The 55,690-nt window shown below is 42.1% G+C and carries 62 protein-coding genes, 1 other RNA gene and 1 pseudogene (1 of these 64 cut by a window edge); 37 read left to right on the top strand and 27 right to left on the bottom strand.

Annotation, left to right across the window (positions count from 1 at the left end; genetic code table 11):
- The 5 genes from E3E24_RS00330 to E3E24_RS00310 form a co-directional block, all read right to left on the bottom strand.
- On the bottom strand, positions 1-246 hold the 5' portion of the coding sequence (locus tag E3E24_RS00330; protein ID WP_167886133.1) for an ECF transporter S component. It extends 357 nt beyond the left edge of the window; only the first 246 of its 603 coding nucleotides appear in the window; its start codon is at positions 244-246; the stop codon falls past the left edge of the window.
- A gap of 124 nt (positions 247-370) precedes the next feature.
- The gene (locus E3E24_RS00325) at positions 371-1,708 is read right to left on the bottom strand and encodes an ornithine aminotransferase (protein WP_167886132.1); all 1,338 of its coding nucleotides are present in this window, start codon (positions 1,706-1,708) and stop codon (positions 371-373) included.
- Positions 1,709-1,812: 104 nt separating this feature from the next.
- Positions 1,813-2,802 (bottom strand): thioredoxin-disulfide reductase, encoded by a 990-nt coding sequence (gene trxB / locus E3E24_RS00320; RefSeq protein WP_167886473.1) that lies wholly within the window; start codon positions 2,800-2,802, stop codon positions 1,813-1,815.
- A gap of 72 nt (positions 2,803-2,874) precedes the next feature.
- Entirely contained in the window at positions 2,875-3,405 is a 531-nt protein-coding gene (locus E3E24_RS00315) for a metal-dependent hydrolase (protein WP_167886131.1), read from the bottom strand.
- Positions 3,402-4,610 (bottom strand): AAA family ATPase, encoded by a 1,209-nt coding sequence (locus tag E3E24_RS00310; RefSeq protein WP_167915493.1) that lies wholly within the window; start codon positions 4,608-4,610, stop codon positions 3,402-3,404. The genes E3E24_RS00315 and E3E24_RS00310 overlap by 4 nt, the downstream gene beginning before the upstream one ends.
- 61 nt (positions 4,611-4,671) lie before the next feature.
- On the opposite strand from E3E24_RS00310, the gene E3E24_RS00305 reads away from it, so the two are divergent.
- Positions 4,672-5,166: a THUMP domain-containing protein gene (locus E3E24_RS00305; RefSeq protein ID WP_167886129.1), complete on the top strand. Its 495-nt coding sequence runs from the start codon at positions 4,672-4,674 to the stop codon at positions 5,164-5,166.
- On the opposite strand, the gene E3E24_RS00300 is transcribed toward E3E24_RS00305, so the two are convergent.
- The 6 genes from E3E24_RS00300 to cutA form a co-directional block, all read right to left on the bottom strand.
- Entirely contained in the window at positions 5,163-5,636 is a 474-nt protein-coding gene (locus tag E3E24_RS00300) for an Lrp/AsnC family transcriptional regulator (RefSeq protein ID WP_167886128.1), read from the bottom strand. The genes E3E24_RS00305 and E3E24_RS00300 overlap by 4 nt on opposite strands.
- A gap of 259 nt (positions 5,637-5,895) precedes the next feature.
- Entirely contained in the window at positions 5,896-6,615 is a 720-nt protein-coding gene (gene queC, locus E3E24_RS00295; protein WP_167886127.1) for a 7-cyano-7-deazaguanine synthase QueC, read from the bottom strand.
- A 3-nt stretch (positions 6,616-6,618) separates the two neighbouring features.
- Positions 6,619-7,518: a dihydroorotate dehydrogenase gene (locus E3E24_RS00290; RefSeq protein WP_167915492.1), complete on the bottom strand. Its 900-nt coding sequence runs from the start codon at positions 7,516-7,518 to the stop codon at positions 6,619-6,621.
- Between the two features lie 82 nt (positions 7,519-7,600).
- Positions 7,601-7,913, bottom strand: an RNA gene (ffs, locus tag E3E24_RS00285) — signal recognition particle sRNA.
- A 127-nt stretch (positions 7,914-8,040) separates the two neighbouring features.
- Complete coding sequence (locus tag E3E24_RS00280; protein ID WP_167915491.1) at positions 8,041-8,628, bottom strand: DUF99 family protein; 588 nt, start codon at positions 8,626-8,628, stop codon at positions 8,041-8,043.
- Entirely contained in the window at positions 8,625-8,930 is a 306-nt protein-coding gene (cutA, locus tag E3E24_RS00275) for a divalent-cation tolerance protein CutA (RefSeq protein ID WP_167886472.1), read from the bottom strand. The genes E3E24_RS00280 and cutA overlap by 4 nt, the downstream gene beginning before the upstream one ends.
- 80 nt (positions 8,931-9,010) lie before the next feature.
- Here cutA and E3E24_RS00270 point away from each other — a divergent pair, with 80 nt between their 5' ends.
- Positions 9,011-9,286, top strand: coding sequence for an acylphosphatase (locus tag E3E24_RS00270; RefSeq protein WP_167886124.1), 276 nt, complete (start codon positions 9,011-9,013; stop codon positions 9,284-9,286).
- Here E3E24_RS00270 and E3E24_RS00265 read toward each other — a convergent pair.
- Positions 9,283-9,876: a regulator of amino acid metabolism, contains ACT domain protein gene (locus E3E24_RS00265; protein WP_167915490.1), complete on the bottom strand. Its 594-nt coding sequence runs from the start codon at positions 9,874-9,876 to the stop codon at positions 9,283-9,285. The genes E3E24_RS00270 and E3E24_RS00265 overlap by 4 nt on opposite strands.
- Before the next feature lie 156 nt (positions 9,877-10,032).
- On the opposite strand from E3E24_RS00265, the gene E3E24_RS00260 reads away from it, so the two are divergent.
- Genes E3E24_RS00260 through E3E24_RS00250 form a run of 3 tightly spaced genes read left to right on the top strand, consistent with a single transcriptional unit; the run spans position 10,033 to position 11,753 of the window.
- On the top strand, positions 10,033-10,905 hold the full coding sequence (locus tag E3E24_RS00260; RefSeq protein WP_167886122.1) for a DMT family transporter: 873 nt from the start codon (positions 10,033-10,035) through the stop codon (positions 10,903-10,905).
- Between the two features lie 57 nt (positions 10,906-10,962).
- On the top strand, positions 10,963-11,367 hold the full coding sequence (gene gcvH / locus E3E24_RS00255; protein ID WP_167886121.1) for a glycine cleavage system protein GcvH: 405 nt from the start codon (positions 10,963-10,965) through the stop codon (positions 11,365-11,367).
- Between the two features lie 44 nt (positions 11,368-11,411).
- The gene (locus tag E3E24_RS00250) at positions 11,412-11,753 is read left to right on the top strand and encodes a hypothetical protein (protein ID WP_167886120.1); all 342 of its coding nucleotides are present in this window, start codon (positions 11,412-11,414) and stop codon (positions 11,751-11,753) included.
- A gap of 251 nt (positions 11,754-12,004) precedes the next feature.
- On the opposite strand, the gene gltA is transcribed toward E3E24_RS00250, so the two are convergent.
- From gltA to E3E24_RS00230, 4 genes are all read right to left on the bottom strand, one after another.
- On the bottom strand, positions 12,005-13,450 hold the full coding sequence (gene gltA, locus E3E24_RS00245; RefSeq protein ID WP_167886119.1) for an NADPH-dependent glutamate synthase: 1,446 nt from the start codon (positions 13,448-13,450) through the stop codon (positions 12,005-12,007).
- On the bottom strand, positions 13,450-14,316 hold the full coding sequence (locus tag E3E24_RS00240; RefSeq protein ID WP_167886118.1) for a sulfide/dihydroorotate dehydrogenase-like FAD/NAD-binding protein: 867 nt from the start codon (positions 14,314-14,316) through the stop codon (positions 13,450-13,452). Before E3E24_RS00240 ends, gltA begins: the two co-directional genes overlap by 1 nt.
- Positions 14,317-14,535: 219 nt before the next feature.
- Complete coding sequence (locus E3E24_RS00235) at positions 14,536-15,297, bottom strand: tRNA (adenine-N1)-methyltransferase (RefSeq protein WP_167886117.1); 762 nt, start codon at positions 15,295-15,297, stop codon at positions 14,536-14,538.
- A 12-nt stretch (positions 15,298-15,309) separates the two neighbouring features.
- Positions 15,310-15,936, bottom strand: a complete 627-nt coding sequence (locus E3E24_RS00230; RefSeq protein WP_167886116.1) for a DUF257 family protein — start codon at positions 15,934-15,936, stop codon at positions 15,310-15,312.
- A gap of 60 nt (positions 15,937-15,996) precedes the next feature.
- Between E3E24_RS00230 and E3E24_RS00225 the strand changes: the two genes are divergently transcribed.
- A complete protein-coding gene (locus E3E24_RS00225; RefSeq protein ID WP_167886115.1) occupies positions 15,997-16,308 on the top strand; it encodes a signal recognition particle protein Srp19 in 312 nt (103 codons plus the stop codon).
- Here E3E24_RS00225 and E3E24_RS00220 read toward each other — a convergent pair whose 3' ends face one another.
- Positions 16,309-16,551 carry an Lrp/AsnC family transcriptional regulator gene (locus E3E24_RS00220; protein WP_167886114.1) on the bottom strand — a complete coding sequence of 81 codons (243 nt, stop codon included), beginning with the start codon at positions 16,549-16,551 and terminating at the stop codon, positions 16,309-16,311.
- A gap of 418 nt (positions 16,552-16,969) precedes the next feature.
- Here E3E24_RS00220 and E3E24_RS00215 point away from each other — a divergent pair, with 418 nt between their 5' ends.
- From E3E24_RS00215 to E3E24_RS00195, 5 genes are all read left to right on the top strand, one after another.
- The gene (locus E3E24_RS00215; protein ID WP_167886113.1) at positions 16,970-19,129 is read left to right on the top strand and encodes an ABC transporter substrate-binding protein; all 2,160 of its coding nucleotides are present in this window, start codon (positions 16,970-16,972) and stop codon (positions 19,127-19,129) included.
- 64 nt (positions 19,130-19,193) lie between these two features.
- Positions 19,194-20,195: an ABC transporter permease gene (locus E3E24_RS00210; RefSeq protein WP_167886112.1), complete on the top strand. Its 1,002-nt coding sequence runs from the start codon at positions 19,194-19,196 to the stop codon at positions 20,193-20,195.
- Positions 20,196-20,205: 10 nt separating this feature from the next.
- Positions 20,206-21,363, top strand: coding sequence for an ABC transporter permease (locus E3E24_RS00205; RefSeq protein WP_167886111.1), 1,158 nt, complete (start codon positions 20,206-20,208; stop codon positions 21,361-21,363).
- The gene (locus E3E24_RS00200; protein WP_167886110.1) at positions 21,356-22,336 is read left to right on the top strand and encodes an ABC transporter ATP-binding protein; all 981 of its coding nucleotides are present in this window, start codon (positions 21,356-21,358) and stop codon (positions 22,334-22,336) included. The genes E3E24_RS00205 and E3E24_RS00200 overlap by 8 nt, the downstream gene beginning before the upstream one ends.
- Before the next feature lie 9 nt (positions 22,337-22,345).
- Complete coding sequence (locus E3E24_RS00195) at positions 22,346-23,320, top strand: ABC transporter ATP-binding protein (protein ID WP_167886109.1); 975 nt, start codon at positions 22,346-22,348, stop codon at positions 23,318-23,320.
- Here E3E24_RS00195 and E3E24_RS00190 read toward each other — a convergent pair.
- Complete coding sequence (locus E3E24_RS00190; protein ID WP_167886108.1) at positions 23,310-23,879, bottom strand: hypothetical protein; 570 nt, start codon at positions 23,877-23,879, stop codon at positions 23,310-23,312. The genes E3E24_RS00195 and E3E24_RS00190 overlap by 11 nt on opposite strands.
- 52 nt (positions 23,880-23,931) lie before the next feature.
- On the opposite strand from E3E24_RS00190, the gene E3E24_RS12745 reads away from it, so the two are divergent.
- Together E3E24_RS12745 and E3E24_RS00170 are read left to right on the top strand one after the other, a co-directional pair.
- Entirely contained in the window at positions 23,932-27,354 is a 3,423-nt protein-coding gene (locus tag E3E24_RS12745) for a DEAD/DEAH box helicase (protein ID WP_240912166.1), read from the top strand.
- Between the two features lie 44 nt (positions 27,355-27,398).
- The gene (locus tag E3E24_RS00170; RefSeq protein ID WP_167886107.1) at positions 27,399-27,959 is read left to right on the top strand and encodes a dephospho-CoA kinase; all 561 of its coding nucleotides are present in this window, start codon (positions 27,399-27,401) and stop codon (positions 27,957-27,959) included.
- Here the strand turns inward: E3E24_RS00170 and E3E24_RS00165 are convergent.
- Positions 27,945-28,754 carry a ZIP family metal transporter gene (locus tag E3E24_RS00165; RefSeq protein ID WP_167886106.1) on the bottom strand — a complete coding sequence of 270 codons (810 nt, stop codon included), beginning with the start codon at positions 28,752-28,754 and terminating at the stop codon, positions 27,945-27,947. The genes E3E24_RS00170 and E3E24_RS00165 overlap by 15 nt on opposite strands.
- A 94-nt stretch (positions 28,755-28,848) precedes the next feature.
- Between E3E24_RS00165 and E3E24_RS00160 the strand changes: the two genes are divergently transcribed.
- Positions 28,849-29,256 carry an RNA-binding domain-containing protein gene (locus E3E24_RS00160; RefSeq protein WP_167886471.1) on the top strand — a complete coding sequence of 136 codons (408 nt, stop codon included), beginning with the start codon at positions 28,849-28,851 and terminating at the stop codon, positions 29,254-29,256.
- A 13-nt stretch (positions 29,257-29,269) separates the two neighbouring features.
- Here the strand turns inward: E3E24_RS00160 and E3E24_RS00155 are convergent, their stop codons facing one another.
- The 8 genes from E3E24_RS00155 to E3E24_RS00120 all read right to left on the bottom strand — a co-directional run bounded on the left by E3E24_RS00155 (position 29,270) and on the right by E3E24_RS00120 (position 34,338).
- Positions 29,270-30,559: an ABC transporter permease gene (locus tag E3E24_RS00155; RefSeq protein WP_167886105.1), complete on the bottom strand. Its 1,290-nt coding sequence runs from the start codon at positions 30,557-30,559 to the stop codon at positions 29,270-29,272.
- Positions 30,556-31,287 (bottom strand): ABC transporter ATP-binding protein, encoded by a 732-nt coding sequence (locus E3E24_RS00150; protein ID WP_167886104.1) that lies wholly within the window; start codon positions 31,285-31,287, stop codon positions 30,556-30,558. The genes E3E24_RS00155 and E3E24_RS00150 overlap by 4 nt, the downstream gene beginning before the upstream one ends.
- Complete coding sequence (locus E3E24_RS00145) at positions 31,268-31,450, bottom strand: hypothetical protein (RefSeq protein WP_167886103.1); 183 nt, start codon at positions 31,448-31,450, stop codon at positions 31,268-31,270. Before E3E24_RS00145 ends, E3E24_RS00150 begins: the two co-directional genes overlap by 20 nt.
- Position 31,451: 1 nt before the next feature.
- A complete protein-coding gene (locus E3E24_RS00140; RefSeq protein ID WP_167886102.1) occupies positions 31,452-31,649 on the bottom strand; it encodes a helix-turn-helix transcriptional regulator in 198 nt (65 codons plus the stop codon).
- Position 31,650: 1 nt separating this feature from the next.
- Positions 31,651-32,130, bottom strand: a complete 480-nt coding sequence (locus E3E24_RS00135; protein WP_167886101.1) for a DUF2178 domain-containing protein — start codon at positions 32,128-32,130, stop codon at positions 31,651-31,653.
- 90 nt (positions 32,131-32,220) lie between these two features.
- Positions 32,221-32,460: a hypothetical protein gene (locus E3E24_RS00130; protein ID WP_167886100.1), complete on the bottom strand. Its 240-nt coding sequence runs from the start codon at positions 32,458-32,460 to the stop codon at positions 32,221-32,223.
- Between the two features lie 42 nt (positions 32,461-32,502).
- The gene (locus E3E24_RS00125; RefSeq protein WP_167886099.1) at positions 32,503-33,777 is read right to left on the bottom strand and encodes a tRNA (N(6)-L-threonylcarbamoyladenosine(37)-C(2))-methylthiotransferase; all 1,275 of its coding nucleotides are present in this window, start codon (positions 33,775-33,777) and stop codon (positions 32,503-32,505) included.
- 333 nt (positions 33,778-34,110) lie between these two features.
- A complete protein-coding gene (locus E3E24_RS00120) occupies positions 34,111-34,338 on the bottom strand; it encodes a TRAM domain-containing protein (protein ID WP_013467773.1) in 228 nt (75 codons plus the stop codon).
- Positions 34,339-34,677: 339 nt separating this feature from the next.
- Here E3E24_RS00120 and E3E24_RS00115 point away from each other — a divergent pair, with 339 nt between their 5' ends.
- From E3E24_RS00115 to E3E24_RS00005, 23 genes and pseudogenes are all read left to right on the top strand, one after another.
- Positions 34,678-35,859: a nickel-dependent hydrogenase large subunit gene (locus E3E24_RS00115; protein ID WP_167886098.1), complete on the top strand. Its 1,182-nt coding sequence runs from the start codon at positions 34,678-34,680 to the stop codon at positions 35,857-35,859.
- Between the two features lie 5 nt (positions 35,860-35,864).
- A complete protein-coding gene (locus E3E24_RS00110) occupies positions 35,865-36,542 on the top strand; it encodes a 4Fe-4S binding protein (RefSeq protein WP_167886097.1) in 678 nt (225 codons plus the stop codon).
- Entirely contained in the window at positions 36,539-37,372 is an 834-nt protein-coding gene (locus E3E24_RS00105) for a Coenzyme F420 hydrogenase/dehydrogenase, beta subunit C-terminal domain (RefSeq protein WP_167886096.1), read from the top strand. The genes E3E24_RS00110 and E3E24_RS00105 overlap by 4 nt, the downstream gene beginning before the upstream one ends.
- A 62-nt stretch (positions 37,373-37,434) precedes the next feature.
- The gene (locus tag E3E24_RS00100) at positions 37,435-38,640 is read left to right on the top strand and encodes a nickel-dependent hydrogenase large subunit (RefSeq protein WP_167886095.1); all 1,206 of its coding nucleotides are present in this window, start codon (positions 37,435-37,437) and stop codon (positions 38,638-38,640) included.
- Between the two features lie 35 nt (positions 38,641-38,675).
- Complete coding sequence (gene fdhD / locus E3E24_RS00095) at positions 38,676-39,455, top strand: formate dehydrogenase accessory sulfurtransferase FdhD (RefSeq protein WP_167886094.1); 780 nt, start codon at positions 38,676-38,678, stop codon at positions 39,453-39,455.
- 285 nt (positions 39,456-39,740) lie between these two features.
- The gene (gene fdhF, locus E3E24_RS00090; protein WP_167886093.1) at positions 39,741-41,873 is read left to right on the top strand and encodes a formate dehydrogenase subunit alpha; all 2,133 of its coding nucleotides are present in this window, start codon (positions 39,741-39,743) and stop codon (positions 41,871-41,873) included.
- Positions 41,874-41,878: 5 nt separating this feature from the next.
- The gene (locus tag E3E24_RS00085) at positions 41,879-42,379 is read left to right on the top strand and encodes a 4Fe-4S dicluster domain-containing protein (protein WP_167886092.1); all 501 of its coding nucleotides are present in this window, start codon (positions 41,879-41,881) and stop codon (positions 42,377-42,379) included.
- Between the two features lie 10 nt (positions 42,380-42,389).
- Positions 42,390-43,841, top strand: a complete 1,452-nt coding sequence (locus tag E3E24_RS00080) for a hydrogenase 4 subunit D (RefSeq protein WP_167886091.1) — start codon at positions 42,390-42,392, stop codon at positions 43,839-43,841.
- Positions 43,842-43,844: 3 nt separating this feature from the next.
- Positions 43,845-45,059: a complex I subunit 5 family protein gene (locus E3E24_RS00075; RefSeq protein WP_167915489.1), complete on the top strand. Its 1,215-nt coding sequence runs from the start codon at positions 43,845-43,847 to the stop codon at positions 45,057-45,059.
- Positions 45,060-45,061: 2 nt separating this feature from the next.
- Entirely contained in the window at positions 45,062-47,134 is a 2,073-nt protein-coding gene (locus E3E24_RS00070; protein WP_167915488.1) for a proton-conducting transporter membrane subunit, read from the top strand.
- A gap of 10 nt (positions 47,135-47,144) precedes the next feature.
- The gene (locus tag E3E24_RS00065) at positions 47,145-48,068 is read left to right on the top strand and encodes a respiratory chain complex I subunit 1 family protein (protein WP_167915487.1); all 924 of its coding nucleotides are present in this window, start codon (positions 47,145-47,147) and stop codon (positions 48,066-48,068) included.
- A 47-nt stretch (positions 48,069-48,115) separates the two neighbouring features.
- Entirely contained in the window at positions 48,116-49,834 is a 1,719-nt protein-coding gene (locus E3E24_RS00060; RefSeq protein ID WP_370520439.1) for an NADH-quinone oxidoreductase subunit C, read from the top strand.
- A 2-nt stretch (positions 49,835-49,836) separates the two neighbouring features.
- Positions 49,837-50,334, top strand: a complete 498-nt coding sequence (locus E3E24_RS00055) for a 4Fe-4S dicluster domain-containing protein (protein WP_167886086.1) — start codon at positions 49,837-49,839, stop codon at positions 50,332-50,334.
- A complete protein-coding gene (locus tag E3E24_RS00050) occupies positions 50,331-51,155 on the top strand; it encodes an NADH-quinone oxidoreductase subunit B family protein (RefSeq protein ID WP_167915486.1) in 825 nt (274 codons plus the stop codon). Before E3E24_RS00055 ends, E3E24_RS00050 begins: the two co-directional genes overlap by 4 nt.
- Positions 51,112-51,396 (top strand): hypothetical protein, encoded by a 285-nt coding sequence (locus E3E24_RS00045; protein WP_167915485.1) that lies wholly within the window; start codon positions 51,112-51,114, stop codon positions 51,394-51,396. The genes E3E24_RS00050 and E3E24_RS00045 overlap by 44 nt, the downstream gene beginning before the upstream one ends.
- Before the next feature lie 3 nt (positions 51,397-51,399).
- Complete coding sequence (locus E3E24_RS00040) at positions 51,400-52,587, top strand: formate/nitrite transporter family protein (RefSeq protein ID WP_167915484.1); 1,188 nt, start codon at positions 51,400-51,402, stop codon at positions 52,585-52,587.
- A 44-nt stretch (positions 52,588-52,631) separates the two neighbouring features.
- Positions 52,632-52,913, top strand: a complete 282-nt coding sequence (locus E3E24_RS00035) for a monovalent cation/H+ antiporter complex subunit F (RefSeq protein WP_167915483.1) — start codon at positions 52,632-52,634, stop codon at positions 52,911-52,913.
- Positions 52,910-53,269 (top strand): monovalent cation/H(+) antiporter subunit G, encoded by a 360-nt coding sequence (gene mnhG / locus E3E24_RS00030; RefSeq protein WP_370520425.1) that lies wholly within the window; start codon positions 52,910-52,912, stop codon positions 53,267-53,269. Before E3E24_RS00035 ends, mnhG begins: the two co-directional genes overlap by 4 nt.
- Complete coding sequence (locus E3E24_RS00025; RefSeq protein ID WP_167915482.1) at positions 53,262-53,516, top strand: hydrogenase subunit MbhD domain-containing protein; 255 nt, start codon at positions 53,262-53,264, stop codon at positions 53,514-53,516. The genes mnhG and E3E24_RS00025 overlap by 8 nt, the downstream gene beginning before the upstream one ends.
- A gap of 1 nt (position 53,517) precedes the next feature.
- A complete protein-coding gene (locus tag E3E24_RS00020; RefSeq protein WP_167915481.1) occupies positions 53,518-54,282 on the top strand; it encodes an MnhB domain-containing protein in 765 nt (254 codons plus the stop codon).
- Positions 54,279-54,683, top strand: a complete 405-nt coding sequence (locus tag E3E24_RS00015) for a sodium:proton antiporter (RefSeq protein ID WP_167915480.1) — start codon at positions 54,279-54,281, stop codon at positions 54,681-54,683. The genes E3E24_RS00020 and E3E24_RS00015 overlap by 4 nt, the downstream gene beginning before the upstream one ends.
- A complete protein-coding gene (locus tag E3E24_RS00010) occupies positions 54,680-55,165 on the top strand; it encodes a Na+/H+ antiporter subunit E (RefSeq protein ID WP_167886078.1) in 486 nt (161 codons plus the stop codon). The genes E3E24_RS00015 and E3E24_RS00010 overlap by 4 nt, the downstream gene beginning before the upstream one ends.
- A gap of 11 nt (positions 55,166-55,176) precedes the next feature.
- Positions 55,177-55,690 (top strand): annotated as a pseudogene (locus tag E3E24_RS00005) (cation:proton antiporter); the annotation flags it as partial.

Genomic DNA, 55,690 nt, shown 5'->3' with positions numbered 1-55,690 from the left:
TCCAAACAGCACACCGCTCAGCATGACCATTGTATCTCCAAGGTTGATATAACCTCTTGTTGGTGGTGTTGGGACTTGAATCACAATTGTCGCAACTGTTACTAAAGCTGTCATAACAGCTGAGATTGCCACAACTTGGGATTTTTTGAACTCCTCTTTTTTAATGACAAAAATGTACACAATATAGATTAAAACAGCAAGCGCTAGTATAGGTTTTGCATATGCCCCAATTGCTTCGAACTCCATATTTCGCACCTCCTCTTTACACAAATTTCAAGTTAAAACTTGAAATCGATGCTTAAAAGCTTTTTGCAAAAAAGATGGCAGTGCAAAATTCGAAAACTTAAGAAAACTTAAAAAGAAGGGGAACTCACTTAAGAGCGGCTTTAAGAGCCTCTTCAAAGATTTCCATGGCGACATCAATCTCTTCCTTAGTGACGATCAGCGGTGGGATGAATCTCAGTGAATTGTCGCCACAGCCGAGGAGGATTAGTCCTCTCTTTGCAGCTTCCTTGACAACCTTATTCCTAACCTCTGGGTTCTTCTCCTTTGTGTCCTTGTTCTTGACGAATTCTACTGCTTGAGCTAAGCCGAGACCTCTTGCATCGCCGATAACTTCGTATTTCTCCTCAAACTCCTTAAGTCTCTTGTGGAGGTAATCACCAACCTCTTGGACGTGAGGTAATAACTCTTTGACAATTTCAACGACTTCAAGTGCAGCAGCGATTGCTACTGGATTTCCACCGAATGTTGATGCATGTCTTCCTGGCTTGTCAAAAGCTATGTCAGCTCTGTGCACGACACCAGCTAATGGAATTCCTCCACCAATGGCTTTACCGAACTGAATTGTGTCTGGTGCTATGCCAAAGTGCTCAATTGCCCAGAACTTTCCAGTTCTTCCAACGCCCATCTGAACTTCGTCATCCGCTAAAAGAATTCCGTACTTGTCTGCAAGTTTCTTGAGCTCCTTGAAGAACTCTTTTGGTGGAACGATGTATCCACCTTCACCTTGTATTGGTTCAAAGACAATTGCTCCAACTTCCTCTGGTGGAACATGCCTGAAGACGTACTCCTCAATGAACTCAATGACTCTGTTCACGAGCTCCTTTGGATCGGCATAACCGTCAATGTGCCATGGGTTTCTGTATGGGTTTGGATATGGAACGTGCTCAACGCCAGGCATTGTTGGGAAGAATCTCTCCTGTTGAACCCACTTGCTTGCTGTTAAGCTAAGAACAGCCTGTGTTCTTCCGTGGAATGCATGGTAGAATGCAATGAATCTCTTTCTTCCTGTTCCGTACTTGACGAGCTTCATCATGGCTTCATTAGCTTCAGCACCGCTGTTTTGGTAAACTACTTTCTTTGGAAACTCTCCTGGAGAAAGCTCAGCAAGCTTTTGAGCCAGGATTACAGCGTTCTCATAGAAGAAGTCGTTTAATGCGAAGTGAGTGAACTTCTCAGCTTGTCTCTTTATAGCTTCGACAACTCTTGGGTGGGCATGTCCAACGTTAAGAACACCAACACCGCTTCCAAAGTCATAGAAAGCGTTGCCATCAACGTCGTAAACCATTATCCCTTCTCCTCTCTCGATAACAATTGGCAAGGCATCTGGGTCTTGGGTTGTAACTGCTAAAAGGTCAAAGTTCCTCTCAATAACTTCTCTTGCTTTCGGCCCAGGAAGCTCTTTAACAACTGGTCTCTTCACCATTTTAGCTCACCAAAGAAGAGTTGTAATTATGCTATATAATTTTATGCTCATCAGTGAACAGATTTGTTCGAAAAAGTTTCGAGAAAAATTAAAAAACGTTGAAATTAAGCACCGTTCTTTTCTATCCAGCTCTCAATGAATTCCTTTGCAGAGTTTGCTGCAATTGCACCTTGGCCAACTGCCACAGCAATCTGCTTGAAAACATTTGTTATATCTCCTGCAGCAAATATCCCTGGAGCTTTAGTCCTCATGTGCATGTCAACGGGTATGTAGCCCCACTCATCTGTGATGCCGAGATGCTTAACAAAATCTGTCTTTGGCTCATATCCAATGAATATGAACACACCATCAACTTTCTTCTCAAAGACTTCTCCAGTCTTTACATTCTTAAGCACAACAGCCTCAACCTTTTCTTTGCCTTTTATTTCAATTACAACAGTGTCTAAAAGTGCCGGGATACCAGCTTCTTTGAATCTATCTTGGAGAATCTTGTCTGCTCTGAACTTGTCTCTCCTGTGAACCAGTGTAACTTTAACGCCAATGCTGTGGAGATATAATGCTTCCTGCAGTGCTGTGTTTCCACCGCCGACAACTATTACTTCTTTTCCAACAAACAAGGGTCCATCACAAGTTGCACAATAGCTCACTCCTCTCCCTGTAAACTCTTTCTCTCCAGGGACGTTGAGCTTTCTCGGCTCTGCTCCAACCGCTATGATAACGGTCTTTGCCTTGTAAACTTTCCCGTTTTTGGTGTAAACGAGCCAGTAGCACTTGCCCTCGTAGTATGGGCACTCTCCCTTGTCAATCCTCTCGACCTCATCAAAAACTATGTCAACATTGTATTTCCTCACTTGATCGTACATCCTTCTGTTGAGCTCTGAACCGCTTATTCCTTCTGGAAATCCTGGATAGTTTTCGATTAAGTCCGTTAATGCCATATTTCCTCCTAAATCTCTGCTTATTATGATTGTTTCAAGCCCGAATCTCGCTGCGTATATTGCTGCTGTATATCCAGCCGGCCCAGCACCGATAATTATGACATCCCAAGTTGTTTTTTCTTCTTTTCCTTTTGAAAATCCAGTTAAGCTGAACATCTTTCTCACCTCCAAACTGCTTCTTAATTGAACAATTTAAAAGCATTATTGGACAAATTTGTGTAATTTACCCTAAATCAGTTTAATATGCTTGTCTAGAATTAAATGCAGCAAGTAGCCCATAAATGCCGCGAATCCTATGAATGCTCCCTCCTCAAGCTTCAGCCCCAGGCCATAAACTACTACCAAAAAGGAGACGATTCCATAAATAATTCCAAAGCCTATAGAGTGTACTATGCCTCTGTGCCTGGGTATTACTGCTGAGAAGACATACCAAGAGGCAAAAGCCACGAATGAGGATATGGCCCATGCTATAGTGAGATTTGCCCAGTCATAGCTTGTCAATGTGATGTCTTTGAGCTTTAGAAAAGCTGATGAACCTATGGCAACTGCTACTAGAGGCTTTGTACCTTTGTGGATGATGGCATCTGGATGGTCTATATCTGGCAAATCACTACCCAGAACATAGAAAGCATATCCAAGCATCATGGCCATAGCACTTAGCTGAAACGGCACATTTAGGTAAACTTTAAGAAGAGAAGCAATTAAAATGACTAGAGGATAAGTGATTATACCTCCAAGAACATGCTCCTCGTAGTTCATTTGTTTTCCTCCTCTGTCCTCTCTTCCTCTAAGAACCTTCTCACGTAGTCTGGAACCTTGTAGTTTCCTTTTGGATCGCCGACAAGGAAACCGAGCCTTATAAGCTCTTCAAGCTGCTCATAAGCTTGAATGCCCGGCTTTTTAACCTCCTTTGCAATCTGGATGTAGCTGACTGGTCCTCCATTAAATTTGTAAACTATTGCTTCAATCAAATCTCTATACTCCTTTGGAATCCTTGTGAGGTATTCTTCCAGGCTCTTTGGCTCTTCAAGGATTGTTGTAACAACATAATCGTCAATTGGGTCGAACTTATGTTTGCTGGCCTCACTTAATACATAATGAAGCAGTCTCAAAATCTGCCTTGGATTTCCTTTTCCAAGTTCATGGATGAGCTTTATTGCTCCCTCTGTGAAAGGATAAATTGGATCATCGGTATCCCTAATCCTCACTTTGTTCAGCCTCTTCTTAACGAGCTCAAATGTATCCTCAAGACTCATAGGTCTGAGCTTGAATTCATAGTGCAGACGCATGAAAAATGCCGGGAAAATCTTTGTATATTCTTCATATGCCTCTGGAATACATGCAAATGCAACTATACATCCTTGAGGCATGTTGCTTATGAAGTGCCTTAACATCTCAAAGAACTGAATCTTTTCGTGCTCTCTTGCAGTCCGCATGTTCTCGAGTTCATCCAAGAGAAGAGCGGAGTATTGATATCTGTTCAGCTCTTTCGTCAGCATCTCGGCAATATCCCTCGATTTATACTCTTGGGTAGATGAGAGCATCTTCTCCAAGCGGTCGATGAAGCCAAGCTTCCTTGAGAGATTTTCTAGGAATATGTTCGTCTTACTCTTTGGGGGCTTCATCGAGTTGAATATATCCCTTGTGATTTTCAAAATGTCGTTGGTATCAACTTTGACGTAGATAGCTTTTCCTCCCTGCTCGCTTATAGCCTTGGCAATGCTTTTCAGCCTCTGAGTCTTTCCCATTCCCAAAGGCCCAACGATAGAAAAGGCAATTGAGCTTCTGTTTCCTATGACTTCGGAGATTATCATTGACAGCTTCATGTCGACCTCTTGATAAACGTGAATGCTCTCTATATCCTCAATGCCCTCGCTTGCCAACTCTCCGAATGGGTTCCTCGATAAGCCATAGACCTCATAGGAAGGAGAGGGGTAAACTTTAAGTGTGCTCGATCTTTCCATTTTACCCACCAACTTTAAATTTCAATAGAGATATAAAAGCTTGTCCATAGGGGGTGAAAAGATGGCAACGCTACTCATCACTGTGCCCTCGGGCAGAGAAGGTGATGCTTCCCTTGAGCTTGAGTGGGCATTGGGAGATGTCAAAATTAGGAGAACGAAGTGGAGAGGGGTTTTAATCGTTAAAACTCCTCTGCCAAAAGAGGAAGCTTTAAGAATTTTGAGAGATTTTGAGACGACTGCAATCTTCAAGATAGTTCCCTTGGAAAAGTGGGTTAGAAGCAAAAAGGAGGATATCATTGAAGAAGGATTTAAGCTCGCAAAAGCTAGAATTAAAGAAGGAGAAAGCTTTGCCGTTCGCTGCAAGAGAAGAGGAAACTGGATACGCTCAAGCAAGGAAATAGAGATCGAGCTTGGTGCAAAAATTAAGGAAAGCTTGAATGTACAAGTTAACTTGGACAATCCAGATTGGTACGTATGGATTGAGGTCTTAGGAAACAGAACTGCAATAAGCGTTATAAGGCCAGAAGAGATAATTAAAAAGGAGGTTGAGCTTTAGGCAATTGGTTCAATTATAAAGTGGGTTATTGTCTCTCTGACTCCATCAATCGAGGATACCTTATCGAGAATTTCCTCAAATCTTGTCCTGTCAACTTCAATCACTATGTCTATGTTTCCAGTAACCCTATATGCCCTTATTCCGTTAAGCTCCTTTATCTCCTCATAGACTTCTTTTCTTTTTGTTGGGTCTATTTTTACAAAGATAAAAGCTTTGTTGTTTTTGCCGTTCTCAAGAAACTCGACTGCTTTTCTGGTCAAATCTATGAACCCTCTCCCTGTTCTTATATATCCAATCTCTTTTAAGGTCTTCAGGTGAAAGCTCAATGCCTGTCTCGTAACTTTGAGTTCTCTTGCAAGTTCTTCTTGGCTTTTTTCAACAGTATGGACCTCAATAGGCTTTCCTTCATTATATAACTTTCTTAAAAGCTCAATTTGCTTTGATGTAAGCTTCACATTCTCTCCCATCATTTTCACCTCCCATTTGTCAAGTCATAATCTTCACATTATCCCAGGAGTTTTTGTATAAAACTCTTTTCCTATAGCTTAGTTTTTAACAAAAGGTTGAGATATTTGAAATATCGCAAAATAAAGTCCTATAATTCCTTTTTTGTAAATTGATTTGTATGCCTTGAACTATGCAAGTAAATACTTACGTTTGTAAATAGTTTTGTTAACCTTTCTAAGTCCCAGTAAGTATCAAAAGAACAGAAGAATAGAAAAAGGGTATTCAAATTTTAGGCTCAACTGCATAAACTGTCTTGTCATCTCCAATCCCTTCGATTAGTCCGCGATGCCTCCTCACGCAACTCTCACATTCTCCGCAGTGAATTGGCTTCCCATCCTCTGTAAACCCTTTCGGCATGTAGCATGAGTTTGAGTACTCATATTTTGCATTTAGCTCTTTCAAAAGCCTTGCGATGCCTTTCTTGTCAAGATCAATGAGAGGTGCAACAACTTTAACCTCACTCAATGCTCCATACCTCAGCATCTCGTTCATCTCTTCAACGAACTCTGGGGTATTATCGGGAAAAGTCGCTCCTTCCTCAGCGTTGAAGCCGACTATTATGTCTCCCCCTCCTAGGGCATCTAAAAGCGAAGCAGCTATGGAGATTAACACAACATTTCTCGCTGGAACCCAAACGCTTTTAGCTGTTTCTTGAGCAACTTCCATGCTCTCTAAATCCTTTGCTGTGACTTTTGGCGTTTCCCCTCCAACTAATGTAGTCCCCCTAAGCTTGGAGAACTCCTCTAAAAAGTCGAGTTTGATAATTTTAAGTGGAACATTCAGCTCTTTTGAGAAGAACTTTGCTACCTTGTTTGTTGCTTTCTCCTCATTGCTGCCATAGTTTATTGTGAGCATGATGACTTCATCATAATTTTTCTTTGCCCAGTATAGGCAAGCTGTTGAGTCTAGACCACCGCTAAATAAGACAACTGCTCTTTTCATTTTTTATCCCTCCAAAGCTATTCCTATTATCTCATCTATGCTATTAAACCCTTCTTCCTTTAAAAATCTCTCTATTCCTTCGCTGATTTCTTTAAAAACTTTAAATCCTCTCAATGAGACAGCAGTCCCAATTTGTAGAGCCTTTGCACCTACCATTAGGAATTCAACTGCATCTTGCCATGTCGTTATTCCTCCAATTCCGATGATGTCAATGTCCAGAGCTTTTGCTAAATCATAGACAGCCCTTAAAGCAATTGGTTTAATTCCTGGCCCAGAATAACCGCCGACCTTGTTGCTCAAAATTGGCTTTCTTGCGTAGATATCAATTGCAATAGCTTTGACTGTGTTAATTGCGGAGACTGCATCAGCTCCCGCTTTTTCTGCTGCTAGTCCGATTTTAGTTATGTCGTCAATGTTCGGAGTCAGCTTCGCTATTACCGGTTTATCTGTTGCATCTTTAACGGCTTTGACGACTTTATACACCATCTCTGGGTTCTGCCCAATTTCCATGCCGTAACCTTTGGCATGAGGACAGCTTAAATTAAGCTCAAAGGCATCTGCAACTTCGCTCAGCTTTTCAGCTAAGAATGCAAACTCCTTCTCGTCTTTTCCAAAGATTGAAACTATCACTGGGAAATCAAATTCCTCATTTTTGAATTCCTCGTAAAAAGCTTTCCAGCCTGGATTTGGAAGTCCCATGGCATTAATCAAGCCGTAGGGGAGCTCAACTATCGTGGGATTATCGTAACCTTTTCTAGGCTCAACCCCAATTGATTTTGTCACAACAGCTCCAGCTCCTTCCTTGTGTGCTCGCCTAAGCAGGTCGGGAGTCATATCTGCGACACCAGAAGCTAAGATGAGAGGATTCTCAAGCTTAAGCTTAGCAACTTCAACGCTCAGCATTTTTTACACCTAAGTGCTAAAAGGGAGTTCACCGTTTAATAAGTTTTGCCTCGTTAATTGTAAAGCAAGAGAATTCTTACGGCGGCGGACACGCCCGAGGGTGGGAACCCTCCTCCAGCGGCTTCCACCGGGACTCCCTCGCCCCCGCTACCCCACGAGCGCCGAACGTCCCGCCTACCGCTGCTCCCTTCCGGGCCTTGCGGGGTTCGGCGGGCAAAGGGCGTTAGCGGAGCCCTTCAGCTCCGCCTCGCCCACCGCCGGCCCCGTGGGACGAGGGCTCATTGTTTACCCCGGCTTCCGCCGCTGGATTCAGGAACCGCCCCTCGGGCTTCGGCCCCCGCATATCGACGGTTTCGGGTTACAGGGGACGCCGAACCCCCCGGCCTAGTCCGCCGCCATTTAAAAATAGATGTGAGGGTTATATAAAGGTTTGGTATCCTAGGAGATTTCAACAACCTTATTAGGAAGAAGCCATTGAAGGTCTGTTTAGAACAAAAATTCAATCAATGCGGCGAAAAGAATCTACTCCTTCTTCGACTCCCCGGTCATGACTGCTGAGGCTATCATGTGAGCTAACCTAAGAGGCTCGGGAATTAGAGAGCTCTTCTGGGTTATTTTGATTATCTCTTCTGCTGTTTTTGGTTCAAGTCCATAAGCTTGATAGAACAGCCTCTCTGGTATTAGTTCTCTCACCTCTCCACCTTTTCTCAGCAGCCTAATCCTCTCTTCAGCATCCGGGAAATGCTTTCTCAGAGCATCTTCCATAGCTTTTAAATCTGGTCTTTTTCTAATGACGACAATCACCGGCAGACCTGTCTCCTTGCTGAGCTTTTCTATATCAACAATGTTAAAACCAGCATAGGTTATGCCCTTTAGCATTATGACTCTCAGATCTTTAAAGCGGGAGTTTACAATGGAGTCAATCATCTTTTCTGTTGCGTCTCTCCCATCAACTTCAATCCATCTTACCAAAATTCCGACAACTTCTTGAGAGCCTTTCATGACAACTCCAATCAGAATAGTTTTGTCCCTCTCGATTTTGGATTTAAAAGAAAAAGTGCCGTCATCAAAACCAATAACCCTAATTTGAGGTTTTACCTTCCTAATCATTTTGTAACCTCTAACAGCCACTTGAGGTATTCTTTATTTACGGTGTCTATATCAATCCTAATTATTGCTGGAACTGTGTAGGGGTGCTTTTCCTTGAGTTCCTTTTTAAGCTCGTCCCAAAGCTCAACTTTTGTCTTAAGAATTGCACCGACTTCGTTGTCCTCCTCTATTTTTCCCTCCCACCAGTAGAAGGCTTTGTGCTCTCTTAGATTAGCACACGCTATGAGCTTCTTCTCCAAAAGCTCTTTTACAATCCTTTCTGCACTCTCCCAGTCCGGGAATGTTGTGTAAACAAGTATCATATCACTCATGCTACCACCATTTATAACCTCCTAAGGATAAACTTAAATCTTACGTTGAGTTATTTTTATCGGGGGTTGAGATGGAAATTGTAAGAGCACACCTAAGGATTTATGGCAGGGTTCAGGGGGTTGGCTTTAGATGGAGCATGCAGAGGGAGGCAAGAAAACTTGGAGTAAATGGCTGGGTCAGAAACTTACCCGATGGGAGTGTTGAAGCTGTAATAGAAGGAGAAAGGGAGAGAGTTGAAGCGTTAATTGGTTGGGCACATCAAGGCCCACCGTTTGCAAGAGTTACAAGGGTCGAGATAAAATGGGAAGAGCCAAAGGGAGAAAAGGGATTTAGAGTTGTTGGCTAAGATTTTGCACCAGTTTTTTCCAACATCACTTTCTTTGGGCAATATTGCACTTCACAATAGGCACACACAAAGTTTTCTTTCCTCTTATCTGGCGTGTGGAGGATGAGCTTTTTGAATCCGGGTATGTCTTTGATTTTTACAAATACATCAACTGGCAGAGTTCCGTCTATAACTATGTATGCTTTGCTGTCTTCATCTCTCAAGTTCCTGCTGAAGATTTCCATTATCGGAACATTGTTTTTTGAGAGAATCTGGAGAATGCTTGAAATTGCTTGAGAGTAGAGGTCTTTTTCAAATTCAATTTCAAGAACTTCCCAGCCCATTATTGGAGCAACATCAATTAGGCTTGGCAGAGGAGTTAATCGCTCGAAGATTAGCTTCAGCGGATAAGTTTTCTCAATGTATTCGATGGTATGATAGATTATCTTTCTGTTTACTCCAATAACCCTTGATAATTCACTGATTGGAACCTCTACGTTTCTTAGATATATCTTCCCGTTCTTAACACTCAACCCGTTCTCAAATAAAAACTCCGCAACTTTTTTTCTTGCCGGATAATTCTTAAAGTAAGCTTCTAATATGAGCATCATTTTTGCCACCTCTTACTCACAAATGTGTAGAAATGCATATTTAAACCTTTTCCCCATCAAACTTTAAGAAAGTTTGATCAAATGAGTGTTTTGCTCTCTTAATGTCGAATAGAGGATCGAATAATCCTTATAACTCTGCTCTACGCATTAACATGCATGAGCACTCAAAAATCAGCTTATCTCTATGCCTTCCTTGCAGTGTTGCTGTGGTCAACTATTGCCTCAGCCTTTAAGCTCTCCCTTAGATATCTTGACTATGCAAATCTTCTGCTCTATGCCTCACTAGCATCTCTGCTCATATTTTCTATTTTGACTGCAGTTCAGGGAAAAGTTCATGCCTTGAAAGAATTGTCTGCTCACAGATACTCGGTAGTTCTCGGATTAATCAACCCTTTCCTCTACTACCTCGTCCTTTTCAAAGCGTATTCCCTCCTCCCAGCTCAGGAGGCTCAGGCTTTGAACTATACTTGGCCAATAATGCTGACTTTGCTTTCAGTTCCATTACTGAAACAAAAAGTTAGGCTTAGAAACTTTTTAGGTGTTCTCATCAGCTTTTGTGGGGTCTTGATAATTTCTACGCGGGGAAATATAGCAGCTCTTAAGTTTGCTAATCCTTACGGAGCTTTCTTGGGTTTAATGAGCGCACTGATTTGGGCAACTTATTGGATTTTGAATCTAAAAGATGAAAGAGAGGCAGTGATTAAAATGTTCTTTAACTTTGCCTTTGGTTTTATTTACACTTTAGTTTTTGTACTCCTCGTTCATGGTCTTACATTCCCTCCCCTTAAAGGCTTAGCTGGTGCAGTCTACATAGGTGCCTTTGAAATGGGCATTACTTTTCTCTTGTGGCTTAAAGCGCTGGAACTATCAGAAACAACAGCCCAAATAGCAAACCTTGTTTACCTAACCCCGTTCATCTCTCTGATTATAATTCACTTTGCAGTAGGGGAGAAGATTTTGATTTCAACAATAATCGGCCTTGCTTTAATAGTGGCTGGAATTATTTATGGAGGTACTAGGAGAGGATAACCAAAAATGTAGAAAGGTTTAAATGTTTTTTAGCTGTAAAACACTCTGGTGGTTCTCATGATTGAGGTGGGCGAATATAAAGTTAAAGAAGGATTATACTACACAAAGGAGCATGAATGGGCTCAAGTTTTAGATGATGGAACTGTTCTTGTCGGAATAAGCGACTATGCTCAAAAAGAGCTTGGCGATGTTGCATACGTTGAGCTTCCAGAAGTTGGAAAAGAAGTTTCTCAAGGAGATGTTCTCTGTGAAATTGAGAGCGTCAAGGCTGTGAGCGAAGTTTACGCTCCAGTCAGCGGTGAAGTTGTTGAAGTTAATGGAGAGCTTGAGGATTCCCCAGAAAAAATCAACGAGGATCCATATGGAGCATGGATTGCAAAGATTAAGCCGTCAAACCTTGAAGAAGACTTAAAGAATCTTATGACAGCAGAGCAGTATGCTGAATACTTGAAGAGCCTCTGATTTTGTTTGGGTTTGTTTTTTCATATTTCGTTGGAGGTGTTCTTATGAGGACCCTAAAAGAATGGGATGTTAAGGTTAAGCTTGTGAGAACTAAGCGCGGAGCTATTCTCCATAAGATTGAGCTCTCTGAAAATCATTTCTTCCTTGAGCAGAACCCTCTTAAGGACTCTAAGTATGGAGTTGCTTATAGAGAAATCAAGAACAAATTCCCCGAATTCTACATGTTCTGGGAAATTAAGAACAACCGTTACACTGGAAGGCTCTTAGTTGGTTCATTCCTCGAGAAGGAGGAGATTGACGAGTTCATAACTCTCGTTGCACAGAGCGAGGACTTCAAGAAGTTTGAACACATCCTTGAGGAGATTGAAGAGGAGGAAAAGGAGTAGCTCGGCTTTCTTTTTTCATCACATTTCAGATACCCTAGAGTTCGTCATCGCTCACTTTATTGTTGCCTCTCGGTAAAATAAAGTTATTGAAATTCAAAAGGTAGGTAGAAAAAGTCTGCTCCTACAAATAGGCTCGGCCAGTATGCCCCTCATCATGCCTCAGATATCGTGAGGCTCCTCATAGCCATTATGATTTCTCGTGAGAGCTGATAAATTTATCCCTTAAGATGTAGAAAAGGATAGAAGAAAAATCAAGCGTTTTCGCTCCCTTTCTTCTGCAAGTATTCGTGTATTGCTTTTGCGGCTTTTCTTCCATCTCCCATTGCTAGGATTACGGTTGCTTCTCCTCTTATGGCATCTCCACCAGCAAAAACACCAGGAATTGAAGTCATCAAGTTCTCATTAACAACTATAGTTCCCTTCTCCGTAACCTTCAAGCCTGGCGTTGTCTTCCAGATTATCTTGTTTGGAACCTGTCCAATTGCTATAATCACCGTATTAGCTTCGACTGTTATTGTTTCACCTGTTGGAATGATTTTCCTCTTTCCTCTCGAATCTTTCTCATCGAGTGGCTTCATTTTCATGAACTTAACAGCTTTGACATTGCCTTTCTCATCCCCAATAAACTCGATGGGATTCACAAAGAACATGAACTTAACTCCTTCTTCTTTGGCGTGCTCTATCTCTTCTATTCTCGCTGTCATATCTTCTTCCCCCCTTCTGTATGCTATTGTAACTTCACTTCCCAGTCTTAGAGCTGTCCTTGCAGCGTCTATTGCTGTGTTTCCAGCTCCAATCACTATCGTCTTCTTGCCAACTTTTATTGGAGTGTCGTATTCTGGGAACTTGTAGGCTTTCATTAGATTAACCCTTGTGAGAAACTCGTTGGCTGAGTAAATTCCGTTGAGGTTTATTCCCGGCACTTCTGGAAGTTTAGGCGTTCCCGCACCCGTGGAAATAAACACTGCATCGTATTCCTCAATGAGCTCAGGAATTGTGACCGTTCTTCCAACTATGTGGTCTGTCTTTATCTCAACACCTAAAAGCTCAAGCTTCTTAAGCTCCTTTTTCACGATTTCTTTTGGAAGCCTGAACTCTGGAATACCATAGACAAGAACTCCCCCTGGATAATGCAGAGCCTCAAATACTGTAACATTGTAGCCCATCTTTGCGAGTTCTGCTGCGCATGTTAGGCCTGCTGGGCCTGCTCCGACTACTGCTACCTTTTGCTCTTTCTTTTCGATTTTGGGCATAATCTCCATCAAAAGCTCGTCATCTATTCCTTTTTCTCTTGCGTAGTCTGCTACGAATCTTTCTAGTTTTCCTATGTTTATGGCGTCTCCTACTTTGCCCATTACGCAAACTCCTTCACACTGGTCTTCTTGTGGACAAACCCTACCAGTAATAGTAGGCAAAGAATTACAAGCCCAAATAATCCGCAAAGCCTCTTTAACTGCCAAGTATGGATTGTCTCTGTGCTCCTTAAGCTTAGCAAGGAAGCCGGGAATGTTTATATTTACGGGACAGCCTTTAATACACGGAGCATAATTCTCTGGACACTGCAAACAGCGTTCAGCTTCCATTAAAGCAAGATCAAAGTTGTATCCCAAATTTACCTCATCAAAACTTTTGATTCTCTTAGCTGGCTCTATTTCGGGAGTAGGAACTCTGTTTTTTATGAACTCCCTCTTTGCCATCATTGTGCACCCCCTTGAAGCTTCTGCATATATTCTTGCATAGCTCTCATCTCCAAATCCCTATAATAGCTAGACCTCTTGATCAGCTCGTCAAAATCAACCTCATATGCGTTGAAAGTTGGACCATCAACACAGGCAAATCTCACCTTCCCTCCCACTGTTACTCTACAAGCGCCACACATACCAGTTCCGTCAACCATAATAGGATGTAAATCAACAAGCATTGGAACATTGAATTCCTTGACAACCTCAAAAATTACTTTTTGGTCACCAACTGGCCCAACCATAAACACTAAATCTGGTTTGAGCTCTTTTATCATGTCTCTAACTACTTCTCTGGCCCTGGCAGTTACATTTTTCATATTTTCGGGAAAGCTCTTTTCGGGATCAATTGGAACACCTACAGCAGTGTGTTTTGAAACAGCCTTTTCAAGCTCCTCTTTTAGTATAATCATGGGTTCAAAAGTGACCTGGAGAGTGTGAACTTCATTCCCTATTTCTTGCCACGCTTTGGCTATTGGAAATACCTCGACTATACCCGTATACAGGCCTATAGCAAGTATTTTTCCATATTTTCTCATTGGGGCTGGATTTCCAAGAGGACCAGCAATATTAAGGAAGTAATCCCCTTCTTTGAGTTTAGTATTTATCTGCATTGTTGTTTTTCCTCTAGTGAACACTACAAGACCTATCCACCCTTCATCTTTATTCCACATTACTGGGGTAAGAGGAATCCTTTCACCATTCTCAAAGGCTCTAACGATCACAAACTGCCCCGGTTGAAGCTTTTTAACTACATGAGGGGCATAAACTTTAAACCAAACATTTCTCATTGCGATTTCTTTCCTTTCGAGTATCTTATACACAATGAACACCTCCGTACATGTGCTCATTATTGAACATTCCTAAAAGTTTTGAACATTAAGTATTTATAAAAGTATTGTTAACCAAAGGTTAACAACATTGAAGAAAATTTGAGAATAGCAACACTTAACCAAAAATCCTAAAAAGAGGAGCCTAAATTTCAGAATTGGGGATGAGCCTCACGGTACGCTGAGGTGATGATGAACCTCCCTCTCTGCTGACTAAATTTTCCTTGCAAACGTGATGTAACCGGTGTGTGCAATCATTCTCGTTTTCGGCCTTATGCACTCTCTCTTTACTTCTTGCTCTCTAACCAAACATTCAATAGTTTTGGGCCTCATGAAATGCTCTTTAAACTCTCTTAGCTTTTCATAAAGGCGAGCAACTTGGTTTATACATGGAGTATAAGCTACAAAATATCCTCCGGGTTTTAAGGCTTCTACAGCGTGCTCAACAACTCTCTCTGGCTGAGGTAAGTCGAGAATTATGTGATCAACGTCTTTCTCGTCTATTCCGTCGTAAATGCTCTTGAGCTTTATAGTAACTCTGTCATCAAAACCTGCCCATTCAATGTTTTTCCATGCAAGCTTTGCAAAGTCTTCTCTAACCTCATAACTGACTATCCTTCCGTTAGGTCCAATTATATTTGCCAAGAAGAGAGTTAGTGCACCGCTCCCAACTCCAGCTTCAACTATAAAATCCCCTGGAGAGATTCCAGCAAAAGCCACAATTTGGGCGGCATCTTTGGGATGAATTATCTGAGGGCCGCGCTTCATTTTATCAATGAAATCAACTATTCTGGGCTTTAAAATTTTGAACTTGTACCCTTTGTGAGACTCAACAATATCTCCAAAATTCTTCCCAATTATCTCCTCAAGGTTTATCTTTCCTAAATCTGTATGAAATTCATCTTTTTTCACAGTTATAAGGTACCTCTTTCCTCTAGGATCAACTAGCAGAACTTTTTCTCCTTCTGTTATCACTTTTTCTCACCATCAGCTTTCTTTTTTAATCCTAATAGTGTATTTCCCTTCTTCTTTGTCTATGTCGAGGATCCACGCTGAGATGTCTTCCAGAATTGCCAGGTGAGGCTTTTCTATTACGTCTTTGTTTATAAGGTAAATTGATGTCCAGTCCTCGACCGGGAGATTGCTTCTGCTGAAGAGAATTGCTTGAAGAGCTTTTTCCTTTCCAAAGTAGAAGTACTCAGCTAGTCCAAAGCTTAGAAAGTATAGGGGCTTAATAGAATCTACGAGGGCTTTTCTAATTGCGTCGTAGTAGTTCTTCATAAATTCGGATATTTCATACGTCAATGGGATCTCGTCGATAATTGAGCCGTAGCTGGCTCTCCCGGGACCGATTTTGATTACATTTATATGCTTTGTTATCTCAATAATCTTTTTGTATTGCTTTGGAGAAACCTTTCTGATATAGTTTCTAAAGCTTAAATCTCCGATACCAAAGAAATCATCAATTACTATCTGGTTATCTTGAGAGATTTCGGGAATGATTTTTCCCCACACAAGATCTTCAAAAGGATATGCGCTAGGATACTCAATTAAAACAATATCTCCCCCTCGCACTTGGCCTTTAAGAAATTTTTCAATTGAGTGAATTTCCATTTTAACCCACCAAAGAATTTTTAATGCTCTTGATCTTTTAAATCTTTTAGGTGTTAGTAAATGAAGAAATTTGTAGTGTGGGCAAATGAACTAGATGCAAGACTTTCGAGAAAATATGGAAGAGAAGTTCCCAAGAACTTGGCAGTTGAGTCACCTAAGCTCGATGAAATCATTAGGGCAGCGGAAGCTCTTAACATGAAGATTGTTGAAGTTGAGTCGGAAAAGATGAATCCAAGATTATCTGGACTAGATGAATCTTTAAGAACGAGGGGAATGCTTATTGTTGAAAGCAGACATGGAAAGTCAAAAAGCCTAAAACTAATTGCCCAAAAGATTAGGGAGTTCAGGAAGTCCAAAAGGCGGAAAAAGTAGTTACTCCTCCTCTAACTCAACTACTATTGCTGTTGTAGTGTCTATTACGCCATCAATGTTGTGGATGTCGTGCAGTATCTTCCTTGTGAGCTCTCCCAGGTCTTCTGCTTCGATGTGTATTATTGCATCATAAGGTCCAGTCACAGCATCTGCCTTTGTAACTCCAGGTATCTTTTTGAGCTCTTCTATAACTTTTTCTACTTTTCCAATTTCAACTGTCAATAAAACATATGCCCTAACCATTTACACCACCAGAGCAGTTTTTTACAGATGTTACTAGCATTTCATCTCATTTAAGCTTTTCGTAATTGATTTTGCTGTTGTGTTGTGTAATAAGCTCGTGAATGTTTCAGTGCAATGGTGGGAATCTTTGGACTGTGGTAATTCTTGACTTGTGGTATACTAAAATCTAGAACAGCATTGCACGTCTTTCTATTATAGTATCACAAAATGTGCACTATTGAGCGTTTAAGGTGTACATTAGATGCCAACTTTTTTTGAATGTTTTCATTTTGATAACAATTTGCGGGAAATATGAAACATTTTGTAAGACATTCTAAAAGCAAGCTAATTATTTAGTCATAAATTTGTCTAAGTAATCGAAAGTTTTATTACTGCTTATGCTCATATAGATTATTGCTTTAGCCATGGGGGGATACCCATGAGAAAGGCTTTAACGGCATTGTTTTTAATTGCAATTTTAGGTTTTTCAGTAATTGCCAGCGGATGTATTGGTGGAGAAAAGACAACGACGACCCCAACTACAACACAGCCAACAACTCAAACAACACCATCTTCCCCAACCCAAACAGCAACTGAGACCCAAAAGCCATCTGGAGTCACTCCTGCAATTCTTGAGCTTGGTAAAGTCACTGTAATTGAAACTGACAATTCCGTTATAGTCGTTGGTCCAAAGGGAGAAAGTCCAACAGTTTCACTTCCAAGCGGCAAGAAGGTAATTAAAGTAAGCTACGTAGTTGATGAGGCTAACACCCCAGATATCAAGAAGCTTATGGAAGAGGGACAAGGTTTCGGTGCAATTAACCCTGCATTCTTCAGAAATGCCAATGTTGACGCTCTTGTAATTGCCGCAAGAAGACAAACTGACCCAACTATCAGAAGTGAACTGTTTAAGGCACTCTACATATTAGGAAACTACTATGTTCCCGAAGTTATCATCGGACAGAACAGACAATTGCGTGTTTATTGGAACTGGGTTAAGGGAAGGTACTACCACCCAACCCTTCCAGAGAGGTATGACCTTCTTTGGGAAGATCCAAATGCCCCGAGCATCAACATAGGAATTGGTGAGTACAAGAACGATGCTGAAACCTATGTTATAGGTACAATTGGATGGCCGGAGAGCTTTGACCCAGCTTGGACTTACGAGACCTTTGGATGGGAGCTTTGGCACGAGATTGGTGATACCTTAGTTACCTACTGGAAGGATGAAACTGAAGAGGTCAGTCCAGATCTTGCAGTTGCATGGGCACATAACGAAGACGGCACAGAGTGGTACTTTGTCATTAGAGGGGGAGTTGTAGCATATGACCCATGGGACGACAAGACTTACCCAATTGATGCAACAGATGTTGCCTTCACATTCTGGCGTGTTCAGAGGTTGGGACACAGTGTCTCATGGATGGTTTCAGAGTTCATGGACGTTAATAAATCCCAAGCATTAACAGAGCAGGAGTTTGAGAACATTCTCAAGAGCGAGAAGCTCATCGCAGAATATAAGGGTAAGACAGTTGAAGTCAAGTCACTAAATGACCTCCTCAACCTCTTTGGCTACAGCGGAAAGACAGCTGGAGTCTTCAAGCTCGTATTACCACACCCATATGCACCGGTGCTCAACATCTTGGCTGACCCATTCCTCTCAGTAGTTCCGATGGAGTACCTCCTTGGTGACAAGTATGAGGAAGCATTAAAGGCATCAGACAACGGTAAGAATCCAAGTGCATGGGCAAAGTACGTCCAGGAAGGAGAGCAGGATCCAACCCACCAGCTCATGCACAAGAAGCCCGTTGGAACAGGACCATATTATGTCAAAGAGTACCAGGAGAACTCATACATCGTCCTTGAGCTTAACCCATACTACTGGAACAAGGAGATATGGAACAACATCAAGCCACTTCACAAGAGAGTTATCTATGTTATAAACAACGATGCTGTTTCAAGAATTCAGCTCTTCCAGACAGGAACAGTTGATGCTGTTGCAACACCACCAGAGAGACTCAACGACGTTAAGGGCCTCAAGCTTGATGGATTTGAGTCAATTGTCCAGACAGACCTCTTACAGCCAATACTTACATTCATAGTCTTCAACACCTACAAGGAGCCATTCAACAATGTTAAGGTCAGACAGGCCTTGGCTTATGCAATTCCATACGACCAGATTGCACAGACAGTTTACTCAGGCTTGCTTGAGAGAAACTGGGGTCCAATTCCAAAGCCATGGCCAGGCTATACCGAGCACGGAATAATCAAGTATGACTACAACATAGCAAAAGCACAGCAACTCCTTAAGGAGTCAGGTATTGATCCAACCAAGTACAAGATTGAGCTTATTTACAACGCTGGAAACTCAGCACGTGAGAAGATAATGACGCTCCTCCAGAACGTCTGGAGCCAGCTTGGATTCCAAGTTACAGTTTCAAGCTACGAGTGGCCAGTCTACTTAGGAAAGGTCAGCAAGGGTGACTTCGACGTCTACGTTGTCGGTTGGGTGCCAGATTACCTTGACTCAGACAACTGGGTTGGACCATTCCTCTACGGTGCAACTAAGTTCAAGGAAGTTAACGTCGAGGTTTCTGGCTGATCTTTCTTTTCTTTAATTTAGTTTTCAACTCCTTAGAATCCAAAGCTCAATTGGAGGGACGGAAATGGCAGATCTCAAGAAATTCTTAATCAGAAGGATTCTTACATTTATACCAACAATCGTTGGTGTGACTATCATAGTTTTCTTAATAGCGTATGTGATTCCAGCAGATCCCGCTAAAGCCTGGGCTGGAGGTGAAAAAGCATCTCCCGAGGCAGTTGAAAGGATTAAGGAGAGGTACCACTTAAATGAACCTTGGTATGATCAGTACTGGTTCCTCATAAAAGGGTTAGCAACAAACACCTTGATTGATCCCAGAACTTCCAATCCCGTTCTTGATGATATTAGAGATCGTTTCCCTGTTACGTTTCAATTGGCTATAATAGCGTTTACGTTTACAATATTGATTGGAATTCCTTTGGGTTTGATCTCTGCATTAAAGCGTAACACTTGGATAGATACATTAGTTAGGATTTTCGCTCTCATTGGTGTTTCAACTCCAGTTTTCTGGTTGGGATATCTGCTACTGTTTGTGTTCTTCGTTAAGTTTAGGATAACAAATTTGGCTGGAGTACCCCCTGCACCACCCGTTCAAATTACCCATGTCCCGATAATTGATTCTCTCCTTACAGGAAACTTCACCCTCTTCAAGCAGCATTTGGCTAGATTCTGGCTTCCAGGATTTGTTCTGGGATTCATGGGGACAGGTGTCCTCGCAAGGTTCGTCAGGAATTCATTCCTTGAAGCTCTCAGCGGTGACTACATACAGTTCCTAAAGGCCAAAGGAGTTCCAAAGCTGAGAATTTACAAGCATGCACTAAAGAATGCTCTGGTTCCAATTGTTACAGTTCTCGGTCTCCAGTTTGGTGGTTTGTTGGCTGGAACACCAATTACAGAGACTGTCTTCGCTTTACCGGGAATGGGAAGGTATGCAATCCTTTCAATTCAAAACCTCGACTTCCCAGCAGTTGTGGCAATAACCTTCATCTATGCAATAATCTACGTTACCGCAAACTTGGTGGTTGATATCCTCTATGCAGTAATTGACCCAAGAGTTAGGTATTGAGGTGGTTTAAATGCAAGAGGAATACAAAAAGAGTATCTTGGATAAGCTTGCCGATAAGATTGTCTATGGGTTGGGCTCATTCATAAGCTTATTCAAAAAGGGCTGGAAGGAGAAGAACAAATCAAAGATGGAAGAATGGCGTTTAATGCTATACGCACTCAACAGATCTCCCCCAGCTTTGATAGGTTTATTCCTTGTAATCTTGTTCATTTTAGTGGGAATTTTTGGGCCTAGATTAGCTCCTTGGAGATACAACTTCTTCCCAATGCTCTACACAAAGAGCTACGACAAAATAATCTTAGCACCTCCAGGAAGTCAGTTTATCCTTGACTTTTACAACAATACCGTGATAAACTTTCCCTTGGGTTCAGACCACTATGGTAGAGATTTGCTCAGCTTAATTCTCAGCGGTGCAAGGACGAGCTTTGTAATATCAATTATAGTGATTTCACTTGGAGTTCCCCTCGGAATAATCCTAGGACTCATAGCTGGCTATTACGGTGGAAAAGTTGACGAGCTAATAATGCGTATAACTGATATGTTCCTCGCATTTCCAGCATTAATTCTGGCAATTGCATTATCAGCAGTTTTGCCCGAGAGAATTCAGAACTTCATATCAGCACACGAAGCAATTCAGAAGTTTATCCTATGGTTATTCGCTTTAGATATTAGAGAAGCTGGAAACCTTGGAAGGCTTTTAGCTGTCATATTGGCGATGATTATCGTTTGGTGGCCTGCTTATGCGAGAATAACGAGAGGTTCAACGCTAACAGAGAAGGAGAAGCTTTACATTGAAGCTGCAAGGGCTATAGGCTTGAGTTCATGGACAATAATGTTTAAGCACATCTTACCAAACATCATCGGCCCAATATTGGTTTACATAACCCTTGACTTCGGTGGAGTAATCCTCATGGAGGCTGGATTGAGCTTTCTCGGCTTAGGTGCAACGCCGCCAATAGCTGATTGGGGTAGAATAGTCTATGATGGAGCTCAGTATTTCCCGAAGGCATGGTGGCTAGTATTCTACCCAGGTTTAGTTGTCATGCTTGTAGCATTGGGCTGGAATCTACTTGGTGATGGACTTAGAGATATCCTTGATCCAAAGACAAGGAGAAGCATTGAATTCAAGGTAAAGAAGAGCAAGAAGGAGGGTGAGGCGAATGCCTGAGCCAATTTTACAAGTTAGAAACTTAACTGTTCACTTTTACACTTACGCTGGAATAGTCAAGGCTATTGAAAAAGTTTCCTTCGATGTTTATAGGGGTGAAACTTTTGCATTAGTTGGTGAAACAGGCTGTGGAAAAAGCGTAACCTCAAGGGCTTTGACCCAACTTATTGAAAGCCCTGGAAGGATTGTTGAGGGTGAAGTCTTGTATTACAGAGATGACGGAAGCGTTGTTGACCTGCTCAAGCTCGATGAGGAGCAGATTAGAGAGATTAGGGGCAACGAAATAGCTTACATCTTCCAAGATCCGCATGCTTCACTCGACCCCCTCTATACAGTTGGCTATCAAATAGCTGAAGCGATGGAGGTTCACGAAAAAGTTGAGAGCATAAAAGAGGGGATTAAAAAAGCTGTTGACATTTTAAGAGCTGTCCTTATCCCAGACCCAGAGAACAGAGTTAAGAACTATCCACACGAGTTGAGCGGTGGAATGAAGCAGAGAGTAGTTATTGGAATTGGAATCGCGAACAATCCAAAGATTCTAATAGCTGATGAACCCACAACGGCTTTGGACGTTACAGTTCAAGCCCAGATTCTTGACTTGATTAACCAGCTCAAAGAAAAATACAAAGCAACGGTCATTTTGATCACGCACAACTTAGGTGTTGTTGCTGAAACTGCCGACAGAGTAGCTGTGATGTACGCCGGAAAGATAGTTGAGATTGGCTCAGTGGAGCAGATTTTCAAGAATCCCCTCCATCCGTACACTAAGGGTCTCCTCAAAGCTGTGCCAAATCCGATGACAAAGATTGAGCGCTTAGAGGCCATTCCTGGAACAGTGCCTAATCTGATCACACCGCCAAGCGGCTGTAGATTCCATCCAAGGTGTCCATTTGCAATGGATGTCTGCAAGCAGAAGATACCTGAGCTGAAAGAGATTGAAGATGGACATTTTGTAGCATGCCACCTTTACTGAGGTGAGAACATGGAGAAAGTGTTGGAAGTTAAACATCTCAAAAAGTACTTCCCCGTGAAAGGCTTATTCTTCACAAAAGGCTGGGTTAAAGCAGTTGATGACATAAGCTTTGAAATCTATAGGGGTGAAACTTTTGGCTTAGTAGGCGAGAGCGGCTGTGGTAAGACGACAACAGGAAGAACAGTCCTCCGTTTGATAGAGCCGACTGCCGGAGAAATTCTCTTTGAAGGCAAGAATGTTATGGGACTTAAAGGCGATGATCTCAAATGGTTTAGGAGGAAATCCCAAATAATGTTCCAAGACCCATATTCGTCTCTAAACCCAAGGCAGACAGTGTTTGAGATCATCATGGAGCCTGTGAGATTTCATGGCATTGAAGTTGATGACCCAGAGGAGTTCGTGATAAATCTTCTAGAAAGTGTTGGACTCAACGAGATGCACCTCTACAGATATCCTCACGAGTTCAGCGGTGGTCAGAGGCAGAGAATTGCTTTGGCTAGAATAATGGCGCTTAAGCCGGAGTTTATAGTGCTTGATGAGCCAACATCTGCTTTGGATGTTTCAGTCCAAGCGAACATCCTAAACACTCTCAAGGACTTGCAGGAAAAGCATGGATTTACATATCTCTTCATCTCCCACGATTTAGGTGTCGTCAAGTACATGAGTCACAGAATGGGAGTCATGTATCTTGGAAAGCTCGTCGAGGTTGGTCCAGCGGATAAAATCTTCGAAAATCCGCTCCACCCCTACACCCAAATGCTCCTCTCAGCTATCCCAGTTCCAGACCCAGAAATGGCTAAAGAACTTAAAGCAAAGCGTAAGGTCATTAAAGGAGAACCTCCGAGCCCAATAAATCCGCCAGCTGGATGCAGATTCCACCCAAGATGTCCGTTTGCAAAGGATGTGTGCAAAAAAGAGGAGCCTCCAATGGTCGAGGTTGAGAAAGACCATTATGTCGCTTGCTGGCTTTACGCTAAATCCTAAAGAGCAATGCCTTCCTAAAACCTTCATCAATCTCCAAGAGCTGTGTATAGATGCTGTCTTTTTCTCCTTTTTCATTGAAAATTTCTCTGTTTCTGAGTTCAATCCTATAGTAGAGGTATTCTTTTGGGATTATCTTGACCTTATCAAGTTCTGTGGGAGTTTTAACTCCAAGAATTTTTCTTAATATGGCTAGAGAGAACATGGCCTCTCTATTTTCTTTTGAAAGCTGTTCGTCTTTCTCTACATGCCTTGAAAAACCAGTTGGAATTCCAATGAGCCTAAGGAGATTCCATTTTCTCATGTGCCTTAATCTTTCGTTCAGCTTTTCTCCAGAGCGTTCATAAACCTCAATAAATAGATTTTTTAAGAACCCCTCAATTTCATTCTTTTGTAAGAGTATTGGAAGAGGTTCTTCTGCAGTTTTTAATAGGGTTCTGTCTATTGGTCGGATTAGGGTGCTGACTCTTTCAATCCGCTCAAGCTTCTTTGAAAAGTGGGCATCAATCATATATTCATCCCTATTAACTTCAAACACCAAATAAGGTACTTCAACTTTCATGCTATCAGCTAAACCAAAAGCCTATAAACGCTTTTCCCTTAGTGGATATGCAATGCGGGTTGATGAGCTTTCAAGATTTGGTGTGGATGAGAGAATAATCAGGAAAATTAAAGAGCGCGGCATTAGCGAGTTCTATCCTCCCCAAGCTGAGGCTTTGAAAAGTGGTGTTCTCAATGGAGAGAATTTGCTTTTGGCAATTCCAACAGCGAGCGGGAAAACCCTCGTTGCTGAAATTGTGATGCTCCACAAGCTCTTTACTGAAGGGGGGAAGGCGGTATATTTAGTCCCTCTTAAGGCTTTGGCTGAAGAAAAATACAGAGAGTTCAAAACATGGGAGGACTTGGGGGTTAGGGTTGCTGTAACGACTGGAGATTATGACAGCAGTGAAGAATGGCTCGGAAGGTATGACATAATCATAGCAACATCAGAGAAGTTTGACTCCCTTTTGAGGCATAAATCGAGATGGATTAAAGATGTGAAGCTCATCGTTGCGGATGAAATTCACCTCCTCGGGTCTTATGATAGGGGAGCTACTTTAGAGATGATATTATCACATATGCTTGGCAAAGCCCAGATTCTGGGATTGAGCGCAACCGTTGGAAATGCTGAGGAGCTGGCTGAATGGTTAAATGCTAGGCTTGTGGTCAGTGATTGGCGTCCAGTAAAGCTGAGGAAAGGCGTCTTTGCCCACGGTCAGCTGATTTGGGAAGATGGCAAAATTGACAAGCTTCCAGCTCAGTGGGACTCTCTCGTAATTGATGCTGTCAAAAGGGGCAAACAATCTCTGGTTTTTGTGAACACTAGGAGGTCAGCGGAAAAAGAAGCTGCAATGCTTGGCAAGAAAGTTAGGCGGCTTTTAACAAAGCCCGAAGCAAGGAGATTAAAAGAGCTGGCTGAGTCATTGGAGAGCAATCCAACCAATGATAAGCTTAAGGAGGTTTTAGTTAACGGTGCTGCCTTTCATCATGCTGGATTAGGAAGAGCGGAGAGAACTTTGATTGAGGATGCATTTAGGGAAGGATTGATAAAAGTCTTAACTGCGACGCCGACATTATGTATGCACCCAGACACTCTGGTTATAACAAGATATGGCGTAAAAAAGGTTTCTGAACTTAAAAGAGGAGACTTTGTTTTAACTCATACAGGAGAATTTAAGCAAGTTATTATGCCATTGAAGAGGCAACATAAAGGTAAATTGCTTGTGATCAAAGCTTTTGGAACAGTCCCTATAAAAATAACACCCGAACATAAAGTTTTTGTTATAAAGCAGATTCGGCATAAATCTCACTATTCTAATGGTCGTCAAGTAATTTGGTGGGAGTATGAAGGGCCATTTTGGATTACTGCAAGAGAGTTAAAGGAGCTCATAGAACAGAATAATGACCCAAAAATTTCATATATGCTACTTCAACCAATCCCTAAACTTGTTGTTACCGTTGATAAAATACCTCTCAGAAAACCATCCAAAGTAGTTAATCAATTTGGAGTTACTAATAGGGATCATCCAGCCCTTGAGAAAACTCCGGAATTTCTGCCATTGAATTTTGAAACAGCACGTTTAATTGGTTTATGGATTGCGGAGGGATCTACTTCAAAAACAGGCGCTATACTTTTTGACATTGCCTCATATGAAGAGGATATAACCAGTTTTCTAATTCAGACGATATCTAAGTATTTCCCAAAAGCCAAGATTGTTGTGGAAGACAAAGAGAGGAATAGGCGTAGAATTAGATTCTGCAACAAGAGATTTGCTGAATGGCTGAGGAAAAATATAGGAGCCCATGCAGATAATAAAAGGATACCTGAAGTAATCCTATTTAATGGAAACAGGGAAGTAAAACTTGGACTATTAAAGGGATTAATAGAAGGCGATGGATATGTGAGGATAAACGCAAGGGACAGATCAAATTATATAACCTACTCTACAGTTTCCCCTCATCTTGCTTATCAACTTCAACTTTTACTTGCTTCATTGGGATATGTTTCTAGTGTTCGTTATTTTGATAGAAAGGATAAAAGATGGGGCAGAAAAGGATTGTATGAAGTAAGAATAAGTGGAAAAAGCTACTACTCACTTCTTGAAGAATTAGGGTATCCCCTGCCAAAGCTGGGAAATAGAGTTTATCAAGTCAATAAGATCTGGAATGGATACCTACTTTTGAAAGTTCGGAGGATTGAAGAGCAGGAATATGAGGGGGAAGTCTTTAATCTTGAAGTTGAAGATAATGAGAGCTATAGCGTTGGTTTCATTGTTCATAATTCAGCAGGTGTAAATCTTCCCTCATTTAGGGTTATAATCCGCGATACAAAGAGATACTCAACTTTCGGCTGGTCTGATATCCCCGTTCTTGAAATCCAGCAGATGATGGGAAGGGCTGGAAGGCCTAAATACGACAAAGAAGGCGAAGCTATTATCGTTGCAAAAACAGAAAAGCCAGAAGAACTCATGGAGAAATATATCTTTGGAAAGCCTGAAAAGCTATTCTCAATGCTCTCCAACGATGCTGCATTTAGAAGCCAAGTTTTAGCATTAATTACAAACTTTGGAGTTGAAAGCTTCCGTGAGTTGATACAGTTTTTGGAGAAGACCTTCTATTATTATCAGAGAAAAGACTTGGAAATTCTTGAAGGCAAGGCGAAGAGCATAGTTTACTTCCTCCTTGAGAACGAGTTCATAGATATTGACCTAAATGATCGCTTTATAGCGTTGCCCTTTGGTATAAGGACTTCCCAGCTCTATCTTGACCCTCTCACAGCTAAAAAATTCAAAGATGCTCTGCCTCAGATAGAGGAAAATCCAAATCCTCTTGGCATCTTCCAGCTTTTGGCATCAACTCCAGACATGGGAACGCTCAGCATAAAGAGGAAGGAGCAGGAGGATTATCTCGATTATGCTTATGAGATGGAGAGCTATTTATACCGCTCAATTCCTTACTGGGAGGACTACGAGTTTCAGAAGTTTTTGAGTGAAGTTAAGACAGCCAAGTTGCTCTTAGATTGGATCAATGAAGTAAGTGAAGCAAAGCTGATTGAGGCTTATGGGATTGATACTGGAGACTTGTATAGGATTATTGAGCTTGCAGACTGGTTAATGTATTCTCTCATTGAGCTTGCGAAGGTTCTCAATGCAAGGGGTGAGACGATTAAATACCTCAGGAGGCTCCATCTGAGGCTTAAGCATGGTGTTAGAGAAGAGCTGTTGGAATTGGTAGAGCTTCCAATGATTGGAAGGAAGAGAGCAAGGGCTTTGTACAATGCGGGCTTTAAAACCGTTAATGACATTGTAAAGGCTAAGCCGAGTGAGCTTTTAGCCGTTGAAGGCATTGGTGTTAAAGTTCTGGAGAGAATCTACAAGCATTTTGGGGTTGAGCTTCCATTGTTGAAAAATATTAAAGATTCTGACAAGTCAGAGGAAAAGAAATCCGAAGCAAACCCCAAGCCAAAGAAGGGAACTCTTGATTACTTTTTGAAGTGATTAGTTAATCTTTTAAACCCTCCATATTTAGCTGAGGATGGGCAATGATAATCTGTGTAGTAGGCATGCCTGGTTCTGGTAAAGGTGAAGTTGTGAGGATTTTCTCAAAATATGGCGTTCCTCACGTTTCAATGGGAGATATTGTGAGAGAAGAGGCAGATAAGAGAGGAATTCCAAGAACTCCGGAGGGAATGAACAAAGTAAGCATTCAGCTGAGGCAAGAGCTGGGAGATAATGCTGTTGCAAAGCTGACGGTTCCAAGGGTTAAAGAGCTCTTAAAGAGGCATAAGGCAGTTATTATTGATGGCGTCCGTTCTTTAGATGAAATTCAGACGTTCAAAGATGCTTTTCCAGACCAGGAGATTATAATAATAGCTGTCCATTCTTCCCCGAAGAAGAGATTTGAGCGTTTAAAGCGGAGAGGAAGGAGCGATGACCCAAAAACTTGGGAAGATTTTGAGGCTAGAGACTGGAAGGAGCTTAAATTCGGTATTGGCGCAGTGATAGCGTTGGCTGATTATATGATAGTAAATGACAATCACATTGATGATTACAGAAAAGAAATTGAGGAATTGGCAAAGAAGCTTGGATTATCCAAGCATTGAATCCAGAAACAGCATCACGTAAAAGCCCAAGAAGAAGCCAGTTGTTATGAGAGTTTCATTTTCCTCTTTTTTGTAAATTTCAGGGACCATTTCTTTAACTGTTATATATAGCATTGCTCCCCCAGCTAAGCCCAGACCATAGGGCAAAAGCCAGTTGAGGTTGATAAATAGCAGTGCTCCAAGAACTGTCATAATCATTTCAGCAACTCCACTCAGAACTCCAATAAGTATTGGCTGCAACCTTTTCTTCTGGAGCACTGCTAGAGGAAGGGCAACAACAATACCCTCTGGAAAATCCTGAATCCCTATTGCTAAAGCTGTAACAAGTCCGGTTTCAAGATTGTAAACTATCGAAGTCCCAACAGCTAGTCCTTCTGGAAGGTTGTGAATTATCATAGCGAGAACAATTAACCAGACCACTTTTAACTTATCTCTCAGCTCCTTTGGACCTTCATAACCTTTAACAATATGTTCATGTGGGATGAGCTTGTCTATTACGGAAATTAATATGACTCCCAAAAAGATTCCAATCCCAGCTGGAGCAAAGCTGTTGGTTGATTCTATCGCTGGCAAAATTAAGCTTGTAAAGCTCGCAACAATCATAACTCCAGCGGCAAAGCTTAGGCTGAATTCAACGCTCCATTCTGGAAGGCTTTTAGCAAATATTGCAACTAAAGAGCCGAGAGAGGTCATTAAAGCAACGAACAACCCGGCATAGAAGGCAATGAGAATAATGTTTCCGTTTGATGCTGAGAGTATATAGCTTGCCAAACTTTGAATGAAGTTTTCTAGCATGCACTACACCTAAATATTTTAGGTTCTCCTAAACTTATAAACGTTGCCCAAAACTTTAAAACCGTCATAGAGAAGAGCAGCAATGGTGAGAGAGATGTTTGAAGAAGTTGAAGTTGAGGCTTACGTTTATCCCACTGAGGATATTGAGAAAGTAAAGAAGGCTATGCTGAATTTAGTCCCTGGTTTGGAGTTTGAGGCATTTGATAAGGGGGACTACATAATTTTAGTTGGGAAAACAAAGAATAAAAAAGCTTTACAAAGGTTGTATGAGCTTTTTAGAGGCCAGGCTATTCTCGACACAGCGAGGGCTTTTCTTGAGGATGGCTACTTTGGTGAGGAAATTATAATCAAAGTCCACAAGCAAGTAGCTTATGCTGGAAAAGTGAACTTTAATGAGGAATCCCCTTTGGGACCAATAACAATTACAATAAGGACTAAAGACCCACAAAGGTTAATGAGATGGCTGGCTCCGAGGACAAAAGATGGAGTTCCGATAGAGTAAAAAGAAGAAAAAGCTACTCGGTTCCTTTCTTCTTTCCCCACTTCAGCTTTGCTGTAAGCACTTTTTCTGTTGAGAAGAACTTTGCAGTTATGTAGAGCATTGCTCCGCTGATGAGGAGAAGATAAGCTATTCCAGCGTAAACTATTCCATACTGCTTCAAAAGAACGGCTCTTGAAGCTATTACTGGATGACTGAAGGGAATTGCATAAAGGAAGCACTTTATTGCTGGTGGCAGAGTTGAGATATCTTTGAACATCAAAATCCAGATTGGGAAGAGGAGAGGCATCATAATCATGCTGACCATTGTTCCTGCACTCCTTATGTCCTCTGCAAACACTGAAATGAGCATTGCCAAGCTTAAGGCAAAGACTATGCTTAGGAACAGTGAAATCCCGAAGAGCAGAGCCCCTTTGGGTGTCATTTCAAGTCCGAGGTCTTTTAGGTTGATTCCGATTTGAGTCATGTTTTCGGGGGAAAAAGAGTTTATGTAATATTTCAGACCAATCATGTAAGCAATTGATGCAATGAGGGCTATTATCGCTGTTCCCACCATTTTGCCGGTTATTATTGTTATTCTCTTAACAGGTAAGGTCAGCAGAGTTTCGAGTGTTTTGTTCTCTTTTTCAGCTGCCATTGTTGTTGCAGCCATCTGAGAAACATAGCTTATCATTATGAAGAGCACTAAAGGAATGGAGAATGCTTGGGAGTAGATTATTCCAGAGACGACTGAGGGAGGAACATCTATAATTCTTCCTTGAATCACCGAGTAGCTTTTTGCATCTATTGGATGTAAAATTGCTTCCGGATTACCGTTCACTGCCTCGCTTATCTTCAGCTTTGCTAACTCTTCATTAAGGACTTGTAGAACAGCGTTAATTCTTCCTTCACTTACGCTCTCTTTGATTCCTGCACTTATCCCTTTAAACACGGCATAAACTTCAACATATGTCTTTTCCCCATTTTCAATGTTTTTGGAGAAATCCTCTGGAATTATTACGACGACGTTATAATTTTCGGCTTGAGCTTTTTGAATTGCTTCTTGCACTGTCTGGGCATCGATGAGAGTCACAGTAACATTTGGAGCAGCTTTAAGGGCGCTTATGAGAACATCACCATATTTTCCTTCATCAAAATTGACGAGGATGACTTTGGTCTCTTCCTTTGCTTCACTTATTCCAAAGCTTACCATCTTTCCTAAAGCGGGAAAGAGAATGAGCGGGACGATTATCATTCCGACTATAATTTGTTTGTTCCTCATTAAATCCTTAAGCTCTTTCATGACTATCACAAAGAAGTCGCTCATAATTTCACCCCCACAGCTTTCATAAAGACTTCCTCGAGGTTCTCAGCGTTGTACTTCTCTTTCAGTTCTTTTGATGTTCCGATATCAATGATAATGCCCTTGTTTATCAAAGCCACTCTATCGCACAGAAATTCCACTTCGAGCATGTTGTGGCTGGAAATTAGGAATGTAACCCCCTCCTCTCTTGCAAATCTTTTGATTGTCTGCCTAATTGCATAAGCATTCACTATATCAAGACCGCTTGCAGGCTCGTCAAGAATAGCGAGCTTTGGTGTGACCATTAAAGCTCTCGCAAGCAAAAGCTTTCTTGTCATACCCTTTGAATAAGTTGCAACTTTGTCGTGAATTCTCTCTCCAAGCCCGGCGATTTCAATGCCAAGCTTCAGCATTTCATCAACACTTCTCCCAGTCTTTGAGTATAGCTTTGCCATAAACTCTAGATATTCGTATCCAGTGAGATTTTTGTATGCTCCAGCCTCCTCTGGGAGATAGCTGATGAGCTTTCTCACCTCCTCAGCTTCTCTCACAACATCATACCCATAAACCTCGGCTCTTCCACCAGTTGGGACTAAAAGAGTAGCTAAAATCTTGAGAGTTGTCGATTTCCCGGCACCATTGGGTCCAATCAGGCCGAAAATCTCTCCTTCCTTAACTTCAAAGCTTATCCCCTTTAGGGCTTTAACTTTCCCATAGTCTTTTTCGAGGTTTTCAACTTTTATCGCTGTCATGTGCAACCCTCCGGTCGTATTCGAGCAGTATCACTCCAAAGGTCGCAAACAGTATTCCAACAATGGTTATGGGCTTGAAATTCTCATAAGCGCCAGAAAATGCAAAAAGAAGACCAACAAACATTGCCCACCAGGCTCTTTCTCTGTATCTGCTCCTAAACATCTCAATCACCCTCATAGATGAATATATCCTCGATCTTAACTCCGAAGAATCGGGCTATTTTAAAAGCCAGCTTTAGGGAGGGATCATACTTACCTTTTTCAATCGCTATTATTGTCTGCCTTGTAACTCCTAGTATTTTCGCCAGCTCCTCCTGAGTTAAGCCTCTTGCTTCTCTAAGCTCCCTCAGGTGGTTCTTCACGTTACATCACCCTGCTATAATATGCTCTGAACGCTATATGGAGGAGCATCACAGCTACAAGCAAAGCTTCAGCCAAAATGAATGCATCCCTAAGTGTGGGATTTTTCCGCTGGGCTATTGAGAGGTATATCACAACAAATGCTAATCCAATCATAAACACTTGAAGGGTTCTCCTTGCTGAGATTTCCCCAATTCTCAGAATTCTTTCGTCTTCGAGAACATATCCTTTCTTCCTTAGGGAGCTGTAGTAGAGGTGAAGCATTAGTGCACCAATTACGAGTGTGGAAAATGCAAGTGTCGAGTTTTCCTCGCTGATTGCCCATCCCATTATATAACCCATCGTTATGATTACAATCACGGCTGGAATTAGGGCTTTCTTCTTTTCATCATCTCCAGATTTTTTCGAAAGATACAGCCAAATAGATGTGAATCCAACTACTATCACTGTCCAGATAAGGAAATTAACTATCAGCTCGTTCATCCACATCACCGATGTAAAGTTTCCTTTACGTAAAGTTTACTTTACATTACTTATAAGTTTTGTGGTTATGCCTAAACTACTATCTGGAATTTAGAAGATACTTTTTACATTTAGGATTGTTATTTTGGAAATTTCGTGAAGCTTACAGAGTTCAGAAACCACATTTTTGAAGTTTTCATAATCTTCATATTCGATTTCTGCAATGATGTTGTATTCACCCTTAACAAGAAAAATCTCTTTAGATAGACTATGGATTTTTAAATAGTAATCAATAAGCCTCTCACACCCTCTAAAACCTCGAATAAGCAATATGCTTTTCATTTTTTTCATCCAAGAATTAGTATCTCCCAAAGTTAATACGGCTTTCGTATTTCAAAGAAGGGATGTAACAAGCTCTCCCACTAGATAAGTTGCAGTTGCCTTTGTGACTTTTACTTTCACGAATTCTCCAATTGGAGCCTCTGGCAGAATTATCTCCTTGTAGTTCATCGTTCTGCCTTCAACTCCTCCTTTCTTTCCTTCCCCGTGTGTTAGAACTAGGACTTCTTGTCCAACATACTTCTGGTTTATCTCATAGCTTATAGCTAACCTCAAGCGGTGAAGATAGCGGGAGCGCTCTTTAACACGCCACCCAACTATCTGGTTTGGCATTCTTGCCGCTAAAGTTCCGGGTCTTGGAGAGAATCTTGAAACGTTTATCTTATCTGGCTTGACTCTCTTTATAAGCTCAACAGTATTCTGGAAAGCCTCTTCGCTTTCTCCAGGGAACCCAACAATTATATCCGTATTTAAGTTCAGCTCTGGAAACTCTTTCCTAAAGGCATTTACAATCTCTTCGAAATCTTCAACTGTGTATGTTCTGCCCATTTTCCTTAGAATTTCATTATCCCCACTCTGAACTGGCAAATGCAAGAATTTGTAAATCTTTTCATCTTTGTAGGCATCAATGAGCTCATCGAGGAACTTTATGACATGATTTGGGTTCATCATGCCGACTCTAATTCTAAACTCTCCTTCTATGGACGTGAGTTCGTCTAAAAGCTCAGCTAAGTTTGTCCCAATATCAAAACCATAGCAGCCAGTATCTTCGCTTGAAAGCTGTATCTCCCTATAGCCTTTAGCCAATGCCTCTTTAGCCCATCTGACAATTTTCTCTGGGGAATAGCTCTTCAGAATACCTCTTGCAAAGCGTGTTGCACAGTAGGTGCATGCATTTAAGCAGCCCTCACTAATTGGCACAACAAAAACTACTTTGCTCTTCCACACTCTTGGAAGCTCAAGCTTGTCTATTTCCCTCTGCTCTACATCAATGAGCTTTACGCCTCTTTCTGCTAGCTCAATGGCCTCAACAATCCTATCTATGCTCTTAACGCCTAAGATTGCTGATACTCTCTCGTCTATTGCTTCAATGTTAATATGAGGCAAGCAACCGGTGACAATAACCTTTTTGCCAGCATCTAGGAGCTCTTTAATTCTCTTTCTCATGTGCTTTTCTGTTGGATCTTTCACAGCACAAGTGTTCACGATTACATACTCCGCACTATCCAAATCAACTATTTCATAACCTGCACTAACCAAGAGGGCTTCCATGATTTCTGCATCCGCTTTATTCCTTGTGCATCCATAAGTTTCAATGTGAACTCTCATCGCAAAGTGCTAAGCTTAGCGCTTTAAAAACTTAATTGGCTAAATGTGTGAAATGTTATATCTTCCTTGTTTTGTCCTTGCAAAAACAGGAAAAGGCTAAGGCTAATTACAATGAGCATGCCAAAGGCAATGAGGTAGCTAATAAGGGGTTCCTGTGACTCTGTAAATGCCTATTACTAGGAACCTAATCATCAAAACAGCAACAAATACCGCAAGGATAAAAAATTAAGGTGCTAGATTCATCAAGAACTAAGCTTTAATCTCCCCATAAGTTTTTTCAATTTCAAAACAAAAGAAAAAGTTTGAAGTCCAAAATGGACTGTGAATGTGAAATCAAATAACTTCTCCAAAAGCGAACTTTCTCTTGACAGAGTTAATTACAATCTCAACTTCCTGACCGACTTTGGTATTTGGTACAAATACAACAAAGCCTTTAATCCTAGCTATCCCGTCTCCGCCTTTTCCTATACTTTCGATTTTAACAGTGTATCTTTCTCCAACCTTAACTGGAGCTACTCCGCCAAATCTGTCCCTATTTCCGCCAAATCTATCTCCATACATTTCCAATATCTCCTTTCAAATATTTCAACGCCCTTCAGAAGAACGTCACCATTACTTGGTCTGTGCCTTTATAAAGCTTTGCATTTTGAGTGAATGTTGGGGTTTAGCATTAGTGAGCAACTTTTTGAAAACTGCAAAAGTGCGCTCAAAATTGCAAATAAACCATAGGAAATCCTTTGAAATACTTAAACGTTCTATCATTTTATTTACCGTTTTCCCTTCCGATGATGCCATTTTGATCCGAAACTTTTACGTTCTAAACTTTTGGTTCAGAAAATCCTTTTATTCTAAGTTCTCATAACATTTTATGAAGAGAAATTCAGAGATGGAGGGATAATGATGAGCGAGTATCTTCAAATAGATGAGTTCTGCAGAATTGCTGGCGAGGCTAAGCTGGTCCTATATCATGAGGATGGTGTTGTTAAACGGGCTAATTTCATCGCTACCGCTCCAGTGAGAGGATTTGAAAAGTTGGTCATAGGTAAGAATCCCCTCTTTGCAGTTGAAGCCGTCATGAGAATATGCGGACTTTGCCATGCATCACATGGAAACGCAACTGCAGAGGCAATAGAGAATGCTTTGGGAATTTTACCCCCTAGAAACGGCCTCTTAATTAGGGAAGCACTCGGCTTGATAAACAGAATTCAAAGCCACATTCTTCAATTGGCGATGATGGCAGGGGACTTCATAATTGAAGAGAAGAGAATGGAAGTCATCTTTAAGCTGATGACCCTTCACGGGAAAATAAGCGATTATCTGCTTAAGCTGGGGGGTGCTGCCACGCATCCCCCATATCTAACAGTTGGCGGTCTTCTAAAAGTTCCAAAGTGGAGCGTCTTCAACAACCTTAAGGCAAGACTCCCAGAGCTTAAGTCACTCTGGGCCGAGATAATGCCTTATTTAGTGGATGAGGGGTATTTAACTGAGATTGCCATGGAGCTTAAAGAAAAGAAGTTCACTCCTGAATATCTTGCTTCCCATATGTTTTACGGCGATGAATACAATGTTTCCCCAGAAGCAGTGAAGACAGTTCCTTATTGGGATTACAAAGGTGAAAATGATGAGATGGCAAAAGAAGCAACAACTCAGGTTGCATTTTATAAGGGAAAAGCTGTTGAAGTCGGCCCTAGAGCAAGAATGGCTGTTTACAGGTCATTCAGAGACAGCTCCCTCTTTGGAATTCACCTAGCGAGAGTTGAGGAGATAACAATAGCCCTTGAGAGGCTGGAGGAAATTCTCGACCAAGTTAGTATGAATGAACCGTTCAGAACTCAGAACATTATTTTTGGGCCGGGTAAGGGTGTTGGAGTTTATGAAGCTCCAAGAGGGACTCTGTTCCACTACGTAGAACTTGGAGAAGAGGGCAGAATTCAGAACTTTAAGATAGTGGTCCCGACAATGTTCAACATCCCAATTATGGAAGAGGCAGCAGTAGGGCTCAGCATTCAGGCTGCAGAAGCTGTTATGCGCTTGTATGACCCATGCATTCCATGTACAACCCATGTTGTGGAGTTGAGGTGAGCAAAATGGAGAAATTAAAAGTCCTTCACGTTGATATCGGAGGTTGTGAAGGCTGTAATGTTAGCATTTTAAGAGCACTTCCGAACATCCAAGAGTTCGTTGATTTAGACATGAAGTACCTTGCAAAGAAAACTTGCGCTGAGGACAAGTATGATATGGTCATCATAACTGGTGGAGTTTGTATGAATGAACCTCATATAATTGAAAAGGTAAAGAGCCTTAGAGAGAAAGCAAGCACTCTCGTTGCTTTCGGCTCATGCGCTACATTTGGAGGAATTTTAAGGTTCTGTAGAGGCGGACAAGAGCCTAGACCCGACCACAGAAACTTCCAGCCTGTAAACAGTGTTATTAAGGTTGATTACTCTATTCCCGGCTGTCCTCCGACTCACCAAATGGTTCAGTCGTTCTTCAAGTTCTTCATAGCTGGCGATGAGAGGAGGCTTAGACTGTTTAAAGTCTGTGCAGATATCAAAAAGCTCAGTGGCTTTGACTTGATTGACGATATTGTTTTGACGGGTCTTTGCATCGGTTGTGGTGCATGTGAGCTTTCATGTCCAACTCAAGCAATTAAGCTGATTGATAAGAGACCTAACCTCATAGCCGAGAAGTGCATTCGCTGTGGAACTTGCTATGTGAGATGTCCTCGTGCGTCTCAACTGCTTTGTATGGGGGGTAGGATATGATCAGCTTGGCATCAGATAATCTTTTGGGAACTGTCTTTGGAATCTACTTAGCTAGGGCTAAGGATGAAGAGATAAGGAAAAGAAAGGTCGCAAGCGGAGGAGCGGTTACTGCTTTGTTAACTTATGCTCTTGAGAAAGGCATAGTTGACGGCGTCGTTACGGCAAAGAGAATAAAAGGATTTGAAGGGCAGGCAATCGTTGCCCATAATAAAGAGGAACTATTAGAAGCAGCAGGAAATAAGTGGAGTATAGTTCCATTTGCAGCGAGAATGAAAGCAAAAATTGAGGAGGAAGACTTGAAAAGAGTTGCTTTAGTATGTCTACCATGTCAAGCACAGTTTTTTGGTCAAATGAGGGACTTCCCCCTTTTAGAAACTGACTTTGGTGAAAGGATAAAGTACATAATAAGCCTGTTCTGTATGGGAACATTCGCTTTCGAGGCATTCCTAAACTACCTCAGAATGAAATACGGCATAAAAGCGGAGCAGATAAAGGATATAGTCCTCAAGAAGGATTTCCTTGAAATAGTATACAATGACACAACGCTTGCTCTGCCGATTGAGGAAGTCTACTCATATCTCCAAACGGGCTGTTTGGTGTGCACTGACTATACTGGAACATGGAGCGACATATCAGCTGGATTCGTAGAAAGCGAGCCAGGGTGGACAGTTCTCATTGCCAGAAATCCTAGAGCAGAGGAACTCATCAAAAACGCGGAGAAAGAAGGATATTTGGAGCTGAAAGATGGTTCGCATGTGATCGGAGAAGTTTTGAAGAAGGCAAGGGATAAACTTGCAAGGGCGCAGCAAAACATGATGTATTTGCTTTAATTTTACAGTTTGCTTTTAACTTTTTAGAAAGTTTTTTATTTCTATCTTTTCAATTTTAAGACATGAATGATTCTAAAAGTGCATTGAGCTACATACCCCTCGAGAGCGTTACGAGAATAATGGGTGAAGCTAAGCTAATTTTCCAGCAGGAAGATGGCATAGTTCAAGATGCTCTTTTTGTGTCAACTGCTCCGTTAAGGGGTTTTGAAAAGCTTGTTATTGGGAAGGACTCACTTTTTACAATTAAGGCTGTCATGAGGATTTGCGGCGTCTGTCATGTTGCCCATGCAAATGTTGCTGCTGAAGCTATAGAGAGTGCTGTTGGTATTTCTCCCCCAAGAAATGCTCTGCTGATGAGAGAGCTTTTGGGCTTGGTGAATAGGATTCAAACACATATTCTTCTTCTCATCATGGTTAGTGCAGATATGATTATTGAAGAAAAAAGAAATGAATTGATTTTCAGCCTAATTAAGCTGTATGACAAGGTTAGCGACTATCTGCTTAAATTAGGGGGAGGAGCGACTCATCCTCCTTATTTAACGGTTGGCGGCATTTCAAGGGCACCAAAATGGAGTGTCTTGAATCACTTAAAAGCGAAGCTTCCAAAGATTGAAAAGGAATGGGAGGAAATCAAGAGTATCCTCTTGGATGAGGACAATCTCACGGAGATTGCAGATGAGCTGAGGGCAAAAATAGTCAGAAATGAATTCTTAGCATCTGACTTGTTCTTTGGAGACAAATACAGAGTTTCCTTTAAAGATATTCAAACTGTTCCTTACTGGGAGTATAGGGAAGAGCCAAGAAAGCTTGTAAATGAGGCCACAGTGATGGTTGCTTTTTACAAAGGAAAAGCTGTTGAAGTTGGTCCAAGAGCAAGGCTCATGCTCTTCACACCTTTTAAGGGGATCTCCCTATTTGGGCTCTATGCTTCAAGAATACTGGAGATAGACCTTTCATTTGAAAGGATGAAAGAGATTTTGAATGAAATTAATGTAAAAGAGCCATTTAGAAAGCAGAACATTATTTTTGGGCCGGGTAAGGGTGTTGGAGTTTATGAGGCTCCAAGAGGAACTCTGTTCCACTACGTAGAGCTTGATGAGGAAGGAAAAATCAGCAAGCTAAAAATAGTGACCCCTACAATGTTCAACATTCCGATAATCGAGAACGCCGTTAAAGGACTGACAGTTGAAGCTGCTGAGGCTGCTGTTAGGTTGTTTGATCCATGCATACCGTGCACAACCCATGTAGAGCATATACGGAAAAATTGAAAAACCACCCATTATACTCTAACTTTGGTGATCAGATGATAAAGAAGGTAAGGATTTTCAAATGGGAGAATGGTCTGAAAGCTCTTGAGGATTATGTCTGTATTGAGGAGAAGTTTGAGATTTATATAGTCTATGATGGATTTGAAGAGTTTCTTGCTGAACTTCCAGCTTCACCAAACCAGCTTAGAGAGCTTGGAGCTGGTTTCGTTGTCTGTGAGGGGTACGAAAAAGCAGAGAATATCCTTGACAGCTGGGTCGAAGGAGAGAGGATTTACGTAAAAATAAGGGGTTCAGACATTAGTGGCTTGGGAAGCGAGTTGACCATAAGGCATACTCCTTGCGGGGATCCGTATAAAGCTAGAGAAGGAGGAGTTCTCAGCAGAAAAGCTGGAGACATAAAAGTTTCCCCTGAGCTCATCTTAAGAATATCCTCCTCTATGACTCAGCTTGCAGAGACGTGGAGAAAGACTGGAGGGACTCATTGGGCAGCCCTTTTTGATAAAGACGGTAGAGTGCTCGCGTTTAGTGAAGATATTGGCAGACACAATGCTGTTGATAAAGTAGTTGGTTATGCTGTTCTCAATGGACTAGAGTTAAGTGAGTTAATCTTGGCTTCAAGTGGCAGAATGCCATATGGTATGGCGAAAAAAGTTGTCAATGCGGGCATACCTATTGTGATAACTAAGTCTCCGCCAACGGATAAAGGAGTCGAACTTGCAAGAAAGCATAATGTAACACTGATTGGATTCGCCAGAGGGAAAAGATTTAATATATACGGCGGTGAACATAGAATAGCATCGGAAACCGAAACTTGACATTTTTCTACTGTATTTAACGTTGATAAACAATTTAAACAATTCTATTTGTAAGCGTATTTGTTTAAATCTTACAGAATAGTGTATACAAAACAATTTAAAAAAAGAACTTTCGTGGCTTTATTTTGCTATATCTCAATCATTATAACCTTTTGTTAAGAACTAAGCTATAAAAAAAGAGTTTTAAAGGAAAGCGTTTAACAAAATGTTGAAGCAGATATGGGCACTAAAATATATCAGTACATTGAAGAACATGTCTGTACACTAACTTAGGAGGTGTTCCGCTTGGCGGAGAAATTAATACCTGTGGTGTGTCCCTACTGTGGGGTCGGATGTAGGTTATACATAAGGGCAGTGGATGGATATCCAGTAAACATTGAGTATGCAGAGGACTTGGAGGGCATTTCAAACGAAAATGGTAAGCTTTGTCCAAAGGGAAACGCTGTTCTTGAGTACATTTTAGCAAAGGACAGATTAAAGAAGCCATTAAAGGCTAAGGAGCAAGGAAAATTCGTTGAGATTAGCTGGAGTGAAGCAATTAAAGAAGTCGCTGAGAGATTGAAGGCATATGCAAAAGATGATCCAAATCAATTAATGTTCTTTGGTTCTGCAAGAACATTTAACGAGCCAAACTATCTCATCCAAAAGCTTGCAAGAATGCTTGGCACAAACAACGTTGATCACTGTGCTCGTTTGTGCCACGCTCCAACTGTTTCTGGATTGAAGCAAGTATTTGGAGCAGGTGCAATGACCAACACTTACAAGGACATCGAAGAGGCGGATGTCATCTTTATCATTGGTCACAACTATGCAGAGACCCACCCAGTTGGATTTAGATACGTTCTCAAGGCTAAGGAGAGAGGAGCAAAGGTTATTGTTGCAGATCCAAGATTTACGAGAACAGCTTGGTTTGCAGACATCTTCTTGCAGCACTACCCAGGAACTGATATTGCATTGATAAATGGTCTCATTCACGTCATAATCAAAGAGAAGCTCTATGACGCAAAGTTCGTAAGAGAGAGGTGTGTTGGTTTCGATGAAGTCGTTAAGGCCGTTGAAAAGTTCACACCAGAATACGTTGAGAAGATAACTGGTGTCCCAGCTGAGCTTATAGTTGAGGCTGCAAGAACCTTTGCCACAGCTGGAAAGGGAGTTATTACATGGGCTATGGGTCTAACACAGCACACTCACGGTCACGATAACGTTAGGCTCTTAGGAACACTTTCAGCAATCTGTGGATACCAGGGAAGAGAAGGCTGTGGTTGTGCACCAATGAGAGGACAGAACAACGTTCAAGGAGCATGTGATATGGCTGCTTTGCCAAACGTGTTCCCAGGTTACCAGGCAGTTACCGACCCAGAGAAGAGGAAATTCTTCGAGGAGTTCTGGGGAGTTGAGCTGAGCGGAGAAGTTGGTCTTACAGTCATTGAGGCAGCTCATGCTATTGACAAAGGAAAGGTCAAAGCATACTACGTTATGGGTGAGAACCCAGTTATCAGTGATGCAAACGCAAACCACGTAATCAAAGCTCTTCAAAAGCTTGAGTTCATGGTCGTTCAAGATATCGTGCCAACGCCAACACTGGAGTTCGCTGACATAGTTCTTCCAGCAGCTGCACTGCTTGAGAACGAAGGTTCTCTCACAAACACAGAGAGAAGAGTACAGTGGAGCTTTGCAGCAGTTAAGCCACCTGGAGAGGCAAGACCAGACTGGTGGATTTTGAGTGAGGTTGGTAAGGCAGTTGGATTTGACAGAGATGGCTCAAAAGGATTCAGATACAACGAGGCTGCTGACGTTTTGAGAGAGATCAATGCCTGTACACCGCAATACAGAGGAATCACCCCAGAGAGACTTAAGGCTAACTTGGCTGGAATTCACTGGCCATGCCCAAGTGAAGATCACCCCGGAACAAGAGTTCTCTACAAGGAGAGATTCTTGACCCCAGATGGAAAAGCCCACTTAGCAGCAGTTGACTACAGAGGACCAGTTGAGCTCCCAGATGAGGAGTATCCATTCATACTCACAACAATGAGATACGTTGGACACTACCACACGATAACCATGACTGGTAGAAGCGAGGCCTTAGTGAAGAGATGGCCTGAGCCACTAGCAGAGATTCACCCAGATGATGCAGCTAAGCTCGGCATAAAGACTGGCGACTGGATTAAGATTGAAACAAGGAGAGGTGTTTACGCTATTAAGGCAAGAGTTACGAGAGCTGTTAAGAAGGGCGTTATTGCAGTTCCATGGCACTGGGGAGCAAACGTTCTCACAAACGACGCTCTCGATCCAGTAGCAAAGATACCAGAGACAAAGGCCTGTGCATGTAGAGTAACAAAGATCAGCGAGAAAGAGGCTTGCGAGATCATGAAGAAGTTGCCAAATCCAATACCACAAATTGAGATCGTTAAGGGGTGATTTAAATGGCCAGGAAGACTATCTTTATTGATTTTTCCAAATGTATTGAGTGCAGGGCTTGTGAGGTTGCCTGTGAGAGAGAGCACAACGGAATGTCATTCATAAACGTCTTTGAATGGCAAGAGATGGCCGCTATGGCTTTGAACTGTAGGCACTGTGAAAAGGCTCCATGTGTTGAGGTCTGTCCAACTAACGCTCTCTATAGAGATGACGATGGAGCAGTCATCTTAGCTCCCCAGAAGTGTATTGGCTGTCTCATGTGTGGAATCGTCTGTCCATTTGGTATTCCAGAGCTTGACCTTATAAACAAGATAATGGGCAAGTGTGACCTCTGTGCTCACAGAAGAAAGGAAGGAAAAGAGCCCGCTTGTGTAGCGACTTGTCCAACTGATGCACTAATTTATGGAGACTTCGATGAGATACAGAGGGAGAGAAGAGAGAAATTCACCGAAAAAGCCATTGAAGTTGCAAAGAAGGCTGAGAAGATTTCACTCTTGGGCGTCTGAGGTGGTTGAAATGAAAGAGCTTTTCGTTCTTTCCTTTTTAATTCCTTTAATTGCGGGCGTGATATTGTTTAGGTTAGATGGTAAAAGAGCTGATTACTTCATGCTCATCTCTGTAATCATCGCTACAATTTTGAATTTGGCAGGTGTTGTGAGCTATTACACTGCGGGCATGCCAGCTATCCACGAGATTCTCTTCCAAACAAAGACATTTGGTGAGGTCTATGGTTTGATAATTGACCCCATGAGCGTTTCTGTAGGGTTCGTTGTTATAACGGCTGGTCTGATTTTCATGGTATATGCTAAGGATTACATGAGCCCCCAAAATAAGGAGCATCCCGTTTATGAGGGTAAAGGCAGATTTTATGGATGGATGGTTCTTTTCATTGGTGCAACCCTAGCTTTCATTTATTCATCATCAATACTCCAGCTTTTGATATTCTTTGAACTGATGAGCCTAGCATGTTGGGGTGTTGTCAGCTATTATGGTGGTAAGAAAGCAGAGCGCTCTGCCTACAAGGCTTTGATTATCACGAACTTTGGTGCGATGGTTGGTCTCTACACAGCTGTTGCCATTGGCATAACAAAGCTCCACAACTTGAGCTTATTCGCTCTAGGTACTCTGCCAGAGAATTTGAAGCTCCTAGTATTTCTTGCAATAATGATTGCTGCTTTCACCAAGAGTGCCCAGTTCCCGCTCTACTCTTGGCTTCCAGATGCTATGGTCGCTCCCACCCCAGCTTCAGCATTCCTTCACGGTGCAGCAATGGTTGAGATGGGTGTCTATCTCTTAGCAAGAGCAATCCAGTTTATGCAACCTCTTCCAAAGGAGGCCTTCTACGTCATGGCAGCACTAATTTTGGCAACTCAGTTACTCTGTGTATTCATGTATCCGCTTCAGAAAGATGCAAAGAGACTTTTGGCTTATTCAACAATCGCTGAATCTGGCTTAATGTATGTTGGTCTGGCATTTGCCGTTTTAGGTCTAAAGACTGGCTTACAAGCTTCAATGTTCCAGCTCTTCAATCACGCATACATTAAGGGTTTAGCATTCCTCACAGCGGGAACTTTCAGCTACGCCATTGGAACACTTGAGATGGATAAAATCAAGGGTCTGATTAAATCACTGCCAATCTCAGCATACAGCTGGACTTTCGCTTTGATCGGCTTGGCTGGTGTTCCTCCATTTGCAGTCTTCTTCAGCAAGCTTGCAATACTGACAAACATCAAGGGAGCCTTAGGAAATCCATTAGCTTTAGCTCTGCTCGTAATGGTTCTCATAGATGCCGCCGTATTCCTAATGGTTTCGCTTAGCAGAATACACAGCATGGCATTCAGCGTCCCTGAGAGGGACGAGAAATACAGCATCACAGCTTTGATGAAGCTTTCGATGATTTTACTCTTGATACTTGGAATAATAGCTCCCCTCATAGCTTATCCATTCATAATCAAGGTGGGGTGGTGAGAGATGTTCGCCTTTGACTTCACGCTCACCTTTGACAAAATCTCACTGCTCTTTGCACTGAACGTTGGGATACTTGGGTTAGCGGCGATAATCGCATCACTCAAGTACATGGACATCTATGATTTCAAACCAAAGATTCCCTACTACTCAACCTTGCTCATCTTCATAGCCTCAATGCTCCTAATTCCAGCAGTTAGGGACTGGTTCAGCTTCCTCTTCCTCTGGGAGGTAATGACCCTTGCCTCTTACTTCCTAATCATCTATGATTATCCTGAGGAGAGCGCAAAGAAAGCTGGATGGAAGTATTTCGTAACTATGCACCTCTTTGACACAACACCGCTAATCTTTGCAATCGTGCTCTACTATGCGGTAACAGGAACCTTCAACTTCACAAGCTTTGCCCAGTATAAGGACATCATAGTATTCCTAATGTTCTTTGGATTTGCTACAAAATGCGGTCTCTTCCCGATGCACTACTGGCTCCCCGATGCACACCCAGCAGCACCTTCACCAGTTTCAGCAATACTGAGTGGAGCTATGGTTGAGCTCGGTGTTTACGGAACAATTAGAATCCTTGATTTAGTTGGCTGGAGTGTCTCAAGCTGGGTAATTTATGCAATTGGAATAATGGCAGTGCTGAGCATGATTGCGGCAATATTATCTTACCCACTCCAAGATGATGTCAAGAGACTGTTTGCATGGTCAACCATAGACAACATGGGCTGGCTGTTCCTACTAATCGTTGCTGGGTTATTAGGAGTCACTGGTGTTGAGAAGGATATTGGTTATTATGTCGTAGCCCACGGCTTGGCTAAAGCAGCAGCTTTCATGTCAGCTGGAGCTCTACTTTACGTCTTTGGAACCAAGAGCTTGAGCAAAATGAAGGGCTTCATGAACAGCGATGCTTTTACCGCTGGACTCTTTGCCGCATCAATCTTCGCCTTGGAGGGTGTCCCACCGTTCAACTTGTTCTTCAACAAGCTCAACGTCATCAAAACTTTGCTCGAGGTCAGTCAAGGCTTGGCAATATTCGTTGCTGTGGAGTGGGTCATAGCGTTCATAATCTTCCTCAAGATATTCCACGCTTACGTGATAAGCGAAGGACACCCAGAGGTTAAGCGCAAATTACCAGCAAGCTTGGCTTTCAGCATTGTGGTGTTGCTTGTGCTCTCATTGATAAGCCAATTCATGTGTGACTTCATATGGGCGAGGTGGTGAAAATGAAGGAGCTGTTCACCTTAGCTGTAATCCTGTACTTTGCATCAATGCTGGTCGCTCTAATATTCAAGAGGAATTATAAACTTTCAATCAGCTTAGGCCATGCATTCACAGCCTTAGCTTCCCTCTCACTGTTAGCTTTCACTATAAATGCTATACCCTTTGCACTTCAAGGAAAAGCAATAGACATTGTCTACAACATTGGCGTAGCTAAGATACCCTTCCACATCGATGGGTTATCACTCATACTCTGCTTTGTCTTAGGAGCCTTGGGATTGGCAACATCAGTTTATTCACCAAAGTACATGGAGTTCTATGAGAAGCTCGGCAAGGGATGGCTCTACATAATACTATACAGCACCTTCGTGCTCTCAATGATACTCATAGTTACTGTATCAAACTTGTTCTGGTTCCTCTTCCTTTGGGAGGTCATGACCTTTGCATCCTATGTCCTAATGATCTGGGAGAGCGAGGAGGAATACGTCAGAAAAGCAGGCTGGAAGTACTTTGTAACGATGCACGTTACGAGTACATTGCCATTGGTTATAGCGGTCGCTTTGCTCTACGCTAAAGTTGGCTCAGTTGATGGATTAAACTTCGCAAACTTAGCTTCACTCAAGCTCAGCCCAATATTCTATGTCTTATTCCTGATTGGCTTTGGAAGCAAAGCTGGTGTTGTGCCAATACACTTCTGGTTGCCTGATGCACACCCAGCTGCGCCAAGCAACGTATCTGCTTTGATGAGTGGTGTCATGATTAAGGTTGCAGTTTATGGATTGATTAGGACAACATGCTTCATATTGAAGCCAGATGTAACTTTCGGCTACATAGTCGCAGTCCTTGGAACGATCACTCTAACGGTTGGAACGCTCTACGCTTTGAAGCAGACCGACGCTAAGAGGCTGCTTGCTTACCACAGTGTTGGACAGATGGGCTACATCTGGCTCGGTGTTGGAGTTGGAATAGTTTTCATTGCCAAAGGAGGAGCTTACGCTGCTTTTGGTGCAATAGCCTTAGCAGCTGGTCTCTTCCACCTAGTTAACCACGCTCTGTTTAAGGGATTACTCTTCCTTTCAGCTGGTTCAATACTCTATAGAACTCACAGTAGAGATTTGAATGCTCTGGGAGGCTTAGCTAAGCTAATGCCCTTCACTGCAATATTCACCCTGATAGCTGCAATGTCTATAGCTGGTGAGCCACCATTTAACGGCTTCATGAGCAAGTGGATGATCTATCAATCAACATTCCTCTCAGGAAACGGCCTATTAGTATTCCTCGGCGTCATGGCACTGTTCATAAGTGCTGCAACTTTGGCTTCATTCATAAAGTTCTATACTACCGCATTTGGTGGAGAACCAACTAAATTAACCCAGAACGTAACGGAAGTTTCCTCTCCGATGCTTGTTGCAAAAGGCTTCTTAGCTTCACTCTGTCTGCTCTTAGGTTTGGTCCCAGCACTAATCTTACCATTGCTCCTTTCACCGGGTAAGGCATTAGCTAATGTTGACTTAAGCGGATTAATAACCACTAAGTACTGGTTGGTCTTGATCAAATCACCACTTACACCGGCTGGCGCTGAAAGCTACTTCAACCCACTCCTCTTCGTTGCAGTGTTTGGCGTAATGTTCCTTGCAATATTTGTATCCGTCCCAAGCAAGAAGTACGTTGCAGAACCATGGACAAACGGAGAACCCGTGAAGCTTGAACACTACAAGCTCAAGGCAAAGCACTACTACTTGCCATTTGAGGAGTATATCCATGGCCTATACCATGGTGGAAGTGAGCTTAACGAATTTGGCATTGCTGTGAAGGATGCACTTACTCGTGCATACTTAAGCGTTGCAGAGACACTGACAAGATGGGCCGCAAAAATTTCAGGTGCTATTACTGGAATTGGAAGGTGGTATGTTACCAGCGTTAAAGAGGTTTACCTAGATGAAGCAGCATTAAGCCCAATGGTTAAAGTAGTGCAGGGAAGCGGAGTAGTCTTTGGAGAACTGCTTGGCAACTTAAATCTGCTCTTCACAATAGCCATTGTAGTCTTGGGTATAATCTTAATACTGCTAACTTTGTGAGGTGAGGAAAATGGAAGTCCAAAAAATTGTGTTTGCATTGATAACAATCGCAATAATCTTTTTCCTTCCTCCATTACTTGACGGTATATCAAGGAAGATAAAGGCTATCCTTCAGTGGAGACAAGGTGGTCCAATATTGCAAACCTACTATGACTTACAATCATTACTAAGCATGGAGCCAATATTGCCAACTGAGAGGTTGGCTTTCAGAATTGCTCCATACATAGCTTTTGCATCAGCCCTATCAGCGGCTTTAGTTTTACCCTTCGGAAATTTCGTTCCAGTAAGATTCACAGGTGATTTCTTCGTATTCCTCTATGTCTTAGCGATGTTTTCAGTTGCCATGATGATAGCGGGCTTTAGTGTAAACAGCACATATACGAATGCTGGAGCAAACAGAGAAATGATGCTCATCCTAAGTATTGAACCTGTGTTAGGTGTGGCGATTGGAATATTCGCTTTGAATGCTCATTCATTAAGCATAAGTGGAATCCCACTCAACTTAACGTTCACTCCATCAACAATCTTAGCTTATGTCCTCTTAGCTTACGCTGTTTATGCTGAAGGTGGCTTCATACCTTTCGACATAGCTGAGGCAGAGCCGGAGATACTCGAAGGACCGTTATGTGAATACAGTGGAAAGCTGTTGGGCATATTTAAGTGGTCAATGTTAATTAAACGCTTAGCCTTGCTTTGGCTCTTCGTGAGCTTCCTTGTAATCCCGATCATAAGGGACTTCATTGACATCTCAACATTCGCAGGGGGATTAGTAGTACTAGTAGCGCAGCTGGTTGCTGTGTTTGTACTTTATGCAATCATTGCAATAATTGAAGCATCAAATGCCCGCTTTAGGATTGACCAGGCTATTAGGGTGAACAGCAAAGTGTTCATGGCGAGTTTGGTTGTGTTAATTATCGCAGCATTGGGGTGGTGAGAATGAGTGTTGTGAGTGATGAAATTAGGGGTAAGACCAAAGAGATCATGAAGGAAATAAGAAAGGATGAGGTCAGACTAAAATATGTTAAAGAACTTGAGTCTAAATTTAAGGATAAGATCAAAGAGATAAAAAGAGTCGCTTACAATCAATGGATCATTACAGTTGATAGGAATGATTTGCCTGAAGTAGCTCTGTACATCCTTAAGCATCCAGAGTGGAAGGAGACCCAGCTTTCAACTATGGTGGCAACTGATGAGAGACCCCTCAATGGAAAGTTTAGCTTAATCTATTGGATCAGCATAAATGGTGCTGCTGGCGACGTTTACTTTGGTATCAAGACATACATTCCCGAGGATGACCCAACGTTTCCATCAATAACTCCCCAGCATAAGGGTGCAAACTGGTATGAGAGAGAAGCTTATGATATGATTGGTGTAATTCCCGTTGGTCATCCTGATCCAAGAAGGTTAGTTGTTCCTGATGATTGGCCTGAAGGAGTTTTTCCATTAAGAAAAGATTTCCACTATACTGACAGTCCAATGAGGGAAGTTACTGAAGAAAACAAGTATCCATTTAGGGAACCACCAAACGGAGCAGCTGTATTTCCATTAGGTCCATATCACGTTGCACTCGATGAGCCAGGTCACTTTAGGCTCTTCGTTAAGGGTGAAGAAATAGTCGATGTTGATCTTAGGACCTTCTACCAGCACAGAGGAATTGAAAAAATAAGCGAATGTAGGTTAACATGTGATCAAGTGTGCTTTATAGCTGAGAGAATCTGTGGAATCTGTGGTTTTACACACTCAACCGCATACTGTCAGGCAATTGAGGCAGCTGGAAAAATCGAAGTTCCAGAAAGGGCCTTGTACATAAGAACGATAATGCTTGAAATTGAAAGAATACACTCCCACCTCTTGAACTTAGGTTTAGCTTGCCACTTAGCAGGATACGACACAGGCTTTATGCGTGCTTGGAAAATCAGAGAGCCCGTAATGTGGTTAGCGGAGCGTTTAACTGGAAACAGAAAAACGTACGGTATAAATCTCGTAGGTGGAGTTAGGAGAGATTTCCTCGACTATAGGAAAGAAATGATTGATAAGACACTAAAAACGCTTAAGGAAGAGTTTGAAAAGTGGGTAGAAGAGACGTTCTCTACAAGAACATTCATAAAGCGCTGTGAGGGAGTTGGTGTCCTGCCTTACAAGCTTGCTCGTGAATGGAGCGTTGATGGGCCATTTGGAAGAGGTTCAGGAAGAGACTTTGACGTTAGAAGAGATCACCCCTATGCAGCCTATGGAGACTTAGACTTCAAAGTTCCTGTTTACAAGGAAGGAGATGTTCTAGCTAGGTTCTTGGTTAGAGTTGAGGAAGTTAGAGAAAGCCTCTGGATAATTGAGCAGGCTTTGGATCAACTACCTGGTGGAGATATATTGGCTGAGTACAAAGAGATTCCACCATATCAGGAAGCTATAGGTATGACTGAGGCTCCAAGAGGAGAGAACATCCACTACGTAATGACTGGGCCAGGAAACAGAGTCTACCGTCACAGAGCAAGAGCTGGTTCATACAACAACTTCCCAGCACTTCCAGATGCGATGAGAGGAAATACAATAGCGGATGCGCCACTGATAATATCGTCAATGGATCCCTGTTACTCATGTACAGAGAGAGTGCAAATTATCGACGTAGAAACTGGGAAAGTCAGAATCTTGAGGGAGGAGGAGTTCAACAGACTCTCAATCAAAGCCTCAAGGAGGTTGTGAAAATGGCGGTGACTCTTAAGTATCCCTTTGTCAAAATTGAGGCTCCTCCCGAATACAGAGGGTTGCCGCACATTGATCCGAGTTTATGCATTGGCTGTGGTGGGTGTGTTAATGTCTGTCCCGCTGATGCATTGCTTAGAATTGACGACTATGAGAAAGGAACGAGAAGGATAGTTCTCGATATAGGAAGATGCATAAGATGTGCGAGGTGTGAAGAGGTCTGTCCGCCTGGAGCGATTAAGCTAACTCAAGAATTCGAAGCGGCTTCACCAGATAAGAGAGACTTTGTTGAAGTTGTTGAGCTTAAGCTCGTTAAATGCAGAGTCTGCGGAAGATATGCTGATTATACAGAAAGACAAGTGAAGAAAGCACTCCACATAATTCCAGAGGAGATCATAGAAGAGGAAGCGCTTGAAGAGAAAGTCTACATCTGCAGAGACTGTAGGAGAAAGGTGACAGTAGAAAAGAGCATAGAGGCTTTAAAGGAGGTGGTAGAATGAAGCCAAAGCTGAGGTCAGTTTGGGTCTTTCACCTTGATACAGGTGCATGCAATGGTTGTGATATTGAGATTTTGGACTTGCTCACACCTTTTTACGATGCAGAAAGGTTCGGTGTTAAGCTCATTGGTTCACCAAGACACGCTCATGCAATGCTCGTAACCGGACCTCTGACAAGGCAATGTTATTATGCAGCGAAGAAGGCAATCAAGGCCATGCCTCCAGAGCCGAGGATAATTGTTGCTGTAGGAACTTGCGCGTGTAGCGGTGGAATCTTCTACAACGGTTATCCAATATACAGAAGACCAGAAAGCGGGAGGGAAGGAAAAGAGTATCCAAGAAGGGGAGGAATTGAAGAACTTATTGCCGATCTCAAGGATCAGGGAGAGAAAGTCGGCCCAGTTATCTACATTCCCGGCTGTCCTCCAAGGCCAGAGGAAATTCTCTATGGAATTGCTCAGTTGCTGGGCGTAGTTGAGAAGAAAATGAAAGAGGAGCACTATATAGAAGAGACTGCACCATTCATGCTCCAAGAATACCCAATTGAAGAAAGAGTAAGGCTAACACTGAGAGAAAGATTGAGGTATGTTGTTGGTTACTTCGACAGGGAAAAAATTCTTGACGACTTCATAAAGCTCGTTGAAAGGGCCAAAAAGAGCGAAAACCCAAGAGAGGTTCTTAGGGAACTCATAAACGATTATTGTGCAAAAGAAAAAGACCATAGAATAGCATTTTGTATGCGCTTCCTTGAGAGCGAATATTGGAAGGTGAAGGAAGAATATGAAGCGCTATCATCTAATAAAACGGTCGTATATGGGATTTAGCTCCTATGTCAGCTATGTGTTAGATCACTTTGAAGGGGATTTCATAATTGAAGAAGACCTTGGTGAACTTAGTGAAGATACCGTTAGGAAAATAGAAGAAGCTTTGGGGGGATTAGAAATCACGCTCGCCAATGCTCCCCTGATTCCCTTCGATGAACTAGATGAGGGGGATAGGCAGCTCTTGCTCAAAGCTCTAGAGAATTTAGAAAGCGATCAGGTGTTAAAAATAAGGAGGTGGTAGAGGATGACAGTTTCAAAGGAGATTAAAATAGAACCCTATGCACATGCCGATGAAACTATAGAGAAAACTGCAGAAGGAATTCTTTACAAGGTGTTCCAGACACCATATAGGTTGTTCTTTGCAGGAGTCTTAGCAGGAATACTGATTGGAATAGGATATTGGCTTGCCTATGCAACAGGATCAAGCTTTTATCCCGCAAGATACCTCTTAGAGAATGGATACTTGGTAAAGAAAAGCGTTATTGAACTACTCTCACCTAGTGGCATTAACATGGCTAATGCCGTGAAGTACGGGATAAACAATGTGACATTAGCAAAGCTTATCATAGGTGCAGTCTTCCCTATCGGTTTAATAGCAATACTCATAGGTGGCGCTGAATTATGGACGAGCAACCCGCAACTCGTCACATATGGCTACGCTAGAAAGAAGTTTGGACTCAACGGTCTACTTTACAACTGGTTAATTGTCTATGCAGGAAACCTTGCTGGAGGAATTTTCTTGGCCTTTATGGCAACTTTTGGATCAGCTTACTTGTTAAAGCATCCATTTGTGGACACAGTGTTAGGTTTTGCATTCCACAAAGTTGAGGGGAGTCCATGGAACTTGTTCTGGGCTGCAATAGGATGTAACTTTCTCGTTAACTTAGCAGTGTGGCTTTGGCTCAAGAGTAAGAACAAGGACATAGCTGGACAAACGATAGTGATTTGGTTCCCAATCTTTGCCTTTGTGGCTATAGGATTTGAGCACGCTATTGCGAACATGTTTGCAATTCCAGCTGGAATATTTGCATCAGCAGCAAAGTTTCAGTACTACGGCATAAGCTTCAGCGAGTTCTTCTTTAAGAACTTACTTTATGTAACCTTCGGAAACCTCATAGGTGCATTTGTATTTATAGCATTACTTTATCTTTATCTTGGCTACAACAAAGGAAGCGAATACGGCGAAATCACACCAAGTGAGCTGTTGTCAATCTTCATTAATGTTGCAATAGTCGCTGGCTTGATATTACTCGTTGTTAATGTTATTATTCCAGGTGCAATAGCTGCAGTTGTAGAGAAAGCTTTAGGCTTAAGCGTTGGCGCAAAGTTGAGTAATCCATGGGTCGCCTTAGTTCCAGGAATTGTAGTAATACTTTACGACTTCATAGTTCCGATAGTGGCTTACAAGTTACTAAAACCCTTTGAGGCCTGATGGCTCTTTCATTTTTCATATTTTCAACGAGAGAGGTGAGAAAAATGCTTGAAAGTGCGTTCATAACGCTCATGAAATTTGTCATTCCCCTTTACCTATTAGCGTTCATTATTTACGCGGTTAGGGCATTTAAGGGCCCCACGATTGTTGACATAATTCTGGCTGTTGATTGTTTATCCTTTGATATAGCAGCTTTCATGCTCATATTGGCAGTTTACTTCAAGAGCGCCTTCTTGATCAGTGGGGCAATAACCTTGGCACTTTGGGCTTACTTGTTGGATATTTACATTGCAAAGCATTTGGTTAGCAAGGAGGTGGGAGTGTGAGCGAGATTTTATTCTACTTGGGAGCAATCATGATAATCATTGGTGGTATCTGCGACTTGTTTGGAGCATTAGGCTTACTTAAATTCCCGAACTTTTACGTTAGACTGCATGCTGCAACCGTTGGTACTATTGGCGGGGCAGTGGTTCCATTGTTTGGTGTTGGTTTTCTTGCACTCGGGGCAGACTTTCTGCCGCATAAGTATGCCATTGCAGGAGCCAGTTTTGTCACGGGAATAATTGTCTTACTCGCAGCACCAGCTGGTGCCCATGCTTTGGCTTATGCTGCTCATAAGGCTAAGCTTGTCAAGTGGGAGCCTAAGGTGGATCACTTAGCAGAGGTGAGGGGGAATGATTGAAATCCACTTACTAATGCTCCTCATCACAGTCCTCATTGGATTAATCTTCTCATACCTTGCCATAATAGAGAAGGATTTGCTTAAAGCAATTGGTTTTTCAGCAGTCCAAGCTATTGCTTACGCCATTGCATTCTACATTCTCATGGCACCAGACATTGTTTTAGCATACATAGCAATTGCAGTTGGTATCTATTCCGCATTATTGGTCTTCGTGGTAAGTAAGACGGAAAGATACGAGGTGGTGTGAAATGAAAAGGTTAATTCCACTCATAATTATACTCATCGCAATATTTGGGTTAGCTTGTTACATTGCTCCAAAACTCCCACAGCAAACTGAGTTAAGACCGTTGGGTGAATTCTACTTAGAAAACAGCTACTTTGGTGATTACTCAGCAAAGAGTCCTGAGGTTGTAACTGCAATCCTCTGGGATTATCGTGGTGTTGATACTCTCTTTGAAACTTCAGTGTTCTTCCTTGCAATCATTGGAAGCTTAACACTCTTCAGATTAAACAAAAAGCAAGAAAAAGAAGCAAAGCAAAAACTAGAAGAATTCAGTGGAGGATTAACTTTAGTAATTAAGGATGTCACAAAAGTAATTGTTGCTATGATTTTGGCTGTCTCAGCATCAATAGCATTGCACGGTCACTTGACTCCTGGTGGTGGTTTCCAGGGTGGTTCAGCACTAGCAGTAGCACCATTGTTAATCATTGCAGCTTACTCTAAGTACGCCCTCGAAGAGAATGGCCTCGATAAGACGAGAGCATTGATTCTGCGTTCCATTGGTCTCCTAGGAATTGTTCTCGTAGCATTAGTTCCCTTGCTCAGTGGTGGTTTCATCATGCAGAATCAACCAATCTTTCCAGCTGAAATTAATGGCCAGCTCATCGGCGGCTCACTAATCTACTACAACTTCTTTGAGTTCCTAGCAGTTGGTGCTGGGTTCACAGCGGTATTCTTGCTCTTAGCAATCCCAGAAAAAGTATTCAAGAAGATTCTGGGGGTGAGACAATGATCGCCTTCATTTGGGCAGTTATAATCCTAACTTTGCTTGCCACGATTGTAATCAGCTTGTATGGAATTGCGAGGAGGCCTAACTTAGTCAAAAAACTCATTGCACTGACAATCTTTGGAGATACGGCAAATTTGATTGTAGTTTTGCTGGGGTATAGGTTAATTTATCCAGTAGCGCCACCCATTTTGCCCTCACTCTCTAAGGACGCTTTGAGGCAATTCATTTCAACGGCAGTTGATCCTTTGCCCCAGGCTTTGGTGATTACGGCTGTAGTCATTGGAATGGCTGTAAACGTGCTTATTGCATTTGCAATAATCCAAATCTACCGCCTGTACGGGACTGTGGACACTAGAGAGATTGGTAAAAAGTTGCCCGCTTTACTGAGGGGTGGTGAGCAATGAGGGGTGTAATCCCAACTGCATTGTTAGCATTCATCACTTACATCCTCTTCACTGGCTCTGTAAAGCCATTTGACTTAGTTACTGGGTTAATTGTTGCCATTGGCGTTGGCTTGCTTGTGGGCAAGTATTTAGTTAAGGAGGATGCTAAGGCGTTAAATCCAGTCAGGTGGCTTTGGGCTGTAATTTACTTCATCTGGTACATGATTGTTGCCGAGACTAAGTCTCACATTGATGTCATGGTTAGAACAATCACGGGTAACTATAATCCAGGAATTGTAAAAGTGCCAATCGATGTGAAAACAGACTATGCAAAAACACTTGTAGCGAACTCTATAACGAACACTCCCGGCACTGTAGTCGTTGATTTGGATGACGAATACATGTACGTAAACTGGATTAATGTGACTACTACAGATCCTGAAAAAGCCAAGAAGGAGATTTGCGAAGATTTTGAAAGATATGCAAAGAAGATTTTCGAGTGAGGTGATGAAAGATGAACGTAGTCGGCTTAACTCCAATCATTCCAATTGTCTTTGCATTCGCACTTCCACTAACCTCCATCTTAATTAAAGGAAACAGAAAAATCGTTCAAGCTTATGCCCTCTTGGGGACTGGTTTAACTTTAATCAGTGCTTTCAAGCTCTTCCAGTTGGTTTACTCTTCAAGCACTCCATTAGTTTATACTTTTGGCAAGTGGGTTGCTCCAATTGGAATTGTGTATGAGGTTGACAAATTGGGGGCTCTAATAGCCTTGGTTACAGCAGCATTAATGTTCCTTATTGCAATCTACAGTTACCGCTACTTAGAGCATGAGGAGGGCTTAGAATGGTACTACACGCTCTATCTTGGCTTGGAGGCTGGATTATTAGGCGTTCTCTTGACGGGTGATGCTTTCAATCTCTTCGTCATGATTGAGGTCACGAGTATAGCAGCTTATGCCTTAGTAATGTTCTATCGCGATAGGGGTGACTCAGTCACTGCAGGATTTAAATACGCTCTGATTGGTG

Source organism: Thermococcus sp. LS2 (genome assembly GCF_012027375.1).
Classification (GTDB): domain Archaea; phylum Methanobacteriota_B; class Thermococci; order Thermococcales; family Thermococcaceae; genus Thermococcus_B.
The sequence above is the reverse complement of the archived record's forward strand: the minus strand, read 5'-3'. Positions and strand labels throughout refer to the sequence as shown.

Coding starts and splice junctions, on each gene's coding strand:
- E3E24_RS00325 (WP_167886132.1), bottom strand. CDS start 1,708: ATGGTGAAGAGACCAGTTGTTAAAGAGCTTCCTGGGCCGAAAGCAAGA.
- trxB (WP_167886473.1), bottom strand. CDS start 2,802: ATGTTCAGCTTAACTGGATTTTCAAAAGGAAAAGAAGAAAAAACAACT.
- E3E24_RS00315 (WP_167886131.1), bottom strand. CDS start 3,405: ATGAACTACGAGGAGCATGTTCTTGGAGGTATAATCACTTATCCTCTA.
- E3E24_RS00310 (WP_167915493.1), bottom strand. CDS start 4,610: ATGGAAAGATCGAGCACACTTAAAGTTTACCCCTCTCCTTCCTATGAG.
- E3E24_RS00305 (WP_167886129.1), top strand. CDS start 4,672: ATGGCAACGCTACTCATCACTGTGCCCTCGGGCAGAGAAGGTGATGCT.
- E3E24_RS00300 (WP_167886128.1), bottom strand. CDS start 5,636: ATGATGGGAGAGAATGTGAAGCTTACATCAAAGCAAATTGAGCTTTTA.
- queC (WP_167886127.1), bottom strand. CDS start 6,615: ATGAAAAGAGCAGTTGTCTTATTTAGCGGTGGTCTAGACTCAACAGCT.
- E3E24_RS00290 (WP_167915492.1), bottom strand. CDS start 7,518: ATGCTGAGCGTTGAAGTTGCTAAGCTTAAGCTTGAGAATCCTCTCATC.
- E3E24_RS00280 (WP_167915491.1), bottom strand. CDS start 8,628: ATGATTAGGAAGGTAAAACCTCAAATTAGGGTTATTGGTTTTGATGAC.
- cutA (WP_167886472.1), bottom strand. CDS start 8,930: ATGATACTTGTTTACACAACATTCCCGGACTGGGAGAGTGCAGAAAGG.
- E3E24_RS00270 (WP_167886124.1), top strand. CDS start 9,011: ATGGAAATTGTAAGAGCACACCTAAGGATTTATGGCAGGGTTCAGGGG.
- E3E24_RS00265 (WP_167915490.1), bottom strand. CDS start 9,876: ATGATGCTCATATTAGAAGCTTACTTTAAGAATTATCCGGCAAGAAAA.
- E3E24_RS00260 (WP_167886122.1), top strand. CDS start 10,033: ATGAGCACTCAAAAATCAGCTTATCTCTATGCCTTCCTTGCAGTGTTG.
- gcvH (WP_167886121.1), top strand. CDS start 10,963: ATGATTGAGGTGGGCGAATATAAAGTTAAAGAAGGATTATACTACACA.
- E3E24_RS00250 (WP_167886120.1), top strand. CDS start 11,412: ATGAGGACCCTAAAAGAATGGGATGTTAAGGTTAAGCTTGTGAGAACT.
- gltA (WP_167886119.1), bottom strand. CDS start 13,450: ATGGCAAAGAGGGAGTTCATAAAAAACAGAGTTCCTACTCCCGAAATA.
- E3E24_RS00230 (WP_167886116.1), bottom strand. CDS start 15,936: ATGGAAATTCACTCAATTGAAAAATTTCTTAAAGGCCAAGTGCGAGGG.
- E3E24_RS00225 (WP_167886115.1), top strand. CDS start 15,997: ATGAAGAAATTTGTAGTGTGGGCAAATGAACTAGATGCAAGACTTTCG.
- E3E24_RS00220 (WP_167886114.1), bottom strand. CDS start 16,551: ATGGTTAGGGCATATGTTTTATTGACAGTTGAAATTGGAAAAGTAGAA.
- E3E24_RS00215 (WP_167886113.1), top strand. CDS start 16,970: ATGAGAAAGGCTTTAACGGCATTGTTTTTAATTGCAATTTTAGGTTTT.
- E3E24_RS00210 (WP_167886112.1), top strand. CDS start 19,194: ATGGCAGATCTCAAGAAATTCTTAATCAGAAGGATTCTTACATTTATA.
- E3E24_RS00205 (WP_167886111.1), top strand. CDS start 20,206: ATGCAAGAGGAATACAAAAAGAGTATCTTGGATAAGCTTGCCGATAAG.
- E3E24_RS00200 (WP_167886110.1), top strand. CDS start 21,356: ATGCCTGAGCCAATTTTACAAGTTAGAAACTTAACTGTTCACTTTTAC.
- E3E24_RS00195 (WP_167886109.1), top strand. CDS start 22,346: ATGGAGAAAGTGTTGGAAGTTAAACATCTCAAAAAGTACTTCCCCGTG.
- E3E24_RS00190 (WP_167886108.1), bottom strand. CDS start 23,879: ATGAAAGTTGAAGTACCTTATTTGGTGTTTGAAGTTAATAGGGATGAA.
- E3E24_RS12745 (WP_240912166.1), top strand. CDS start 23,932: ATGCGGGTTGATGAGCTTTCAAGATTTGGTGTGGATGAGAGAATAATC.
- E3E24_RS00170 (WP_167886107.1), top strand. CDS start 27,399: ATGATAATCTGTGTAGTAGGCATGCCTGGTTCTGGTAAAGGTGAAGTT.
- E3E24_RS00165 (WP_167886106.1), bottom strand. CDS start 28,754: ATGCTAGAAAACTTCATTCAAAGTTTGGCAAGCTATATACTCTCAGCA.
- E3E24_RS00160 (WP_167886471.1), top strand. CDS start 28,849: ATGTTTGAAGAAGTTGAAGTTGAGGCTTACGTTTATCCCACTGAGGAT.
- E3E24_RS00155 (WP_167886105.1), bottom strand. CDS start 30,559: ATGAGCGACTTCTTTGTGATAGTCATGAAAGAGCTTAAGGATTTAATG.
- E3E24_RS00150 (WP_167886104.1), bottom strand. CDS start 31,287: ATGACAGCGATAAAAGTTGAAAACCTCGAAAAAGACTATGGGAAAGTT.
- E3E24_RS00145 (WP_167886103.1), bottom strand. CDS start 31,450: ATGTTTAGGAGCAGATACAGAGAAAGAGCCTGGTGGGCAATGTTTGTT.
- E3E24_RS00135 (WP_167886101.1), bottom strand. CDS start 32,130: ATGAACGAGCTGATAGTTAATTTCCTTATCTGGACAGTGATAGTAGTT.
- E3E24_RS00130 (WP_167886100.1), bottom strand. CDS start 32,460: ATGAAAAAAATGAAAAGCATATTGCTTATTCGAGGTTTTAGAGGGTGT.
- E3E24_RS00125 (WP_167886099.1), bottom strand. CDS start 33,777: ATGAGAGTTCACATTGAAACTTATGGATGCACAAGGAATAAAGCGGAT.
- E3E24_RS00120 (WP_013467773.1), bottom strand. CDS start 34,338: ATGTATGGAGATAGATTTGGCGGAAATAGGGACAGATTTGGCGGAGTA.
- E3E24_RS00115 (WP_167886098.1), top strand. CDS start 34,678: ATGAGCGAGTATCTTCAAATAGATGAGTTCTGCAGAATTGCTGGCGAG.
- E3E24_RS00110 (WP_167886097.1), top strand. CDS start 35,865: ATGGAGAAATTAAAAGTCCTTCACGTTGATATCGGAGGTTGTGAAGGC.
- E3E24_RS00105 (WP_167886096.1), top strand. CDS start 36,539: ATGATCAGCTTGGCATCAGATAATCTTTTGGGAACTGTCTTTGGAATC.
- E3E24_RS00100 (WP_167886095.1), top strand. CDS start 37,435: ATGAATGATTCTAAAAGTGCATTGAGCTACATACCCCTCGAGAGCGTT.
- fdhD (WP_167886094.1), top strand. CDS start 38,676: ATGATAAAGAAGGTAAGGATTTTCAAATGGGAGAATGGTCTGAAAGCT.
- E3E24_RS00085 (WP_167886092.1), top strand. CDS start 41,879: ATGGCCAGGAAGACTATCTTTATTGATTTTTCCAAATGTATTGAGTGC.
- E3E24_RS00080 (WP_167886091.1), top strand. CDS start 42,390: ATGAAAGAGCTTTTCGTTCTTTCCTTTTTAATTCCTTTAATTGCGGGC.
- E3E24_RS00075 (WP_167915489.1), top strand. CDS start 43,845: ATGTTCGCCTTTGACTTCACGCTCACCTTTGACAAAATCTCACTGCTC.
- E3E24_RS00070 (WP_167915488.1), top strand. CDS start 45,062: ATGAAGGAGCTGTTCACCTTAGCTGTAATCCTGTACTTTGCATCAATG.
- E3E24_RS00065 (WP_167915487.1), top strand. CDS start 47,145: ATGGAAGTCCAAAAAATTGTGTTTGCATTGATAACAATCGCAATAATC.
- E3E24_RS00060 (WP_370520439.1), top strand. CDS start 48,116: ATGAAGGAAATAAGAAAGGATGAGGTCAGACTAAAATATGTTAAAGAA.
- E3E24_RS00055 (WP_167886086.1), top strand. CDS start 49,837: ATGGCGGTGACTCTTAAGTATCCCTTTGTCAAAATTGAGGCTCCTCCC.
- E3E24_RS00050 (WP_167915486.1), top strand. CDS start 50,331: ATGAAGCCAAAGCTGAGGTCAGTTTGGGTCTTTCACCTTGATACAGGT.
- E3E24_RS00045 (WP_167915485.1), top strand. CDS start 51,112: ATGAAGCGCTATCATCTAATAAAACGGTCGTATATGGGATTTAGCTCC.
- E3E24_RS00040 (WP_167915484.1), top strand. CDS start 51,400: ATGACAGTTTCAAAGGAGATTAAAATAGAACCCTATGCACATGCCGAT.
- E3E24_RS00035 (WP_167915483.1), top strand. CDS start 52,632: ATGCTTGAAAGTGCGTTCATAACGCTCATGAAATTTGTCATTCCCCTT.
- E3E24_RS00025 (WP_167915482.1), top strand. CDS start 53,262: ATGATTGAAATCCACTTACTAATGCTCCTCATCACAGTCCTCATTGGA.
- E3E24_RS00020 (WP_167915481.1), top strand. CDS start 53,518: ATGAAAAGGTTAATTCCACTCATAATTATACTCATCGCAATATTTGGG.
- E3E24_RS00015 (WP_167915480.1), top strand. CDS start 54,279: ATGATCGCCTTCATTTGGGCAGTTATAATCCTAACTTTGCTTGCCACG.
- E3E24_RS00010 (WP_167886078.1), top strand. CDS start 54,680: ATGAGGGGTGTAATCCCAACTGCATTGTTAGCATTCATCACTTACATC.